We start from the raw sequence: 43,586 nt of genomic DNA, 5'->3' as shown, positions 1-43,586 counted from the left end.
CCGTCCGGCCCGTCCGTCGCCCCTGGTGAGGGGCTTGTTGTCCCCACAACGGAGGACGTCACACAGGACTTGGACCATGCGTGCACATCTATGATGAGGTCACTCCCCCGTTCCCACAGGAAGGCCCGACGTCAGCGTGGACTCCCCCCTCGACACCACGGTGGCACGCGTTCCGATCACGGTGCGCTGCCTCGGCGCCCACGGCCGGACCGTGAGCCTCTCGGCGCGCACGCTCGGCCGGGGCTCCACCGACCTGCAGGACCTGCTGCGCCGGGCCTACGCCGCCGTCCGGGGCGACTGCCCCTCCGAGACCGTCACCGTCGCCTTCCTGGAGGACTGCCAGGGCCAGCTGCAGCTGGAGTACCTGGTGGTCGGCCGCACGCGTCCGAGCCGCTGGCGCAGGAACCGCGAACGGCGCCGTGCGAAGGACATCCAGGCGGCGCTCATGGAGGCGACCATCGTGGTCACCCTCGCGGTCGAGACCACCGGGGCGGTCGCGGCCGCGACCACGGCCCGCTGGTCGGAGAGCGACACCCCTGACTTCGTCGACGTGGTCCTCGACGGCGAGCGCACCGTCCGGGTGCCCGGCGCCGTGCGCGGCATGCTCCGCGACGAGACCGTGCTGGAGCTGCTGCGGGGGACCCTGGCGATGTTCCTGGACGACGACGTCGAGCAGCTGGTCATCGGCAAGGACCCCGATCTGCCGGGCCGCTACCAGGAGACGGTGGTGACCCGTTCGCCGGCGCTGGTGCGCTTCCTCGAGGGCGCGCCCCTGGCCTCGCTGGAGACCGGGGGCCAGGAGAAGTCCTGACCGGCCCGGCCGGCCCGCCCCTCTCCCCCGCGCTGCCCGCCCTCGCCGCCCGCCCGCGCTGCCCGTAGCAGCGGATGTCGGAGGCACCCGCCATGATGGGGCGGCACGGAGCACCGGGGACAGGAGGAGGACGAGGTGGGACTGATGGCGCCGCTGCAGGACAGGCTGCGCACGACGTTCGCCGGCCAGGCGGACCGCGTGCCGGAGTGGGAGCTGGCGCTGGCCGACGGCGAGGACGCCGGGCACTTCCGGCCCGGTTCGGCGGTCTGGGCCGTGCACGGCTCGATGGCGACCATTCCCGCCGGCGTGCGCGCCCTGCTCACCCAGGCCCTGCACCCGGGGGCGCTGGCGGGCGTCGTCGAGCACTCCGACTACCGGAGGGACCCGCTCGGACGCCTGGCCGGGACCATCCGGTGGATCTTCACCGTCACCTACGGTGACACCGCCGCCGCGCGACGGGCCTCGGACCACGTCCGCCGGGTCCACGAGAGCGTGCGCGGCACCTACACCGGGGCTGACGGCGCGCGGCACCCGTACTGCGCGAACGACCCGGACCTCGCCGAGTGGGTCCACCTGGCCTTCACGGACGCCTTCCTGCGCTGCCACCAGCGGTGGGGCGGCGACATCCCGGGCGGACCCGACGCGTACGTGCGGGAGTGGGCCGTGGCCGGGCGCCTGATGGGCGTGGAGCGGCCACCGCGCTCCGAGGCGGAGCTGGACGAGCGCCTCCGTTCCTTCGGCCCGCACCTCGCGGGTGGGCCCGTGGTGGACGAGGTCGTGGCGTTCCTGCGCCGCCCTCCTCTGGACCCGCTGCTGCTCCCGGGCTACCGCGCCCTGTTCGCCGCCGTCGTGGACTCGCTGCCCGAGGACCGGCTGGAGCTGCTCGGTCTCGACCGTCCGCGGCTGGGCCCCGTGCCGCTGCCGACCAGGGGCCCCGCCGGGCTCACCCTGGCGGTCGTCGGCAGGGCCCTCGGCGAGACCGGCCCGAGCGAGGCGGCCGCACGCCGCCGCCTCGCCCGTCTCGGTCTGCTCTGAGACCGCGCCCTCCTCAGGCGGACGCCTCCTCGGACCCGGAGCGTCCCGTCAGGTGGTCGTAGGTCTCCGCGGCGGCCGCGGCCACGCCGTGCCAAGTCCGCCCCGGCACGGCACGACGCCGGCCCTCGACGCCCAGGCACCGGCGCACGGCAGGGCACTCGAGCATCATCCGCAGGACCGTCGCGAGGGTCTCGGGCTCCTCCGGCGGGGTCAGCATCCCGGTGATGCCGTCGGCCACGGTCTCGGCGAGCACGGGCAGCCGGGAGGCGACCACGGGGGTGCCGGTGGCCAGGGCCTCGACGGACTCGGTCGGGGCCGCGGCCCGGGTGACCGGGCGGTCCTTGCGCGCGACCACGAACACGTCGAACGCCTGGTGGTACTGCACGACCTGCTCGTCCGGGACCCGCCCCGCGAACCGGACCCGGCCGCCCAGGCCGAGCTGCGCGGCCAGACGCTCGAGCTCGGCCCGGGCCGGGCCGTCGCCCACGACCACCACGAGGAGCTCCGGCACGTCGACGGCCACGAGGGCGGCGGCGCGCAGGAGGTCGTCGAGGCCCTCGTGCTCCACCAGGTCCGCGACCGAGCCCACCACCCGGGCCGTCTCCGGCAGCCCCAGGACCCGGCGTGCCTCCCGCAGGGGGCGGGGATCCGCCAGGTAGGGACCGTCCACGGCCGGGGGCGCGACGCGGACCGGCACCGGGCCGGCGGGCAGGCCCCGCGTGAGCGCTCGCACCCGCTCGCGCATGGCGCGGCTCGCCGTCACGACGTCGGCCGCGGCGCCCAGGAACTCGGCCTCGCGGGCGCAGTCGAGACGGTGGCGCTCGCTCGTGGCGGCCTCGTCGGGGCGGGAGGCCGCCCACCGGTCGGCCGGCAGCTCCCGCACCTCGTAGACCCACGGGATGCCCAGCGCCTCCGCCACCGCGCGGGTCACGAGAGCGTTGCCGGGGCGGCTCGTGGTGTGCAGCACCGCGGGCCGCGCGCGGAGCGCGAGCTCGAGCAGCGCCTGCGCCTCCTGCTGCAGTCGTGCCGTGGGGGTGAGCGCCCGGCGTGCGGGCAGGAGCTGGTGGTAGGAGACGCCGTCGAGGACCTCGGCGGCCACGCCGTGCGCCCTGCTCTCGGGGGGCACGGGACCGGGGCGCGTCACAGCGGTCACGGTCCAGCCCTGGGCCACGGTCGCGGAGAGCAGGGAGTGGGTGCGCAGGGCGCGGCGCCCCCGGGCGCGTGGCGGGGCCTCGGCGAGCACGTGGAGCACGGACGCGGGCTCCGGGCCGTAGCTCACCACCGGGGTGAGGGCGGGCCGCCAGCCGGAGAGCAGCCGCAGCTCGTCCTCGTAGTGGAGCAGCCGGCGCCGCTCCCCCGGTGTGGCCCGGCCGGCGGCCACGGCGCGCCGCAGCTCGACCACGGCCTCCGAGATCCGGCCGACGTGGCGGTGCCGGCGGGCCGTCGTGCCCGCGAGGTCCCTGGTGCCGGGCGGCACCTGCGCCAGGAGCCGGTCCGCCTCGGCCACCCGGCCCGCGGACAGGGCCGCCTCGGCGAGGCGGCGGGCCGTGCGCGGGGCGGGGCGACCCCGGCGGGCGCGCCGGAGCCGTGCCTCGAGCCGCCTCTCCGCGCCGGCGTCCGGGCCCAGCGTGCGGGCCACGGCGGCCCCGGCCTCGGGCCAGGGACTGCGCAGCAGGGCGCGGGCGGCGGGTCGCGCGGCGCCGGTGGGGAGGGTCCGGGCCGCGGGCAGCCAGAAGGCCTCGGGCTCGTCGTCCGGGCTGAAAGGGCGGGGGGTGTGCGGCATGGCCTTCTCGCGGGGGTCAGAAGGGGCCGTCCCGGTCGATCACGGGGCGTGCTGCGGGCGGGGGAAGACGTTCCTCGCCGGTTCGGGGGTCGGCGGGGAACTACTGATCGTCAGGGTTCAGCGTAGCAAGATATCGGCCGAGTTCGTCCGCCGAGATGGCCGCGCCGATCTCCGCCATCGCCTCGAGGTCGGGAACGACGACGGACTGCCCGTCCGGGGACACCCCGAGGCCGAGCTGCGGTGCCGTGGTCATCTGCAGGTCCCCGGCGGAGAGGCCGACCAGGTCGGGGGCCAGCCCGGCGATCCACGCCGAGTCGAGTCCCTCGCTCACTCTCAGGTAGGGCGAGAAGTCGCTGACCACGGTGTGCATCCGGACGGGGTTGAGCAGCGTCTGCCAGCCGAGCAGCCGCTCCAGCACGGCCCGGACGTAGCTGCGCTGGTTCTCCACCCGCTGGAAGTCACCGCCCTCGAAGGCCTTGCGCTCCCGGACGAACTCGAGGGCCCGCTCCCCGTCCATGTGCTCGGGGCCCTGCTCGAAGGTCATGCCCTCGTTGGAGACGAAGTCCTGGGGCACGTCGATCGTGACCCCGCCCAGGGCGTCGGTGAGGGCCTGGAAGCCGGCGAAGTCCACCTCGGCGACCTGGTCCACGCGGGTCCCGACGAGGCCCTCGACCGTCTCGACCATCAGGGGGACGCCGCCGAGGTCGAGCGTCGCGTTGATCTTGGCCTCGCCCACCCCGGGGATCGGTACCCATGTGTCCCGCAGGAGGGACATGACGTAGGCCTCGCCGCCGTCCTCGGGAACGTGCACCAGCATGATGGTGTCCGCCCGCTCCCCGACGACGCCCACGTCCGCCCGCCCGCCCGGCAGGCTGTCGGCGCCGAGCAGCAGCACGGTGGTGCCCCGGTCCTGGGCGGAGCCCGCGGCGGGCCGCCCGGTCTCGGCCGGGAACGCGTCCTCGACGACCTGCTTCCGGGCGTCGAAGGTCCGTCCCAGGTTCCAGACGAAGGCCCCTCCGGCCAGGGCGAGGACCAGCACGAGGCCCAGGAGCACCGGCAGCGCGCGTCGGACGGGGTGCCGGCGGTTCCGCGGAACCGCCTCGCGGGCGGCTGCAAGGGCGGCGTCGCGGTCGTCGACGGACATGGAGGGCTCCCGGTGCGGTGGGCGGCGGAGGCCGGTCCCGGAGCCTGCCGGGGCCGGCGTTCGTGCCGCTCATGCTAGGCCTCCGTTGCTCGGAGGTTGCTGGGAGCGCCGGCCCGGAGAGGTGCCGCGAGCGGCTCAGGGCACCCGGGCGATCCACTCCGGGGTGGCGAACTTCGTGGCCACCAGCTCGCGGGCGGCGGCGAGCTCGGTCTCGCGCACGGCGCCCTCCGCGGCCCCGTAGCGTCCTGCGAAGACCTCCATGAGCTTGTCCACGACGTCGGCTCGGGCCATGCCGGTCTGCCGGCGCAGCGGGTCCACGCGCTTCTTGGCCGAGCGGTGTCCCTTGTCCGAGAGCTTCTCCTTGCCGATCCGCAGGACCTCGGTCATCTTCTGCGCGTCGATGTCGTAGCTCATGGTCACGTGGTGGACCATGCCGCCGCCCGCGAAGCGTTTCTGCGCGGCTCCGCCGATCTTGCCGTGCTCGGTGGCGATGTCGTTGAGCGGGACGTAGAACGCCTCCAGCCCCATCTCCTGGAACGCCTGCATGACCCACCGGTCGAGGAACGGGTATGACTCCGAGAAGCTCAGGCCGTCCACGAGCGTCTGCGGCAGGTACAGCGAGTACGTGATGCAGTTGCCCGCCTCCATGAACATGGCCCCGCCTCCGGAGACGCGGCGCACCACCGAGATGCCGTGCCGCCGCGCGCCCTCCGCGTCCACCTCGTTGCGCAAGGACTGGAAGGACCCGATCACCACGGACGGCTCCTCCCAGTCCCACAGCCGCAGGGCGGGGGGACGCCGGCCGGCGCCCACCTCGCGGGCGAGGACCTCGTCGAGCGCCAGGTTCTCCAGGGTGGGCCGGACCGTGGGCGGGATGACCTCCCACGCGTGGTCGTGCCAGGTCGTGGCGTGAGCCAGGGCCCGGCGGACCGCGGTGGCGATCGCCTGCGGGGAGAAGCCGAACAGCACGACGTCGTCCGCGAGGGCCGCCTCGACGGCCGCGACGATCTCCTCCTGGGAGGCGTGCTCGCCGAGCCCTGTCAGCGCGGCGTTGATGTCCTCGAGGGCCTCGTCGGGCTCGAGGAAGAAGTCCCCGTTGACGGAGACGTCGGTCAGCCGGCCGTCGACCACGGTCAGGTCCGCGACCACGAGCTTTCCGCCCAGCACCTTGAACTCCCCGTGCCGCCGCTCCTGCGTCATCCGCGTCCTCCCGTCATTTCTGCTGGTCGTTCCCGCTGGTGGCCCCTGCTGCCGGCCCCGGGTCAGCCTACGCCCGGGGACGACGCAGGCCCGGACCGATGCGGTCCGGGCCTGCGTGCGATCGTGCGGGGCCCCGCGAGCGGGACGAACGTCAGCTGCTGGACTTGCCGAAGTTCTTGAAGCGGGCGTTGAAGCGCTCCACGCGACCGGCGGAGTCCATGATGCGCTGCTTGCCGGTGTAGAACGGGTGGGACTCCGAGGAGATCTCGACCTCGATGATCGGGTACTCGTTGCCGTCCTCCCACGTCTCGGTCTTCTGCGAGGTGGCGGTGGAACGGGTCAGGATGGTCTTGCCGGAGGCCAGGTCGCGGAAGAGGACCGGGTGGTAGTCCGGGTGGATGTCAGTCTTCATGGGATTCAAACCTTCTGTTGGTGCCTGGATTTTGCCAGCCACGGTTTCGCTCGGTGGGCGGTGCTCCGTCGTCGTCCGTCCGCGCGGTTCGAGAAGGGCGGGGGCATCGGGCACCAGCGGTCCAGCGTACCGGATCTCCGGGGATAATTCACGGGCCGTCCCGCACGCCGGGGGCCCGGTGCGGGCCGGGCCCCCCGTGCGGCAGTCACCGGTGGTGGGACAGGCTCACCACCGGTGGGCGACGTCGACCACGAGCCGCGTCTTGTTCCCCGGACCGTCCAGCACGAAGACCCGGTACGGGAGCCTCGCGCGGACGCCGAGGCCGATGGTGGTCTGCCCCTCGAAGCTGCCGGCCCACGCCACCTGGCGGAACGTCCGGTACCCGCTGACGTCCACCACTTCCTTCCGGTTCTTCGGGAAGTAGGTGGCCTTGCCGTCCTTGTAGGCAGGTGCGTGGACGATGATCCGCAGATCGGCCGCTCCCCGCAGGGGAACCGCCTTGCCCGATCCCTGCTCGGCGACGGCGGTGTACGCCACGTTGTACCCCGGGACGTCGCCGCCACGGAGGTCGACGACCAGACGGTCGAAGCACGCGTGCCGACCGGATCGTACGTCGGTGATCACATCGCCCGTGTACACCTTCGAGTACTCCGGGGTGGACCCCCACCGGATGCCGCAGTACGGCTCCGCGGCGCCGGCACTGCTGGGGACGACCAGCCCCAGCCCCATGGCCAGCACCAGTGCCGCCAGCCATGAGATCAACTTTTTCATGACGTTCCTTCTCGCTCCTCCGTCCGCGCCCGGCCGCCGGCTGGTGCCGCGGTGTGAAGGACCGGGCCTCGCAGACCCTTCAAGCGTAGGTTTCGCGATCGCCAACGTCACCGCTCGGAGTGCATTTGGGGGCCGAACCGTTACGACGCGGGCGCCGTGCGCTCCTGGACGCCGGGACGGGTCTCCCAGAACGCCACGGCCGAGGCGGCGGCGACGTTGAGGGAGTCCACGCCGTGGGACATCGGGATCCGGACGGTGAGATCCGCGTGGTGGACGGTGGCGGCGCTCAGCCCGTCCCCCTCGGTGCCGAGGACCAGGGCGAGTCGCTCGTCCCGGCGCGCGGCGAGCTCCTGGAGGGTGATCGAGTCCTCGCTCAGGGCGAGCGCCGCCGTGGTGAAGCCTGCGTCCTTGATCCGCTGCAGGTCGGCGGTCCAGTGCTGCAGCCGGGTCCACGGGACCTGGAACACGGTGCCCATCGAGACGCGGATGGACCGGCGGTACAGGGGGTCGGCGCAGCGCGGGGTGACGAGCACGGCGTCGACGTCCAGCGCGGCGGCCGAGCGGAAGATCGCTCCCACGTTGGTGTGGTCGACGATGTCCTCGAGGACCGCGATCCGGTGGGACGACGCCAGGAGCTGCTCCAGTGCCACGGGCTCCGGGCGCTGCATGGCCGCGATCGCCCCACGGTGCAGGTGGAAGCCCGTGATCTGCTCGAGCACGTCGTCGTCGCCGACGTACAGGGGCACGTCCGGATGCTCTGCCAGCACGTCCGCGAGGTCCTCGAGCCACTTGTCGGCCATGAAGAAGGACCGGGGCGAGTGCCCGGCCGCGAGCGCCCGGCGGAGCACCTTGGAGGACTCGGCGATGTACATGCCGCGCTCGGGCTCGAGCCGGCGCCGCAGCTTGACGTCGGTCAGGCGGGCGTAGTCGGCCACTCGGGGGTCGTCGGCGCTCTCGAGGCGGATCAGGTGGGGGAAGTCGGTCACGGGGTCTCTTCGTGGTCGGGGCGTGGCGGACGTGTCGCGGACGGGTCGCGGACGGGTCGCGGACGGGTCGCCCCGATCGTAGCCGGTGCCCTGGGGAGGACTTGCTCGCGGCCGGGGTCGGTGACCGTTGCCCCGGCGGCGGGCGGGGCCTACGCTCGCCCCAGGAGAAGGGGAGCGTGGTCGTCATGGCGGACATCCGGACCCGCGTCGCCGCGGTGGAGGACCGGGCGCAGCTCCCGCCCGGGCAGGAGGAGCGGTTCTCCGGCTACGGGGTGATGGGGCTGCCGTTCCGCTCCGGGCACGTGCTGGCCCTGCGCCGCTTCCCGGTGACGTCGGTGGGCCCGGGGTACACGTCGGTCTGGTGGCGCGACCCGGCCGGGGCCTGGACCATGTGGACGGACGCGGACCCCGGGCTCTCCTGCCCGCGCTACTTCGGCAGCGCCCTCTCGTCGGCGTCCGTCCACCGGATCTCGATCGACTGGAGCGACGAGCGCAGCTTCACCGTGACCGTCGGGGACGGGGTCGGTCTCGTCTGGGAGGTGCGGGTCGGGGACACCCCGCTCACGCGGCTGATGTCCGGGGTCTCCGGCGCCCTGCCGCAACGGCTGTGGCGCGGCCGCCGCTTCCTGCGGGCCGTGGGCGCGGCGGCCGGCCCCTCGTTGCGGGCGGGCCGGATCGGCCTGGTCGGCGAGGTCCCCAACGGCCAGTCGTTCCGGGCCGCCCCCCGGCGGATGTGGTTCGTGCAGGACAGCCGCGCCACGCTGGGCGGCGCGGACCTGGGCTCGATCGGGGCGCTGACGGAGCAGGCTCGGCTGCGGGACTTCTGGATCCCCCAGCGGGGCATCTTCATGATCGGCTCCGCGGTGTTCGAGCCCTTCGACCCCGCCCGGCACGTGACGGCCACCTCGTCCGGCTGACCTCGACCGCCCGAGCGTGTCCGGCCGGGCGTGTGCGGCCGGGCGCCGGCTCGTCGCGGTGCCGGCGGCGGCTCTCAGAGCAGCCGGGACACCAGGTTGACGAGGGCCACGACGCCCAGCACCACGATCACGGTGCGCAGCACGACCGGGGAGAGCCGGCGGCCGATCTTGGCCCCGGCCCAGGAGCCCACGGTGGAGCTGACGGCGATGAGCAGCACGACCCACCAGTTGATCCGGTCGAGGGCGAACAGGACGTAGGAGACCGCGGCCACGATGTTCACCAAGGCCACGAGCACCACCTTGACGGCGTTGGCGGCCTGCAGGGAGGCGAACAGGAACACGCCCAGGATGCCCAGCAGCAGCACTCCCTGGGCGGCCACGAAGTAGCCGCCGTAGACGCCGGCCAGGAAGACCAGGGCGTACAGGGACACGGGCTGCGGGGCGCGGTCCGGGTCCAGGCGGCGCGGGGCGGTCTCCCCGCGGGCGCGCGCCGCCGCGGCGGCGGCCTCGGCCTGCTCCTCCTTGCGCCGGCGCACCAGCGCCTGGAGCCGCGGCTGGAAGATCACGAACAGCAGGGCCACGACGATCAGGACCGGGGCGGCGTAGCCGAACACGGCCTCCGGCAGGCGCAGCAGCAGGGCCGCGCCGATGACGCCGCCGACCACCGAGAACGGGACCAGCTTCAGGAGGGTCCGTTCGACGCCCTTGAGCTCGTGGCGGTAGTGCCAGGCACCCGTGAGGTTGCCCGCGATCAGGCCCATCGCGTTGGACATCGACGCGGTCACCGGCGGCACGCCCATCGTGACCAGCACGGGGAAGGTGACGAGGGTCCCGGAGCCCACGATCGTGTTGATCAGCCCCGCCCACACCCCCGCGAGGAGGATGAGCCCCACCTGCCACCCCTCGAAGGGCAGGCCGGCGAGCAGGCCGGTGACGAGCTCGCTGACGTTCTCCACGGCCGGGGTCACGGACACGGACGCCGGGTCAGGACCGGGCGAACGCCGCGTAGCGGTTGCCGACCCGCACGAGCTTGAGGGGCAGGCCGAACGTCTCGGAGAGGTTCTTCTGGGTCATGACCTGCCGCACGGGCCCGGAGGCCACGACCCGTCCCTCGCGCAGCAGCAGCGCGTGCGTGAAGGCGTCGGGCACCTCCTCCAGGTGGTGGGTGACCATGACGACGGCCGGCGCGGCCTCGTCCCGGGCCAGCTCGTCCAGCCGCGCCACCAGGTCCTCCCTGCCGCCCACGTCGAGACCCGCCGCGGGCTCGTCGAGCAGCAGCAGCTCGGGATCGGTCATCAGTGCCCGGGCGATCAGCACGCGTTTGCGCTCGCCCTCGGAGAGGGACCCGAAGCGGCGCTCGGCCAGGTGGTCGATGCCCCACGCGGCCATGAGCTCCTGCGCCTGGGCCTCGTCGGCGTCGTCGTAGTTCTCGACCCACCGCCCGGTCACGCCGTAGGCGGCCGTGACCACACAGTTGCGCACCGTCTCCGCCTCGGGGATCTGGGCGGCGAGCACCGTGGAGCTCAGGCCGATCCGGGGCCGCAGCTCGAAGACGTCCACCGCGCCGAGGATCTCGTCGAGGATGTCCACCATCCCGCGGGTCGGGTGCAGCCGGGCCGCGGCGATGGACAGCAGCGTGGTCTTGCCGGCGCCGTTGGGGCCCAGCACGACCCACCGCTCGCCTTCGTTGACGACCCAGTCCACGGACTCCAGGAGGGTCTTCTGCCCACGGACCACACTGACGTCCACCATCTCCACCACAGCACTCATACCGGCCACTGTAGGGCACCGGCGGCGGCGGTCCCCGCCCCGGCGCCCGTCTCCCCGCGGGCGCGTCCGGGGGCATGGATACACTGGCCGCATGACCACCGACCTCGCCGTGATCGCGTTCGCCCAGAATCCGGACCCGGAGGCCCGTGAGCGCATCCTCTCCCTGGTGCAGGACGCCGGCGCCGAGGTCGAGCGGTTCTCCGCCGTGCGGGTCACCGGCCCCGGCTCCGCCGGCCCGGACTCGCGGGTCCCCGGCTACAACGCCTTCACCGCCCACGTGGCCGGGTCGGACGCGACCGCCCTGCTCGCGGCCCTGCGGCCCGACCCCCTGCACCAGATGCTGCCCGGGGTGGACGTCAACGTGGTGCCCACCACCCTCTTCGACCCGGGGCGCAAGAAGCTGCTCATCATGGACGTGGACTCCACGCTCATCCAGCAGGAGGTCGTCGAGATGCTCGCGGCCCACGCGGGCCGCGAGGCCGAGGTCGCCGCCGTGACCGAGGCGGCCATGCGCGGGGAGCTGGACTTCACCCAGTCCCTGCACGCGCGGGTCGAGACCCTCGCGGGCCTGCCCGCGTCCGTGGTCGAGGAGGTCCGGGCCGCGGTGCGGCTCTCCCCCGGCGCGGACGTGCTCGTCAAGGCGTTCCTGCGGGAGGGCCACGCCGTGGCTGCCGTCTCGGGGGGATTCCTGGACGTCCTCACCCCGCTCGCCGAGGAGCTGCGGCTCACCCGGCACGCCGCCAACGCCCTCGAGGTCGTCGACGGGAAGCTCACCGGCAAGGTGCTCGGCGAGGTCGTGGACCGCACCGTCAAGGAGCGCTGCCTGCGGAGCTGGGCCGAGGAGCTGGACGTCGCCCCCGAGGACGTCATCGCCGTGGGCGACGGCGCCAACGACATCGACATGCTCAGGGCCGCCGGACTCGGCGTGGCCTTCAACGCCAAGCCCGCCCTGCGTGCGGCCGCCGACGCCCAGGTCAACCTGCCGAACCTGGACGCGGTCCGCTTCTTCGCCAACCTCTGACCCTCCGCCCCCTCGCCCGAGCACCTCGGCGACCCGTGGCCGCCGCTCCCGGAGCACGGCGGTGGAGCACCTCAGGGACGTAGAGTGGTGCGCACCACGCGCGGCGGTCGCGCACGAGACCACGCCCGGCCACGAGGAGAGACAGTGACGGCACCCGGTGCGCCCCGGCAGCGCCCCGGCTTCCTGGCACGGATGACGCTGCTGCACCTGGCCGTGGTGACGCTCGTCGTCGCGCTGTGCGGGGGCGTCTACGGGTGGCTGACCTACGAGCGACTGGGCCGGGACGCCGAGCACCAGGCCCTGTCCATCGCCCGGGCCGTGGCCGCCACCGACGACGTCCGCGCGGGCGTGGCCGACCTGGTCGAGGCCGGCCCCGAGGACCTCGACCCGGACGTGCTGGCGCGGGGGTCCCTGCAGTCCTCCGCCGAGGAGGTCCGCCGCCGCACGGAGTCCCTCTTCGTGGTGATCACCGACGACACCGGGCTCCGGCTCTCCCACCCCAACCCCGAGCAGCTGGGCCGACCCGTCAGCACGGACCCCACCGAGGCCCTGGCCGGCCGGGAGGTCACCAGCCAGGAGCGCGGCACCCTCGGGCACTCCGCCCGGGCCAAGGTCCCGGTGTACGCCCCGGGAACGGACGCCGCAGTGGTGGGAGCGGTGAGCGTCGGGATCTCCCGCGAGGACGTGCTGGCCAGCCTCCGGCAGGACATCACCCCTGTCGCGGCCACCGCCGTCGGCGCCCTGGGCCTCGGCGCGGCCGCCTCCGCGGCGATCGCGCGCCGGCTCAAGCGCCTCACCCTCGGGCTGGAGCCCGAGGAGATCGTCGCGCTCGCCCAGGACCAGGAGGCGGTGCTGCGCGGCGTCGACGAGGGCGTCATCGGCGTCTCGCCCGAGCACCGCATCACGGTGGTCAACGCCGAGGCGGGGCGGCTGCTGGACGTCGCGGAGCCCTCCCGGCTGGTGGGCACCCCCCTGGCCGAGGCAGGTCTGCCGGCGTCCTTCCCCGCCCTGCTCGCCGCGGCGAGCCCGGCGTCCCCGGCCGTGGAGCAGGTCGTCGGACGGCGCGTGCTCATCCTCTCGGCCCGCGCCGTCCGGCCCGCCGGCCCGGGGCTGCCACCGCTCGGCTGGGTGGTGCTGGTCCGGGACCGCACCGAGCTGCAGTCCCTGACCCGCCAGCTGGACGCCGTCGGCGCGCTCAGCACCGCCCTGCGCGCCCAGCGCCACGAGTTCGCCAACCGCCTGCACACCATCTCGGGGCTGCTCGCGATCGGCGACGCCGGGGAGGCCCGCCGGTACGTGTCCGAGGTGACCGAGACCGGTCCCCTCAGCTATCCGGCCGAGCGGGCCGAGCTTCTGCGCGACCCCTACCTGCAGGCGTTCCTGGGCGCCAAGAGCGTCGAGGCCGCCGAGCGCGGCGTGAGCCTGCGCATCGGCGCGGACACCCTGGTCCGCGGCCGGGTCACGGACCCGCAGGACGTCACCACCGTGATCGGCAGCCTCGTGGACAACGCAATCCGCGCCGCCGTCCAGGGCGAGGCGGAGGACCGCTGGGTCGAGGTCGAGCTGCTCGACGACTGGACCGGCGGGGAGGGCACGCTGCACCTCGTGGTGGCCGACTCCGGCGACGGGCTCCCCGTGCAGGATCCCGAGCCGATCTTCGCCCAGGGCTGGTCCACCGCCGTCCCGGCCCCCCGCCCCGGGAACGACGGCGGAGCGCAGTTCGACCGGCTGCCCGACGTCCACGGCCAGGGCTTCGGCCTGTCCCTGAGCCGTGAGCTGGCCCGCCGGCGCGGCGGGGACGTGTGGGTGGCCGATCCGGGACGCCCCGGAGGGCCGGGAGCCGTCTTCTGCGCACGCCTGCCCGGTACCGTGGTCCGCGAGCCCGGGCCCGGGGCCGACGTCCGCGGGGAACCGTCCGCCGGTGCTTCAGGAGGTGCAGGATGAGCGACGACCTGGTGGTCCTCGTGGTCGACGACGACTTCCACGTGGGACGGCTGCACGCGGGATTCGTGAACGCCGTGCCGGGCTTCACCGCGCTGACGCCGGTGGGCACCGCCGAGCAGGCGATGCGCACCGTGCACGCCCATCAGCCCGACCTCGTCCTGCTGGACGTCTATCTGCCCGACGCGCTCGGGCTGGACCTGCTGCGGGCCCTCGACGTGGACGTCATCATGCTCACCGCGGCGGCCGACCCGGCCTCCGTGCGGACCGCCGTCCGCCGCGGCGCGCTCGCCTACCTCATCAAGCCGTTCCCGAACGAGCGGCTGGCCCGCACGCTGCGGGCCTACTCCCGGTACCGCCGGCTGCTCGCCGACCGGGACGCGCTGACGCAGGAGACCGTGGACCGCGCCCTGCACGCCCTCCACCCCGGCGAGACCGCCTCCCCCGGTGAGCGCACCCGGTCCGCGACGGAGGCCTCGGTCCTGGCGGCCCTGGAGCCCGGGGTCCCGCTCCCCGCCGCGGAGATCGCCCGCAAGGTCGGCATCTCCCGGGCCACGGCCCAGCGCTACCTCTCCGCGCTGGCCGAGGACGGCTCGGTCGAGATCCAGCTGCGCTACGGGAGCACCGGCCGCCCTGAGCACCGCTACGGGCCGGCCGCTCCCTGAGGCTTCAGGTTCATGCTCAGGGCCGGTCCCTAGACTGCTCGCCATGGCCAGCAGGGCACGACCGGAACCACAGGACCACTCTCTCTCCTGGCCGGACGAGATCTGCGACGACCCGGTGGCGGAACGGGCGAGGCTGTTCGCGCTGAACCTGCGGGCGGCCGTGGGATCCCGGCCCCTGCGCGAGGTCGGGGCGCTCACCGGCGTCGACCACACGGCGCTGTCGCGGATCCTGGACGGTCACGTCTGGCCGGACGGCTACACGATCGCCCGCCTGGAGGTCCGGCTGGGGATCAGCCTGTGGCCCCCGTTCGAGGAGTGACCCGCACGGCCCGCCGCACTCCGGCCGCTCGGTCGCCGCGCCCCGGGCGGCAGCCGGAGGCCGTACCAGGCGCCGGAGGGTCCCGCGTAGAGTCGGATCCATGGCAGCAACGCTCTACGAGTGGATGACCCCGCAGCAGGCGGACGAGGCGCTGCGGCGCTTCGTGGCCGAACGCGTCCCGGCGCTGCAGCGACTGCGCAGCGCCCTGGCCGACCACGACCGCGCTCCGGGCGCCCTGCTGGACGGCACGCTCGAGTCGGTGGCGCCGGTGTGGGAGCGGATCGCCGGCCGCTGCGCCGAGCTCGGCGTGGCCCCCGAGACGCTCGAGAACGACCCGACCCGGGACTCCTGGCCCAGCTGGGCCAGGCACGGCAAGCTCGTGGACCCGCATCCGCCGGCCCCGACGCTGGCGCTGCTCGACGGCTTCGTCAGCTATCTCGCCGAGGTGCTCGTCGCGGCGGTGCCCGGCGCGCACTGGCGGATCGGGGAGCACCGCATCAGCGACCACCCGCTGCTCAACTACCCGGTGCTCGCCACCGACCACCACCAGGTCTTCCTCCCCGCCCTGCCCCTCTACAGCGCCTATCAGTCGGCCCACGGCCGCGACCCGATGGACGGGCCGGAGATGCTCGCCCACACCCGGCGGACGATCTCCGCGCTGCGCCGAGCGGCCCCCGGGGTCTCCCAGGAGCCGCTGGTGAGCGTGGTCGCCGAGGTCGGCTGCTTCGACGTGGGGCTGCGGACCGACATCGTCGAGCAGCACCCCGCCCTGCTGGAGCGGCTGGTCGCCGAGCTCGTCGACCGGGACGGAGTCGGATCGGTCCACCGGTACGGGCCGGCCGCGCTGGTGGTCGACGTGCCGGACTGGGACGAGCTGCGGCTGAAGCTGTGGTTGACGCTGTGGCTCCAGCGCCACCTCCCCGGATGAGCCCCCGCCCCGCCGCCGCTCCCCCGGCCGGGGGACCGAGGACGGCACCGGGGACGAGGACGCCGTGATCGACGCCCATCTGCACGTGATCGACCCGCGGTTCCCCCTGGTGCCGAACCAGGGGTACGTGCCGCCGTGCTTCACGGTCGAGGACTACCGGCGGCGGGTCCGCGGGCTGGGCGTGGTGGGCGGGGCGGTGGTGAGCGGCTCGTTCCAGGGCCACGACCAGAAGTACCTGCGCACGGCGCTGGCGGAGCTCGGCCCGGGCTTCGCCGGCGTCACCCAGCTGCCGTCCACGGTCCCGGACGAGCAGGTGCGCGAGCTCCACGGGGCCGGGGTGCGGGCCGTGCGCTTCAACCTCCGCCGCGGCGCGGACGCGGACCCGGCCGGCATCGAGCGGCTGGCCCGGCGGGTGCACGACCTCGCCGGGTGGCACGCCGAGTTCTACCTGGACGCCGCCGCCCTGGAGCACCTCGCCCCCGTGCTGCGGCGGCTGCCGCGGGTGGGCGTCGACCACCTCGGCATGAGCGCGTCGGGGATGCCCCGGCTGCTCGAGCTCGTCGGGCAGGGCGTGAAGGTCAAGGCCACGGGGTTCGGCCGCGTCGAGCTCGACGTGCGGGAGGCGCTGCGCCGGATCCACGCCGTGGACCCGACGGCGCTGCTGTTCGGCACCGACCTGCCGAGCACTCGGGCGGAGCGCCCGTTCCGGGACGAGGACGTCGGCCTGGTCGTCGAGGCCCTGGGCCCCGACGCCGCGGCGTCCGTGCTGCACGACAACGCGGCGGCCTGGTACGGGCTGCCGCGCCCGTCCGCCGCCCGCTGACCGCCCGGCCCGTCGCCCGGGCTCCGCGCCGGGCCGGAGTCAGCGGGAGGATCCCGGAGGACACGACGGTGTTCATCTCGTCCGGAAGTTCCCGCGACCACGACCCGAAGGCCGTCAGCGCGTGCTCCCACTGCACGCGGCGGTCACGAGCTCCGCGGAGACCAGGTTGTCGGTGGTCAGCCCGTGGGTGCGGGTCAGCCAACCGATGCCGTGGCAGGACGTGCCGTCCGCGGCCCGCGGCCCGACGACGAGGTGTGACTACTCGGGCCACACCTGCCGGTCCGGGCCCTGCAGGACGTAGCGCAGCTCCACGGCGCCGCCCTCGAAGTGGGTGGTGCGCTGGAGCCGCAGGTCGCGCGCCGCCTCGGTCGGCAGCACGGGATGGCCGCCGCCCAGGACGATCGGCATGTACGTCAGCCACAGCTCGTCGAGCAGCCCGGCGTCCGCGAACTGGGCCGCGAGCTGCCCGCCGCCCACCACCCACAGGTTCCGCCCGCCCGCGGACGCCACCACGGCCTCGGCGTGCAGCGTCACGGGCCCGCTGAGGAAGTGCAGGTCCGCCCCCGCCAACCGCGGCAGCTCGCGGTGCGTGAACACCCACACCGGCAGGTCGCCGTAGGCCCATTCCCCCTGGTCCAGGACGAACTCGTACGTGCTCGCCCCCATCGCGAGCGCCCCGACGTCGGCCAGGAAGGCGTCGTAGTGCTCCTGGTAGGCCTCGAAACCGTACTGCAGCAGCCAGTCGAGGTGGTTCTCCCGGTCTGCGATGTACCCGTCGGCGCTGGCCGCCACGTAGTACTGCGTTCTGCTCATGCGCACCAGGTTACGCACCCCGCCGGCGGCTTCCCAGGGTCCCTTCCCCCGCGGCGCGGACGGCGTCATGATGAAGGGCATCGACCGATCGACGCGGAGGCCGGACCATGCCCATCCTGCTCAATCCCTACTTCTCGTTCCGGGACACCGCCGAGGAGGCGATGACGTTCTACCGTTCCGTGTTCGGCGGGGAGCTGTCGATCAGCCGCTTCAGCGAGTACGGGGCGAGCGACGACCCCGCGGAGCAGGACAAGGTCATGCACTCGATGCTCACCACCGGCACCGGCATGGTCCTGATGGCCTCCGACACCCCGAACAGCATGGAGCTGACGGTCGGCGACAACGTCTCGGTCTCCGTGGGCGGCGACGACGAGACGCTGATGCGCGGCTGGTGGGAGGCGCTGACCGCGGGCGGGACCGTCACGATGCCGCTCGAGGAGGCGCCCTGGGGTGGTCTGTTCGGGATGGGCACCGACCGGTTCGGCATCCACTGGATGTTCAGCATCGGCGACGCCGACTCCTGAGGAACTCCACATCCCCCGCTCCACCCGTCCCGAGGAGGACCGTTCCATGAAGATCACCCACACCAGCGTCTTCGTCGACGACCAGCAGCAGGCCCTGCTGTTCTACACCGGCAAGCTCGGTTTCATGGTCAAGCACGACGTCCCCGCCGGCGGCGCCCGCTGGCTCACCGTGGTCTCGCCCCAGGCGCCCGAGGGCGTCGAGCTGGTCCTCGAGCCCTCGGAGCACCCCGCCGTGGGGCCGTTCAAGGCCGCGCTCGTCGCCGACGGCATTCCTTTCACCAGCTTCGGCGTCAAGGACGTGCGGGCGGAGTACGAGCGGCTCCGCGAGCGCGGCGTGCACTTCGTCCAGGAGCCCACGGACGCCGGTCCGTACACCACCGCGGTGCTCGACGACACGTGCGGCAACCTCATCCAGATCGCGGGCCCCGCCGCCGCTTGAGGGCCGCCCGACGCGCAGCAGGAGGCAGCCGCGGGCATCGTGCGGTGGCACGTCCGGACGAGCCTCGGCGGCTGCATCGCCGCACCCGGTGACGACATGCGGTGGGCCTTCGGGGCCGAGACCGGTCCCGACGGGACGATCGACGAGGTCGTGGCCTCGACCGGTGCGCTGCTCGTCGGCCGGCGCACCATGGACGTCGAGGACCGCAACCGGCCCGGGTTCTACGGCGGGGCCTTCCGCGGCCCCTTCTTCGTGCTGCGCCACCGGCCGCCGGGTGCGGCTGCGCCGGACCTCGGTGGGCGAGAGCGGGCAGCTGACCGCGCTGCGCTTCGCCGTGGACCGGCGGCCTCAGTCCCGGGCGCGCAGCTGCTCGGCGAGCGACCGGTAGTGCCCGGCCATCGCGGGGTGGTAGTCGCGCGCGAAGTCGACGGCGTCCGGGCTCCCGCCGGTCTCGGCGGCGACCAGGCGGTCCAGGTAGTACTCCCAGCCGGGCCCGACCGACTCCACCTCGTCGGGGTCGGGATACCGGTGGGTGAGCTGCAGGACGGTCGTCCCGCCGTAGTCCACGAGGTCGAGGTCCACGCGCCAGGCGTCGGCCGCCGTGCCCAGCGTGAGCGCCAGGTGCCGCGGCGGGTCGCACCGGCGGATCAGCAGGGGCTCGGGCTGGTCCCAGTCCTCGGCGGTCATGCGCAGCTCGACGCGGCCGGAGACAGGGTCCCCGCTCCACGTCCCGTACCACCGGGCGAGCCGGTCGGAGTCCGTCACTGCGGACCAGATCTCCTCGGCCGAGGCGCGGAACGTGCGGGCGAGGACGAGGTGGCCGCCCGGATCGAGACGTCCTGTGGGCCGTGGGGTCATGGTGGCTCCTCGCTCGGCTCCGCACCGCGCGGAGGTGCTCCTGGCCGAGGCGCGGGCGGCCTCGCACCGTGTGGTCCATCAATAGCACCCCCGGCGCAGGCGCGGCGTCACATTGCGGGCGGTTCCACGCCGCCGGCCACGGCACCGCGCACCGGCAGCGCGGGGGCCGCGCCCGCAGGCCGCCGGCCCCGGCGGGGACGACGGCGGGGCGGTCGTCCGGAAAGGTGACCGCCCCGCCGTCGTCGTCGGACGTGGGCCTACTTGCGCCCGGCCTTCGCCAGGAAGTCGTCGGCGCCGCCGACGAGCTCGACGTGCCCCGTGGGGACGTCCGCGGTGACCATCCGCGCGATCTCCTCGGCGAACTCCTGCACGGAGTAGAGCTTGCCGGCGGCCTCGCGGCGCTCCTCGAGGGCTCCGGGGCGGGCCCGGTTGAGCAGGGTCGCGGTCACGGTGCCCTCGATCATGTCGCCGGAGACCACCACGAAGGTCACGCCCTGCTCGGTCAGCTCCGGGACGCGGGCGGTGAGAGCGTCCTCACCGGCGCGCTTGGACTTCGCGACCTCCACGTACTCCGGCATGGTCTCGACGTCGTTGATGAAGTGCGCCTGGTGACTGGTCACGAAGACCACGCGCCCGCCCTCGGGCAGGTGCTCGAGCGCCGCGGTGAGGGTGTCGTTCTGCGCGTCGCGGTTGAGCTTGAGCGCGTAGTCCTCGCCGAGGTCCGTCTCCATGCCGCCGGAGGCGTTGAGCACGAGCACGTCCACCCCGCCGAAGGCCTCCACGGCCTGGGCGAAGAGGTTGCGGACGTCCTCGGGCTCCGTCATGTCGGCCTGGACGGCGATGGCCTTCCCGCCGGCCGCCTCGATCTCCTTCACGACCTTGTTGGCGCGGGGCGCCTTCTGCCGGTAGTTGACGACGACGTTGGCGCCCTCCCCGGCCAGCAGCTTGGCGGTGTCGGCGCCGACGCCGCGCGAGGACCCGGTGACGACCGCGGTCTTGCCTGCAAGTGAACTCATGGTGCTCCTTCGGTGGAACGTGCGGGGAACGTGGGGCAGCAGGGCTCAGTGGCCCATGCCGAGGCCGCCGTCCACGGGGATGACGGCGCCGGAGATGTACTTGGCCTCCTCGGAGGCGACCCAGCGCACGACGGCGGCGACCTCTTCCGGCTCGGCGAACCGGCCCGCCGGAATGGAGGCGAGGTAGTCCTTCTGGGTGTCCTCGGGCAGGGCCGCGGTCATCTCGGTGTTGATGAACCCGGGGGCGACGACGTTGGCGGTCACGTTGCGCCCGCCCAGCTCCCGGGTGATGGAGCGGGCGATGCCGATCAGTCCGGCCTTGGACGCGGCGTAGTTGACCTGACCGGGCGAGCCGTAGAGGCCGACGACGGAGGAGATGAGGACCACGCGCCCGCGCTTGAGCCGCATGAACCCCTTGGCGGCGCGCTGGACCACGCGGAACGCACCGGTGAGGTTGGTGTCCACGACGTCCTGGAAGTCCTGCTCCTTCATCCTCAGCAGCAGGGTGTCCCGGGTGATCCCGGCGTTGGCCACGACCACCTCGACCGGGCCGAACTCGGCCTCGACGGCCTTGTACGCGGCGTCGATCGAAGCGGAGTCGGTGACGTCGGCCTGCACGGCGAAGAACTCCTCGGGCGCCTCGCCGGAGCGGTAGGTGACGGCCACGTTGTCCCCGGCGTCGTGGAACGCCTGCGCGATGGCCCGCCCGATCCCGCGGTTGCCGCCGGTCACGAGAACGGTGCGGGGTGCCGGGCTGCGCTGCTCGTCTGCCATGGGAAGAGGGCCTTTCGGTCGTGGGTCGCGGTCGGCGCGGCCCGGTGTGGACGCGCGCCCGCGGAGAAATCCTCCCAATCGTACCGGTCGGGGCGGGCGACCGGCCGGTAGCCCCCGGGGACCGCCTTCTCGATGTCGGACCCCGGTGAGACAATTGGACGTCTGTTGGGAGGACCATGAGCAAGCGCTATCTCACGACCGGCGAGACCGCCGGCCAGGACGACGTCCACTCCATCACCGCCACTGCCGAGCCGCACACCCAGGACATGGGCCACCGGATGAAGGTCTACAGCATCCAGATGGGCCTGCGCATCGTGTGCCTCATCGTGTTCGTGGCGGTCGACAACATCTGGGTCCGCGGCGTCGCCATCCTGGGGGTGGCCATCCTGCCGTGGATGGCGGTGCTGCTGGCCAACAGCAACGATCGCTCCACCCGGACGAGCAACTACTACGAGCCGCCGGCCGCGCCCGCCCTGGCGGCCGCCCCCGAACCGGGACCGCCGGCCGAGCCGCCGGCGATCGGGTTCGTGCTCGAGGGCGAGTTCGTGGCCGGCCACGGGGACGGCGACGGGGACGGCGGCCCCACCCCGCCGGGCCACGGGAGCACGGCCGCTCCCAGCGAGGACCCGGCTTCCTCCGCTACTGTCGAGGACGACACCACCCGGCACCGCGGCGCGGCCTGAGCCCGCCGCAGGCCGTCCCGGGACCCGACCGAAGACCCTGAGGAGCACGACCGCCGTGGAGTTCGACCTGCTCGGATCGCTGTCCCCGCGAGGCGCCGATGCTCCCCCGGCCGGGCCCGACACCCCCCAGTGCTCCCGCAAGGGCTGCCGCGCGGACGCCGCGTGGCAGATCCGCTGGAACAACCCGCGCATCCACGACCCCGAGCGCCGCAAGATCTGGCTCGCGTGCCCGGAGCACCGCGGCGACCTCGAGCAGTTCCTCGGCGCGCGCGGCTTCTGGAAGGACACCGTCCCCCTCGCGGGCCCCGCGCAGGAGCACCGGGGATGAACGACTACCGCTTCCTGCTCAGCGGCAAGTGGCTCGGGTTCTTCCTCATCGCCTGCGCCGCCGCCGTGCTCTCCGTGTACCTGGGCGGCTGGCAGATGGACCGCAACGAGCACCTCGTCGGCGAGAACACCAAGATCACGCAGAACTACCGCGCGGAGCCCCTGACCGGCGCGGACGCCGCCGAGCAGTTCGCCGCCCACGACGAGCGCCTCACGTGGCACCCCGTGCGGCTGACCGGCCGCTACCTGCCGGAGGACCAGGTCCTGGTCCGCAACCGGCCGCAGGACGGACGCGTCGGCTACGAGGTCCTCGTCCCGTTCCGCACCCAGGGCGGGGACGTCGTGGTCCTCGACCGCGGCTGGATCCCCACGGGCGAGGCGGCCAACGGGATGCCGGACGACGTGCCCGCCCCGCCCACCGGCGAGGTGTCGGTCACCGCCAGGCTCCAGCCCGGCGAGCCGGCCGTCAGCCGCGGCGCCCCCGAGGGGCAGATCGCCTCGATCGACCTCGAGGAGCTGCGCGAGCGCTGGGACCGGCCGATCGGCACGGAGGCCTACGGCGAGGTCTTCGCCGAGGACCCGGCGCCCGCGGTGGCCCCCGCCGCGGCCCCCGAGCCGGAGATCGACTCCGGGCCGCACCTGTCCTACTCGCTGCAGTGGTACGCGTTCGCGGCCCTCTTCTTCGTGGCCTACGGCTACGCCGCCCGCCAGCAGGCCCGCAACGACGCGTGGGACCGCCAGTACGCCGAGGAGATGGAGCGCCGGCTCGCACGGTTCTACGACGAGGACGGCAACTACATCGGCGAGGGCGACGAGGAGCTCGTCGTCCGCCGGATGGAGATGGCCGACGACATGCCGGCCCACCTCAAGTCCCTCATGCGGCCCAAGCCCCAGCGCAAGCGCTCCCGCCCCACGTGGGAGGACGATGAGGACGCCCTGCTGGACGCCCTGGAGCGCGAGCGCACCACCGCGTCCCGCGACTGACCGGGAGCGCCGCCCGGCTCAGGCGAGGGAGATGAGGTCCTGGTACTCCTGGCTCCACAGGTCCTCGGTGCCGTCGGGCAGGATCACCACGCGCTCGGGGTCCAGGGCCTCGACCGCCCCCTCGTCGTGGGAGACGAGCACGACCGCGCCCTCGTAGGTGCGCAGGGCGTTGAGGATCTCCCGGCGGGAGGCCGGGTCCAGGTTGTTGGTCGGCTCGTCGAGGAGCAGCACGTTGGCGGAGGAGGCCACGAGGGTCGCCAGCGCCAGGCGGGTCTTCTCGCCGCCGGAGAGCACCCCGGCGGGCTTGGAGACGTCGTCGCCCTGGAACAGGAACGAGCCCAGGACGTTGCGCACCTCCGTGTCGGCGAGGTCGGGGGCGGCGGAGCGCATGTTCTCCAGCACCGTCCGGTCCGGGTCCAGGGTGTCGTGCTCCTGGGCGAAGTAGCCGAGCTTGAGGCCGTGGCCCGGGACCACCTCACCCGTGTCCGGCTGGGCCTCGCCGGCCAGCATCCGCAGCAGCGTGGTCTTGCCGGCGCCGTTGAACCCGAGGATGACCACCCGGGAGCCCCGGTCGATGGCCAGGTCCACGTCGTTGAAGATCTCGAGGGAGCCGTAGGACTTGGACAGGTCCCGTGCGGTCAGGGGGGTCTTGCCGCAGTCGGCGGGCTTCGGGAAGCGGATGTTCGCGATCTTGTCCGCCTGCCGCTCGCCCTCGAGGCCGTTCATGAGCCGTTCGGCGCGCTTGATCATCTGCTGGGCGGCCACGGCCTTGCTGGCCTTGGCCCGCATCTTGTTGGCCTGGTCCATCAGGGCGGTGGCCTTCTTCTCCGCGTTCGCGTACTCGCGCTTCCGGCGGTGGGCGTCCTGCTCGCGCTGCAGCAGGTAGTTCTTCCAGCCCATGTTGTACAGGTCGATGACGCAGCGGTTGGCGTCCAGGTAGAGGACCTTGTTGACCACCATCTCCATCAGCTCCACGTCGTGGCTGATCACCAGCAGCCCGCCCTGGAAGTTCTTCAGGAAGTCCCGCAACCACACCACGGAGTCGGCGTCCAGGTGGTTGGTGGGCTCGTCGAGGAGCATGATGTCGGCGTCCGAGAAGAGGATGCGGGCCAGCTCCACGCGGCGGCGCTGACCGCCGGAGAGGGTGCGCAGCGGCTGACCGAGGATGCGCTCGGGCAGGTCCAGGTTGGACGTGATCGTCGCGGCCTCGGACTCGGCGGCGTAGCCGCCGCCGGCGAGGAACTCCGACTCGAGCCGGTCGTAGCCGCGCATGGCCTTGTTGCGCACGGCGTCGTCCCCGGAGGCCATGTCCTGCTCGGCCTGGCGCAGGCGGGCGACGACGCCCGCGAGGTTGCGGGCGGAGAGGATGCGGTCACGGGCCAGCTGGTCCATGTCCTCGACCTTCGGGTCCTGGGGGAGGTAGCCGACCGCCCCGGTGCGCGTGACCGTCCCGCCCGCGGGCAGGGTCTCCCCCGCGAGGACCTTGGTCATCGTCGTCTTGCCGGCGCCGTTGCGGCCGACGAGGCCGATCTTGTCCCCCTTGTCCACCCGGAAGTTGACCTCGTCCATGAGCAGCCGCGCACCGGCACGCAGTTCGAGGTTCTGGACAGTGATCACGGAGGAGACCTTTCGGGAGGGAGCACGGGGAGGTGTTGACGCCCTGACCGGGCAACCTGTCCATTCTACCGGTCCCCGTTCCCCGGCGGCACCCCGCTCAGCCGCCCGGTTCCGCGTTCTTGCTCACGTGGTGGGCCGGCATCTCGTCGGCCAGCGCCGACGAGTGGCCCGGCAGGGTGCGGGCGTTGTAGTCGGCGACCTGCCAGCCGCGGTGCGGGTGCTCCTGCAGCACGGTCCACGCGCAGTTGGCCATCCCGGCGAACATGTCCCGCAGCCGGGGCGGGGCGCCCAGGAAGGCCAGCACCCCGCTGCGCAGGGCCGCGCCGTGGCCGACGAGCACGCCGGTGCGGCCCTCGTCGAGCGCCGCGGCGGCGTCGCCGAGCACGGCCGCCATGCGCTCGTCGACCTCGGAGGGCAGCTCGGCGCCGGGCACCCGGTAGTCCTCCTGGGAGAAGAACCGCGCGTAGACCTCGGGGTGGCTCTCGCGGAACTCGGCGAAGGTGGTGCCCTGCCGGATGCCCACGTCGTACTCGCGCAGCCGGGAGTCCAGCCGCACCTCGAGGCCGGTCAGGGCCGCGAGCTCCCGGGCGGTGTGCCAGGCCCGCTGCAGATCGCTCGACCACACGAACGCGGGCTCGAAGGAGGCGAGCGCCGGGGCTGCGGTCCGGGCCTGCAGGCGCCCCACCGGGTCGAGCGGGATGTCGGCCTGCCCCTGGGCACGGTTCTCGACGTTCCACGCGGTGCGCCCGTGGCGCCACAGCACCAGGCGGCGGCGCGGCGGTTCTCGCAAGCTCGTCCGCTGGCTCATCCCTGCCTCTCCTCGACCGGCCCGCCGCCGGGCCGAGCCGGCGGCCATGACATATTCGTCCGACTCTTCTCGGACCCTTCTCGGCGGGCCGGTCGCTGGGTAGTGTCCGACGGCAACTGGTCAGTCACCTTCCAGTATTCCTCATCGTCGGAAGCGAGCAGCATGCGACAGGACGTCCAGGAGTGGTTCGCCACCCGCAGCTTCCACGGCAGGCAGTGGTCCGCGGAGCAGCTGTGCCTCCGGAAGGGCGGGACCAGGGTCAGCGTGGTGCTGCCGGCCCGCAACGAGGCCGAGACGGTGGGCCCGATCGTCACCGCGCTGCGGCGCGAGCTCATGGAGGACGTGGCGCTGATCGACGAGCTGGTCGTCATCGACTCGGACTCCACGGACGGCACAGGGGCGGTCGCCGCGGCGGCCGGGGCCCGGGTCCACCGGCAGGACGAGATCCTGCCCGCCCACGGCAACGTCCCCGGCAAGGGCGAGGCGCTGTGGAAGTCCCTGGCCGTGACCACCGGGGACGTGCTCGCGTTCGTCGACGCGGACCTGCGGGAGTTCGACACGCACTTCGCCGTGGGGCTGCTGGGCCCGCTGCTGACCGAGCCGGGGGTGCAGTTCGTCAAGAGCTGCTACGACCGGCCGCTGCACGACGGCGCCACCGTCCTGCCCGCCGGCGGCGGGCGGGTCACGGAGCTCGTGGCCCGTCCGCTGCTCAACCTCTTCTGGCCGCAGCTCGCGGGCCTCGTCCAGCCGCTGGCCGGGGAGTACGCCGGGCGCCGGGAGCTGCTGGAGCGGGTGCCCTTCGTGTCCGGGTACGGGGTGGAGATCGCGATGCTCATCGACGTCCTGGAGACCGTGGGCCTGGACGCCATGGCCCAGGTGGACCTCGGCGTGCGCTCGCACCGCAACTCCTCGGACGCCGCCCTGGCGCGGATGGCCGCCCAGATCCAGCTGACGGTCCAGGCCCGGCTGCGCTGCGAGTCCCCGCTCGCCGCCGACGGCGGGCACCTCACGCAGTTCCTGCGGCAGGGGGAGCGCTTCCTCGCCGAGACCCACGAGATCAGCGTCCGCGAGCGCCCGCCCATGGCCGAGGTGCCCGAGTACCGGGGCCAGCCCGCCTGCCGCGTCGCATGAGCACGCTGCGGGTGCTCGTGAACGCGGGCCCCTGGCTGCCCGTGCCCCCGGCCGGCTACGGCGGGATCGAGACGGTCGTCGCCACCCTGGTGCCGGAGCTGCGGCGGGCGGGGGTGCACGTCACGCTGGCCACCGTGGGGCCCAGCACCCTCGAGGCAGACGACCACGTGCGGCCCCTGCCGGAGCCGGCGTTCCGCTCCATCGCGATGCCCTACAACCGGGTCTCGGGCATCGCCCACGCCCACATGCAGGGTCTGGTGGACGCCCTGCGGGACCGGGACCGCTGGGACCTGGTGCACGACCACCTGGAGGTGGTCGGCCCGTCCGTGCTCGGTGCCATGGGCGCGGCCGCACCGCCGACCCTGCAGACCCTGCACTGGGACCTGCGCAAGCACCCCGAGTTCTACTCCGCCTTCGACGGCCGCGGGCGCGTGCGCTTCGCCGCCGTCTCCGCCTCCCAGCTCGAGCGGGCCCCGGCCAACCTGCGCCGGCAGACGCTGGGCGTCGTCCCGCTGGCGGCGCCGCCGCCGCTCGAGGTCGAGACGACGCCGGGCGAGCACGCCCTGGTCCTGGCGCGGATCACGGCCGACAAGGCGCAGGACGTGGCGGCCCGGGTCTGCCGCCGGGCGGGAGTTCCCCTCGTCCTGGCCGGCCCCGTCGCCGGGATCGACGACCCGGAGGAGCTGGAGCGCCGGCTCGCCGACGGCGACGAGGCGCTGCGCGCCCACCCCGACGTCCGCTACTGGCTCGAGGAGGTGCGGCCCCTCGTCGACGGCACGTCGGTGACCTGGGTGGGCGGCGTGGCCGGCGAGCGCAAGGAGCGGCTGCTGCGCTCGTCCCGGGCCCTGCTGAGTCCCATCCGCTGGGCCGAACCGGGTGCCACCGGCGTCGTCGAGGCGCTGGCCCGGGGCGTGCCCGTCGTCGGAACGCCGCGCGGGGTGCTGCCCTCGCTCGTGGAGCACGGGCGGACCGGTTTCCTGGCGGCCGAGGAGGACGACCTGGTCCGGCACCTGCACGAGCTGGACTGCCTCGACCCGCAGGCGTGCCGGGAGGCCGCCGAGCAGTGGACGCCGGCGGGCATGGCCCGGCGCTACCTGGACCTGTACCACCGGCTGCTGGAGGAGAACCCCTCATGACGCTCAGGATCGCCCTCGTCGGGGCCGGCTCCGTGGCCCGGCGCCACGTCGACGTGCTGCACCGGCTGGGCGGCGCCCGCGTGGTCAGCGTGACCGACGCGCACCGGCCCGCGGCCGAGGCACTCGCCGCCGAGCTCGACGTCCCGTGCTTCACCGACCCGGAGCAGGCCCTCGACGCGGTGGAGGCCGACGCCGTCTACGTCTGCGTGCCCCCGTTCGCCCACGGGCCCGCCGAGCTCGCCGCGCTCGAGCGCGGCAAGGCCCTGTTCGTGGAGAAGCCCGTGGGGCTCGGCCTGGACGTCGCCGAGCGGATCGGCCGGCAGGTCGAGGAGGCCGGGGTCGTCACGGGCACCGGCTACCACTGGCGCTGCCTGGACACCGCGGTGCTGGCCCGGGACCTGCTCGCGGACGCCCCGCCGCTGCTGGCCAACGGCTACTGGCTCGACAAGCGCCCGCCGGTGCCCTGGTGGGGCCGGACGGACCGCTCGGGCGGGCAGATCGTCGAGCAGCTGACGCACGTGCTGGACACGGCCCGGTTCCTGCTGGGCGAGGCCGTCGAGGTCTACGCCGCCGGGGTCCGCGGCACCCCGGACGGCGCGGAGACGGAGGACGGCGACGTCGACGACGCGACCGCCGCCACCGTGCGCTTCCGCTCCGGCGCCGTGGCGACCCTCGCCGCGACCTCCGCGCTGGCCGTCAAGCACCGCGCCGCGCTGCACACGGTCAGCCGCGGGCTGGTCCTGGAGCTCGCCGAGGACGGGCTCACGGCCTTCTGGCCGGCCGAGCGCACGGAGCACGCCCCGGCCGAGGACCCCCGGATCGCGGTGGACCGGGAGTTCCTGGAGGCGGTGCGCGGCGAGCGGGAGACCACCCGGGCGCCGTACGGCGAGGCGCTGCGCACCCACCGGCTCGCCTGCGCCATCGCGCAGTCGGCCCGGACGGGCCGCGCGGTCGCCCTGGAGGAGCGCGGGTGAACGCCCGGCGCAACCTCGTGGTCCCCGGCCGGGGCCGGATCGAGATCGCCGAGGAGGAGCTGCCGGGAGTCCCGGAGGGAGGGCTGCTCCTGGAGACCCTGGTCACCGGGCTGTCCGCGGGCACGGAACTGGCCTTCGTCAAGGGGAACCACCCCGGGCTGCACTCCCGGCACGACACCGAGCTGGGCCTGTTCCGCCCCGGCGTCCCCGAGCAGGGCTACCCCGTGCGCCGGCTGGGCTACATGGAGGTCGCCAGGGTGGCCGAGTCCCGCACCCCCGCCTTCCGGGCGGGCGACGTCCTCGCCACGGCCTACGGCCACGCCACCGCCCACGTGGCCGACCCGCTGAGCGAGCACCTCGTGCCGCTGCCCGCCGCCCTCGACCCGCTGCTGGGCGTCTTCGTGGCGCACTTCGGCCCTATCTGCGCCAACGGGCTGCTGCACGCGGCCGCCGACGCCGGGCCGGTGCGCGGGCTGGGGGACGGCGTGGCCGGACGGCTGGTCCTCGTCACCGGCGCCGGGCCGGTGGGCCTGGTCACCGGGCTGTTCGCCCGCGCGCTCGGCGCCCGGGAGGTGGCCGTGGCCGACGCCGACCCGCGCCGGCGGGCGGTCGCGGAGCGCCTGGGCTTCCTCCCCCTGGACCTCGACGACGACCCGGGACGGGTGCTCAAGACCCGCTGGCGCCACGGCCCGGGCGAGCACGGGGCCGACGTCGTGTTCCAGTGCCGCGGGAAACCGGGGGCCCTGCACGCCGCGCTGCGGGCCGTCCGGCCCCAGGGCAGCGTGATCGACCTGGCGTTCTACACCGAGGGCGCCGACGCGGTGCGCCTCGGCGAGGAGTTCCACCACAACGGGCTGAGCCTGCGCTGCGCGCAGATCGGTCGGGTGCCGCGCGGCCTCGCCCACACCTGGGACCGGGCCCGGCTCTCCGCGGAGACGATCCGGCTGCTGGACGCCCACGCCGGGGAGGTCAGGGAGCACCTGATCAGCGACGTCGTGGGCTTCGACGACGCACCGGCGCTCATGCACGACGTCGCGGCCCGCCGCCGGCACGTCCTCACCGCCGTGTTCGAGGTCGACGGCCGTTCCTGACCGGCCGCGACGGGCCCTGCGGCGCCACCGTCCGGTGGACACCCTTCCGACAGCCGCCTTATGGTTGGGGCGAGCGCCGTCGTCGTCGCACGACCGCACCCCCGATCGCCGCCTTCCCCGAGGAGCCCCGCATGGCCACGTCGTCCCGACCGGAACAACCTCCTCATCGTCCCGGTGAGGGCTCGTCGGCCGCCCCGCTGCACGCCGAGAGCGTTCTCGGCGGCAAGGTCGACCCCGGCACCAGCACGATCCCCGCCGCGGGCCCCGGGGTCGAGCCCGCCGGCCTCGAGGAGACCACCCGGGCGCTGGCCCCTGCCGTCGGGCCGTGGGCGGACTCGCTCGGCCGGGCTGGTTCCCGCGCCGCGCAGGCGCTGCTGGTGGCCGCCGTGGTCGTCGGCCTCGTGTGGATCCTGCTGCGGATCAAGATCGTGGTCATCGCGGCCATGGTCGCCCTGATCCTCGCCTCCGCGGTGGGGCCGGTCGTGAAGTGGCTCGAGCGCAAGGGCTGGTCGAACCTGCTGGCGACCCTCACGGCGTTCCTCGGCATCCTCCTGCTGCTCGGCGGTGTGATCACGGGCATCGTGCTCACGGTCCGCAGCCAGTGGGACACCCTGACCTCGCAGGCCTCGGAGGGCTGGAACGAGCTGCGCCGGCTCCTGGAGTCCACGCCGCTGCCCCTGGACACGGCCAGCATCGATTCCGCCGTGCGCCGGGCGACCGACTTCGTCACCAGCGGCAGCTTCGCCGGCAGCGCCCTGAGCGGGCTCTCCGCGGCCGCGTCGTTCGTCACCGGGCTCGTGCTGATGATCGTGATCCTCTTCTTCTTCCTCAAGGACGGGGAGAAGATGTGGAACTTCGCGCTGCGCTGGTTCCGCGGCGAGCGCCGCGCCAAGCTCGCCGAGTCCGTGGACCGCGGCGCCCAGGTGCTCGGCGGCTACGTCCGCGGCACCGCCTTCGTGGCTCTCGTGGACGCCGTGCTCATCGGCGGCGCGCTGCTCATCCTGGGCGTTCCCCTGGCGCTCCCCCTCGCCGTGCTCGTGTTCGTCACGGCCTTCATCCCCGTGGTCGGGGCGACCATCGCCGGCATCATCGCGGCTCTCGTGGCTCTCGTCACCAACGGGCCGATCATCGCCCTGATCGTGGTCGCCGTCATCGTCGCGGTGAACCAGATCGAGGGCAACATCCTGCAGCCGATCATCATGGGCCGCACCCTCAGCCTGCACGCGCTCATCGTGCTGCTCGCCCTGACCGTCGGCACCCTGGTCGGCGGCATCTTCGGCGCCATCCTGGCCGTGCCGTACACCGCTGTCGCCTGGGCCGTCGTCCAGGTGTGGTCCAGCCGCTACCAGGTCGGAGACGATCCCGTGCTCGGCCCGGATCCGGTGAATCCCGAGGACCGGGTCGAGGCCAAGGCCACGATGGCCGAGCGCTGGAGGTACCAGCGGATGCGCTACCAGCAGACCCTGGGCGGCCGCTTCGGCGTCACGGAGCGCGACGCCGCCCGGCAGAACAACGACGACGACCGGTCCTGACCGGTCCCCCCCGGGCCGCCGCAGGGCCCCGGAGGAGGAGTTCGCACCATGGTGAACTTCTTCTTCGACGGCTGGGAGCCGGTCGCCCGGGTCGTGCTGGTGGGCACCCTGGCCTACACGGCGCTGGTCGTGCTGCTGCGGGTCTCCGGGACACGGACCCTGGCCCGGATGAACAGCTTCGACTTCGTCATCACCGTCGCCATCGGAGCGACCTTCGGCCGTGTCCTCACCGCGCGCAGCATCCCGCTGCTGGAGGCCGTCACCGCGTTCGCGCTGCTGGTCCGCCCTGCAGTACGTCGTGTCCTCCCTGCAGCTGCGCTCCCGCCGGTTCTCCCGGATGGTCACGGCCGAACCGACCCTGCTGCTCCACCGGGGCGAGGTGCTGCACGACGCCCTGCGTCGTGAGCGGCTCACCGAGAAGGAACTGGACGGTGTGGCGCGCAAGCACGGGCTGGGCTCCCTGCAGGAGGCGGAGGCCGTCGTCCTGGAGGCCGACGGCACCCTGTCCGTCGTCGGCCCGGACAGCGCCGGGGACGGTGGCGTGCTCCCCGGGACCGAACGGTCCTGAAGCCCGTGGCCGCCGGCGAAACATGTCAGCGTGCCGGCGATGCCGTGGACAGGCTCTAGGCTGGCACCCATGAGCAACAACGTCGAACGCCGCCGCGCCATCACCGCCGAGGACCTCGCGAACATCGCCGTCTTCGCCGCGCTCACCGCCGCCCTGTCCGTGCTCCCCGGGATCCCCCTCGGCACGGCGGGGGTGCCGCTGACCCTGCAGACCCTCGCCGTGTTCCTGACCGGCCTGGTCCTGGGCGGGACCCGCGGCCTCCTGGCGGTGGCGCTCTACGTCCTGGTCGGGCTGATCGGCGTCCCGGTCTTCGCGGGCTTCCGCGGCGGACTCGGCGTGCTCGCCGGGCCCTCGGCGGGCTACATCCTGGCCTTCCCGTTCGCCGCGGCCGCCGCCGGCTACGTGGCCCAGTGGCTGATCCCGGCCCGCCGCGCCAACGACGGCGGGGCCACCAACGCCCGCTACGAGCGCACCGGCACCTACACCCTGCGGCTGGTGGCCGCGGCCCTGGCCGGGTTCGTGGTGATCCGGATCGGCGGCATCCTCGGCCTGGTGGTCAACGCCCGGCTGCCCTTCGAGGACGCGTTCCTCGCCGACCTCGTGTTCTGGCCCGGCGACCTGATCAAGGTCGTGCTCGCCGCGGTCATCGCCGTGGGCGTGCACAAGGCGTTCCCCCGGATCGCGGGCACGCGCTGACCCGTGCCCGGAACCCCCGGGGCCGCGGCCCTCGTGTGCTCCCGCGTCACCGTCACGGCGCCCACCGCCTCGGGTGAGCTGACCCTGTTGAAGGACCTGGACGTGAGCCTGGGCGAGCGGCGGGTGGCCGTGGTCGGGCTCAACGGATCCGGCAAGTCCACGCTCCTGCGGCTGTTCAACGGGCTGGTCCGCCCGTCGTCGGGCACGGTCACCGTGCACGGCACGGACGTGGTCCGGGACGTGCGCGCGGCCCGGCGGCAGGTGGGCTTCGTGTTCACCGACCCGCTCTCCCAGCTGGTCATGCCCACCCCGGTCGAGGACGTCGAGCTGTCCCTGCGCGGGGCCGGCGTGCCCCGGGGAGGACGACGGCGCGCCGCGCTCGAGCTGCTGGAGCGCGTGGGCATCGGCCACCGGGCCGAGCACAGCATCTACGACCTCTCCGGCGGGGAGCGCCAGCTCGCGGCCTTCGCGGCGGTCCTGGCCGTGGAGCCCGAGGTGCTCGTCCTCGACGAGCCCACGACCCTGCTCGACCTGCGCAACCGGGGACGGCTCGTCGGGTTGCTCGATGCGCTCCCGCACCAGCTGCTGATCTCCACGCACGACCTCGGGCTTGCCGCGACCGCGCCCCGCGTCCTCGTCCTGCACGAGGGGGCCCTGATCGCGGACGGCCCCCCGGAGGAGGTCGTTCCCGCCTACGAGCAGTGGTGCGCGCACGGCTTCCCCCAGGAGGTCCGCCCGTGAGCCGGGGACCGGAGATCTTCGGCAGCTACTCCCCCGGCACCGGCCTCCTGCACCGCGCCCCGCTCCGGGCCAAGGGGCTCGGCATCGTCGCCGTGACCCTGGCCGTGGTGCTCTCGCCCTCGTGGCCGGTGCCGGCCACGCTGACCGTGCTCCTGATGGTCGCGGGCTCGGCCGCGGGCATCGGCGCCCGGCAGTGGTGGCGCGGTCTCGCCCCCGCCCTGCCCGTGCTGGTCCTGCTGGCCGTCTACCACGTGCTGACCGCCGGCCCGGCCCAGGCCGCCGACGTGGTGCTGACCATCGTCGTCTTCCTCGTGGTCACCCGGGTCCTGATGCACACCACTCCCCTGCCGGAGCTGCTGGACGGCGTGGTGTGGCTGTGCTCGCCGGTGCGGCTGGTCGGGGCGGACCCGGAGCGCATCGGCCTGGCGATCTCCCTGATGCTGCGCTCGATCCCCTTCATCGTGGGAGCCGTGGGCGAGCTGCGGGACGCCATGCGAGCCCGTGGCCTGCGGCCCAACCCCGTGCGGCTGGTCACCCCCGCGGTGATCTCCACGGTGGCCTACGCCGAGCGGACCGGTGAGGCCCTCGCCGCCCGCGGCTTCGACTGAACGCCCCGTCTGAGCGCTCCGGCCGCACCATGATCAGACGGCTTACACTTCAGCCATGAGTTTCGACGACAGTTCCCAGCTGGACGCCTCGCGCGTCGGCAGCGGCAGTGGGCGTGGACGCGGGATCGCCGTGGGCGGCGGGCTGGGCGGCGGCCTGCTCCTGCTCGTCGTGGGACTGCTGTTCGGCCAGGACGGCATCGACGCCATCACCGGCGGGGGCGGGCAGGACACCGGTTCGCAGACCGCCGTGGAGCAGGAGCGGGCGGAGCGGTGCCAGACCGGTGCGGACGCGAACCGGTACACCGACTGCCGGATGATCGCCACGGCGCAGAGTCTCGACCAGTTCTGGGAGGACTACCTGCCGCGGGCCACCGGCGAGCAGTACGTGATGCCCGGCGTGCAGCTGTTCGAGGGGCAGACCAACACCGGCTGCGGCGCGGCGTCCTCGGCGGTGGGCCCGTTCTACTGCCCCGCCGACGAGACCGCCTATCTCGACGTCGCGTTCTTCGACGAGCTGCAGACCCAGTTCGGCGCCGAGGGCGGGCCGCTGGCCGAGGAGTACGTGCTCGCCCACGAGTTCGGCCACCACATCCAGAACCAGATCGGCACGCTCGGCTACGCCCAGCAGGACCCCCAGGGCCCGGAGTCGGGCGCGGTGCGCGTCGAGCTGCAGGCCGACTGCCTGGCCGGGCTGTGGGCCGGCGGCGCTGCCGGGGACACCTCCGGGGCCGTGGACCTGGGCGACATCTCCCAGGAGGAACTGGACCAGGCCCTCGACGCCGCCTCCGCCATCGGCGACGACCGGATCCAGGAGACCACCCAGGGCCGGGTCAGCCCCGAGAACTTCACCCACGGCGCCTCCGCCCAGCGGCAGCTGTGGTTCTACGCCGGCTACCGCACCGGCGACCTCAACGCCTGCGACACCTTCAGCGCCCGCGACCTGAACGCCCCGCCGGCCCTCTGACGCTCCGTCCCGCCCCTCGCGCGGTCCCTGGACGCCGAGTCCCCACACCGACACCACCCTGGACGCCGAGTCCCCAATGGACTCGCATGTCCCCAGGAATCGGCGTGGGGATTTGCGAGTCCCTTGGGGCCTCGGCGCCGGTCGGCCGACGCAGGCGGTAGACATATTTCGGGTTGCCGAGGCTGGTTGCACGGACGTGCCGCGTTCAGCGACGGGTTCGTGGCCTCTCCCATGGCGGGGTCCGTACTCCAGCCTTGGACGTGAGATGCCAGCACCGACACGAACTGCAGAAGTACGCGCCCTTTGGACCATTGCGGCCGCGAGCTGCATAACTGCGGGCTATTGCCTTCATCGCAACCACAGCAGTCCGACGGCTGGCGTAATGGATTTTCGAGCATTCCGACATGACGATTCCTCGCCTTGCCGTACTCGGCGGGCTCATATCCTGCCCGGTACGCGGTTCACGCCTAACAGCGATCGACCACTAAGGAACCTGAAGGCTCCACTTGCCGATCACCATAGCAAAACGGGTGCGCCCGTGGCACCGACCGCACACCGCATGTGGCTTTAACTCTAAGACGGTGTCTTGAGGACTAGCGGGGTTGCCGACTTGGGTGCACCCCGTCGGTGTTCACCTGCGGCGGCTGTCCCGCACCTGCACGGCCAGGTTCTGCCGCCGGACGTCGAAGAGGCCCGTGGCCTCGATGAGGTCGCTGAGCTTGCGGTAGCCGTAGTTGCGCGAGTCGAAGGACGCCTGGTTGCCGATCTGCTGACCGACCGCGCCGAGGTGCGCCCAGCCGTCGTCGCCGCTGGCGGCGTCCACCGCGCTCCGCAGCATCCTCACCAGGCGGGCGTCTCCGCGCAGCGCCTGCTGAGGCGTCGCCACGGGTACGTCGCCCGGCACCTCTGCGGCGGGCTCCCCCAGGCTCTCCACGTAGGTGAACTGGGAGCAGGCGTTGATGAACGGCTCAGGTGTCTGCCGCTGGCCGAAGCCGTAGACCTTGTGCCCGTCGGTGAGGATCCGCATCACCAGCGGGGTGAAGTCGGCGTCGCTGGAGACGATCGCGAAGCCGTCGACCGATCCCGCGTAGAGCAGGTCCATCGCGTCGATGACCATGGCCATGTCCGAGGCGTTCTTGCCGGTGCTGTAGGCGAACTGCTGGATCGGCCGGATCGCGTACGCGTGCAGCACGGCCTCCCACTGCTGCAGGTGCGGGCTCTTCCAGTTGCCGTAGGCCCGCCGGACGTTCGCGGTGCCGTGGCGGGCCACCTCGGCCAGGATCACGTCGATCTTCGCCGCCGGGGCGTTGTCGGCGTCGATCAGCAGAGCGATGCGTTTCTCGTCGATGTTCACCTCCCGAGCATGCAGGTCCCATCCCGAGGAAGCAATTGCGGGCCCCCGGGGACGACGATGCCCGGCCGGCCCACCCGCCGGTGCCCTTCGGGGCAGGCCGGCGTGCCCGGACGCATGACCAGCCGCCGGAGGACCACAACGCCTCGGCCGGTCACCATGAGGGCATGACCGGCGCACTCCGCACGGCCGTGACCGGCAGGCCCGGAAGCGGCCGTGCCCACGAGACAGGCCGGCGACACGCGGCCGGCGCACCGTCCCACGTCGCGATGGGCCCGCAGGCGGTCCTCCTGCTGCAGCGCCAGGCGGGCAACGCCGCCGTGACCTCGGCGCTGCGCTCACGACCGTCCACCGTCCAGCGTGACCTGCGGAGCGGGCTGGAGTCACTGCGCTCGCTCTTCGTTCCAGGCGGCGCCGGTTCCGCGCCCGGCCCGGCGTCCGTGGGGCCCGACGTCGAGCGGCGCGTGGTGACCGACGCCGATGCCCGCCACCGCGGCGATCCTCCGGAGCTGCGGTGGACCGGCGCCCGGTTCCTCGAGGGAACCGCGGTGCTCGTGCACCGCGTGGCGCAGAAGGCGGGCCGACGGTACCAGCTGGTGACCCAGATGATGGCCCCCGGCGTGCAGGGACCGCCGTTGCGGGGATGGACGCTGGCCACGAACCTGAGCCCCGCGAAGACGCCCGAGCCGGTCGAGCCGACGCCGGACCGGCCGATCACTCCCGAGCCCACCTCCCCCGCCCCGGCAACAGGTCCCGCTCCCGCCACCTCCCCCGCCCCGGCGCCTGCCCCCACTCCCGCCCCGTCAACCGGCGCGGCCGCCGGAGGGCGCGGGCACGAAGAGCTGCCCGGTCTGATCGAGGCGCTCGAGCATCCCTTCGCCCGCCAGGTCGGACAGGACCTCGCCCGGATCCAGGCCCTGTCCCAACAGCTGTTGTCCTCGAAGGCCGACCGTTCTGGCCCGGAGGAAGTCGGGGCGGATCGGGATCGCCTGGTCGCCGCGATCGCGGCACTGCGCACGGTGCTGGCCGGGGCGGGGAGTTCCGGCCTCGATCGGGAGACGGCCGCACGCCTCGTGACACTCGTGAACCGCGCCCTCAACGAGCTCTCCCCGTACTACGCCCAGAGCACGAACATGGACGTGCTGGAAGGCAAGGCGCAAGCCGTCGACCTCGGCACGGAGACCTCTGTCAACACGCGCACGTGCAACATCACCTCGGTGTCGATGGCACTGGAGGCACTGGGCAAGAGCTCCGCCGACCACGACGCCGGTCGCCGCGACGCGGTGGTGGCCGCCGCGACCGTCTTCTCGGCGCAAGTCCGTGGTGCCGCGCACACCGTCGGCGGTGCGGAGGCCGCTCTGGCGGGCCTGCGTCTGCCCGACTTCGTGCAGCTGGCCGCCATCGCCCACGAACTCGGGGCAGGGCGGGGCGGGACTGCAGTCCGGGAGGCGGCCCGACGCGCGTGGGCGAGGATCCTGTCCATCGCGTTCCTGGCCACGCTCGCCGAGTCGTTCGGGGCCCACGCCGAGATCAAGGACTTCGACCTGGACACCGCGGCCGAGGGCACCGACTACCAGGCTCTCCACGCCGCGGGGAAGCACCGCAGCGCCGTCGAGAAGCTCACCGATAAGCGCAACCAGATGGAGGCCGCGACCGGCGCGAAGCGCGATCGCCTCGAGCGGGAGTACGACCGCTTGTACGCCTCGATGCAGGCGAAGCTGAGATTGCGGACCGATGACATCTCCGTGGCGGCCTACCGGCAGAACGTGCTGAGCGTGATCGGTCCCGAGCTCGACGCCGGAGCACAGATCGTGGTGTACCTGCGCGGCCACTACGTCCGGCTGCAGGCCGTCCACGCCGACCACGTCGTCGTGGACGACCCTGGGCAGAAGGCCAGGGCCAACCGCAAGGTGACCTATGAGGAGGCCCGAGCCATGGCCTACTTCAAGAAACGGCTGGTCATCACCGGCTGACTGTCCCTTCCCACCAGGGAGATCGCGGTGCGTGCCAGGTCAGGCGCTGCCCCTTCGGGCACGAGGACGTGCCCGCGCGTCCGGCTCCCCGCGTGCGGCACATCGGTGCGCCGTCAGCGATCCTTGGAGCATGACCGGCGCACACCGGACGGCCGACGCTCATCAGGCCGAGGTCGGCGACGCCCTCGCGGCGGGCCGGCAGCGAGCCCGCGCCGTGACCGCGCGTCCCGTCGTCGGCCCCCGCGCAGTGCTCGCCCTCCAGCGCCAGGCGGGCAACTCCGCCGTCGGCGCGCTCATGGCCGCCCGGGCACGGTCCCCCGGCGAGCGAGCCGTCGCGGACATCGACGCCGCCCTGGTCGAGACGCGCCGGGACCGGCCGGCCATCGACACCGTCGAGAGAGGGCTGCGGGCTGCTCAGGCCGCGGGGATCCCTGTGGAGCTGGAAGGCCCCAAGCCGCCGGCCTCCGCACTGGCCGTGACCCGCACCGGGTTCGGCCCGGAGGCGGTCGCCCCCCGGAAGCCCGTGCCACCGGCCAAGCCCGTCCCTGCCGTCAGCCCGCTCGGCAAGGCTGCGGCCAAGGGGGGCCCATCCGGCAAGGGCGGCGGGAAGCCCGCACCCCGGACCGGGCCGAAGGCTCCTGCCCCGGCCGCGGGCGCCGAACCCGCCACTGCGGCGGGACCCGCTCCTCAGACCGCCGAGAAACTGCTCCAGCCGCCCGTGCCGCCGACGCCCGTCCGCCCCGAGCAGGACCCCGCATTCGCGGGAGTCGTCGGCTCGGTGAAAAGTGCGGCCGCGGTGAAGAAGGCGCATCCTCCCGCCGCGGCCAAGGCGAAGGAGGCCCAGGACGCCGCCGTCGCCCCGGCCGACGACCTCGGCGCGCAGGCGAAGGCCGCCAAGGTCGACACGATGGACGCCCAGCCGCCGGGCAGCTTCGACAAGAAGGCGTTCATCGCCGCGGTGAAAACCGCCATCGAGGCGAAGTCGCCGAAGACCCTCGAGGAGGCGGACGAGTACAAGAAGTCCGGCAAGGCCGGGGAGGTCAAGGGCGACGTCAAGGGTCTGGTCGGCCAGGGCAAGGAGGGCCAGGCCAAGGACATCGAAACGGCCACCGAGGCCCCGCCCGACCCCTCCAAAGCGGTGGCCAAGCCCGTGACACCGATGGCCCAGGAGACGCCGGGACAGGCCCCTCCGGTCCCGGCCGCCGGTGCCGTCCCGAAGCCCGCGCCGCCCGAACAGACCAACCTCGCGGCCGGCAAGCACCAGGCCGAGCAGGAGATGGCCGACGCCGGGGTCACCGAGAGCCAGCTCGCGCAGTCCAACGAGCCCGATTTCCAGCAGGCCCTGGTCGACAAGAAGGCCGCCGCCGAGCACGCGGACACCGCACCCGCCGAGTACCGCAGGCAGGAGCAGCAGACCATCGCGCAGGACCGCGCCGAGGCCGCCGCGGTCACCACGGCGGGCGTCACCGGCATGCAGGGCGCCAAGGGCGCGGCCGTGGCCCAGCTGGTCGCGGCCAAGGGGAAGACCAAGTCGAAGGACGAGGCGCGACGGGCAGAGGTCACGACCAGGGTGCAGGCCATCTTCACCGCGACCGAGACCGACGTGAAGAAGATCCTCGACGGCATCGACCCCAAGGTGGACGCCGCCTTCGAGCAGGGTGAGTCCGCCGCCCGGACTGTGTTCGAGAACTACGTCGAGGCCAAGATGTCGGCGTACAAGAAGGACCGCTACAGCGGCTGGCTCGGCGGCTACCGGTGGTTGCGGGACAAGATCCGCGGGATGCCGGCCAAGGTCAACGAGTTCTACGCGGCGGGCCGAGAGCTTTACCTCCAACGGATGGACGGCGTCATCTCCGGGGTCGCCACGATCGTGGGCGACGACCTCACGAAGGCCAAGCAGCGGATCGCCAAGGGCCGCGCCGAGATCGCCTCCTACGTCGGCAGCCTGCCAGCCGATCTGCAGAAGGTCGGCGCGGAGGCCACTAAGGAGATCGACGACAGGTTCGGCCAGCTCGAGGCCGACGTCAACGCCAAGCAGGAGTCCGTGGTCGACGCCCTGGCCACCAAGTACGTGGAGTCCCGCCAGGCCCTCGACTCGCGCATCGAGGAGCTGCAGGCCGCGAACAAGGGCCTCGTGGACAAGGCCATCGGCGCGATCAAGGCCATCGTCAACACCATCCGCGAGCTCGCCGCGATGCTCAAGAACGTCCTGTCCCGCGCCGCCGGCGTGGTGGGCGACATCATCAAGAACCCCATCGGGTTCCTCGGCAACCTCATCGCCGGGGTGAAGGGCGGCATCCTCCGGTTCAAGGACAACATCCTCGACCACCTGCGCAAGGGCCTCATGGGCTGGCTCTTCGGAGCCCTGGCCGAGGGCGGCATCGAGCTGCCGGACACGTTCGACCTCAAGGGCGTCGTCAAGCTCCTGGCCTCCCTCTTCGGTCTCACCTGGGCCAGGATCCGGGCCCGGATCGCGAAGCAGATCGGCGAGCCGGCCATGGCCGCCGTGGAGAAGGGCGTGGAGATCTTCCAGCTCATCGCCACCCAGGGCGTGGCCGGGCTGTGGCAGCTGCTGGTCGAGAAGATCGGCAACATCAAGGACATGATCCTGGAGAAGGTTCAGGACTTCGTGGTCACGAAGGTCATCACCGCCGGCATCACCTGGCTCATCAGCCTCCTCAACCCCGCCGCCGCGTTCATCAAGGCCTGCAAGCTCATCTACGACGTCGTGATGTTCTTCGTGAACAACGCCGCCCGGATCGCCAAGTTCGTGGACACGATCATCGACTCGGTCGCGGACATCGTGCGCGGCAACGTGGGCGGCGTGGTCGCCAAGATCGAGAACGTTCTCGGCCAGATGGTGCCGATCCTCATCGGCTTCCTCGCCAGCGTGCTCGGCCTAGGCAGCATCGGCCAGAAGATCCGCGAGATCGTGACAGCGCTGCAGAAGCCGGTAAAGCAGGCTCTCGACTTCGTCATCAAGACCGGCCTCAAGCTTGCGGGCCCCATCATCCGTGGCCTCACCAAGCTAGGCGGCAAGGTGAGGACCAAGGTCGCGTCAGGCAAGTCGTGGGTGAGTGGAAAAGCTGAAGGTGCTCGAGCCCGACTTCGCGACATTGCGGCAGCCCTGCCTGGCGCAATGGGCTTTCGTGGTGGTGCAAAAAAACATCGACTCTGGATCGAACCGTCCGGTCAGCGTCGGGTCATGGTCGCCAGCACAAAAACCGAAGCAAGCGTGCTCCTCGAGCATTATGCGGGCGAGATTGAGCAGTTCCCAGAAAAAGGACCTGCCCAACGCAAAGCCAAAATTTCCTTGCGACAAAAAGTCGTCCTCGCCCGCGAGCGACTGTCGAGAGTCCAGGGCCATGTCGCTACCCTTAATGATGTACGCAATATGACCAGAAACAAGAACATGCTGACCTCAAAGCAAAGGCGCTTGGCCGAAAGCTTGGTTTCGCTTTTTGATGCAGTTCACAAGGAGCGGATGAAGTTGGCAGGCCAAGTTCCCAAGTACACGACGCCTGGTGGCAAGCGTTCATCCGGAAGTGTCAAATGTGTGGCTCAGTTCACTGTGGATTGCCTCCCCGGTCAACGACCCTATCCGGCTGGTCCAGAGGGCACACCAGCCGGAACGAGCGGTGCGCGGACAAAAGGCCGCGCTCATGGCATAAATCCGGATGAGAGTCGTCTCACGGGCCAGGTCGGTGGATTCGTTCTCGAAAGCGCGGAGGCGTCACAACATAGCGAACAACGGGCACAGATTGTCACGCGTTCCACCGGAGACGAGTCATCCGAAAGTCACGCCGAAGCACGGCTTCTTACCCAGATAGAGACGATGTTGCGTAGCGATGCGACCTGGAAACAACGTGTCCGAATGATTGAAATTAATCTAACACACAGCCCCTGCCCTGCCTGCGCAGACAGGCTTATGCTCATGCATAAATCCCTGGAAAACGAACGGCTCCGGCTTGCAGTTCTCCAATGGGGAAAGCGTTACAACGGAACATTCCCGACAACTCAATCGACCATCACCCAGCTAAGGTCCAGATACACAGTCATCGGCCCTTAGGTGTACTCAAGTGCAACATTGACTTCACTCACCAGAACTGTTCGGCCGCGCGGGAAGGCCGCCGGAATTAAGTGGTGAAGCCAAACCCGCTGGCGGGAGATCAAGCTGGCATCGGTGCAATGGGACGCGCAAGTACCGCCGCGGCGGTCAGTGGCACTGTCGAGACGTCAGAATCGTGAGTCACTGCAAGAGAAGGTTGGGATTGAAGAATGGCTCCGGGGTCTGTGGCTGTCCAAGGCCGTGCATTTTGGCTCCCGCAGTGAGGATCCACAGCGCAGATTGAGTGAATTCGGCGTCACCCGAGGCAACGGCCTGGCCGTCGACGGGCCCAGCATGGTGCAGTTACCTCGCATCAATCACCGCACTCATGTCCGACGCGTTCTTGCCGGGACTGCTGACCAAGCGTGGATCGGGTGAATAGCAGAGGAGCCCAGCTCCGCCTCGGTCGATTACGGACGTTGCTCGGAGAGTACCGCCTGATGATCACGCCAGAGACAGCGCGAAGGACAGCGCGAAGCCCGAGGCGGTGCTCAGCGCCACCGCCGGGCCGCCGTGCTCGTAGGCCTCCGGCATCAGGGTGTCGGCCAGGGACGCGATCACCGCGCCGGCCGCGAAGGCCAGGGGCAGGGAGATCGTCTCCGGGTCGCTGCCGGCCAGCGGCCCGGCGCCGATCAGCACGGCCACCACCAGGAGCACGCCACAGACCGTCCAGAGCAGGACGGCCTTGGCCCTGGACATGCCCTGCTCGCGCATCGAGGCCGCGCCGACCAGGGACTCGGGCAGATTGGAGACGAAGATCGCCGCGAGCAGCGCCAGTCCGCCAGTGCCCTCGGTGAGCGAGACGCCCAGCGCCACGTTCTCGGGCACCCCGTCGAGCGTGACGGCGGCCAGCAGGGCCAGACCGGCGGCACCACTGGCGGAGGCGGCGGTCGGCGCCTTCTCGTCCGCGGCGGCGTCGGTGTCCAGCTTGGCGCTGCCCTCCTGCTTCTCAGCGTCCTCGGCGCGGGGTCCCGGCTGCGCCCAGCGGTCCAGAAGGGCGCTCAGGGCCGTGAAGACCACGGCGCCCGCGAACAGCCCGATCACGGCCAGTGGCAGCCCCCCGCGCTCGTAGGCGTCCTCGAACAGCTCGAAGGCCAGCGCGGTGATGAGGGCGCCGGCGGCGAAGGACAGCAGGATGGCGAGCACGCGCTTGGGGAGCTCGAAGCGCACGCCGACCAGTGCGCCGATGACGAGCGCGCTCGAGGCGATGATCCCGAAGAGCAAGGTCTGGCCCATGGGCGCAGTGTACGAGCAGGTCGATGCCACGCGCCCGAAATTCGGAAGGTTACTTATGGAGGTGTCGCGGCACCGGGGCAGGTGCTGTCACCGCACGACGACGGCGGC

The 43,586-nt window shown here is 72.7% G+C and carries 43 protein-coding genes; 27 read left to right on the top strand and 16 right to left on the bottom strand.

The features are described from left to right. Window positions 1-136 precede the first annotated feature (136 nt). Both ACH9D2_RS15330 and ACH9D2_RS15325 read left to right on the top strand, forming a co-directional pair. Window positions 137-811 carry a hypothetical protein gene (locus ACH9D2_RS15330; protein ID WP_396363682.1) on the top strand — a complete coding sequence of 225 codons (675 nt, stop codon included), beginning with the start codon at window positions 137-139 and terminating at the stop codon, window positions 809-811. Between the two features lie 144 nt (window positions 812-955). Continuing rightward, a complete protein-coding gene (locus ACH9D2_RS15325; RefSeq protein ID WP_396363684.1) occupies window positions 956-1,846 on the top strand; it encodes an oxygenase MpaB family protein in 891 nt (296 codons plus the stop codon). A gap of 13 nt (window positions 1,847-1,859) precedes the next feature. Here ACH9D2_RS15325 and ACH9D2_RS15320 read toward each other — a convergent pair whose 3' ends face one another. From ACH9D2_RS15320 to ACH9D2_RS15295, 6 genes are all read right to left on the bottom strand, one after another. After that, window positions 1,860-3,629: a glycosyltransferase family 4 protein gene (locus tag ACH9D2_RS15320; RefSeq protein WP_396363681.1), complete on the bottom strand. Its 1,770-nt coding sequence runs from the start codon at window positions 3,627-3,629 to the stop codon at window positions 1,860-1,862. 100 nt (window positions 3,630-3,729) lie between these two features. Continuing rightward, a complete protein-coding gene (locus ACH9D2_RS15315) occupies window positions 3,730-4,773 on the bottom strand; it encodes an LCP family glycopolymer transferase (protein WP_396363680.1) in 1,044 nt (347 codons plus the stop codon). A gap of 135 nt (window positions 4,774-4,908) precedes the next feature. Next, on the bottom strand, window positions 4,909-5,973 hold the full coding sequence (locus ACH9D2_RS15310) for a lipoate--protein ligase family protein (RefSeq protein ID WP_396363679.1): 1,065 nt from the start codon (window positions 5,971-5,973) through the stop codon (window positions 4,909-4,911). 151 nt (window positions 5,974-6,124) lie between these two features. Further along, the gene (locus ACH9D2_RS15305; RefSeq protein ID WP_058875018.1) at window positions 6,125-6,385 is read right to left on the bottom strand and encodes a type B 50S ribosomal protein L31; all 261 of its coding nucleotides are present in this window, start codon (window positions 6,383-6,385) and stop codon (window positions 6,125-6,127) included. Between the two features lie 225 nt (window positions 6,386-6,610). Further along, on the bottom strand, window positions 6,611-7,156 hold the full coding sequence (locus ACH9D2_RS15300; RefSeq protein ID WP_396363678.1) for an AMIN-like domain-containing (lipo)protein: 546 nt from the start codon (window positions 7,154-7,156) through the stop codon (window positions 6,611-6,613). 140 nt (window positions 7,157-7,296) lie between these two features. Continuing rightward, window positions 7,297-8,142 carry a TrmH family RNA methyltransferase gene (locus tag ACH9D2_RS15295; RefSeq protein ID WP_396363677.1) on the bottom strand — a complete coding sequence of 282 codons (846 nt, stop codon included), beginning with the start codon at window positions 8,140-8,142 and terminating at the stop codon, window positions 7,297-7,299. 185 nt (window positions 8,143-8,327) lie between these two features. Here ACH9D2_RS15295 and ACH9D2_RS15290 point away from each other — a divergent pair, with 185 nt between their 5' ends. After that, window positions 8,328-9,059, top strand: a complete 732-nt coding sequence (locus ACH9D2_RS15290; RefSeq protein ID WP_396363676.1) for a hypothetical protein — start codon at window positions 8,328-8,330, stop codon at window positions 9,057-9,059. 74 nt (window positions 9,060-9,133) lie between these two features. On the opposite strand, the gene ACH9D2_RS15285 is transcribed toward ACH9D2_RS15290, so the two are convergent. Together ACH9D2_RS15285 and ACH9D2_RS15280 are read right to left on the bottom strand one after the other, a co-directional pair. Further along, window positions 9,134-9,985 carry a TSUP family transporter gene (locus ACH9D2_RS15285; RefSeq protein WP_396363683.1) on the bottom strand — a complete coding sequence of 284 codons (852 nt, stop codon included), beginning with the start codon at window positions 9,983-9,985 and terminating at the stop codon, window positions 9,134-9,136. 58 nt (window positions 9,986-10,043) lie between these two features. Next, window positions 10,044-10,829, bottom strand: coding sequence for an ATP-binding cassette domain-containing protein (locus ACH9D2_RS15280; RefSeq protein WP_396363675.1), 786 nt, complete (start codon window positions 10,827-10,829; stop codon window positions 10,044-10,046). A 91-nt stretch (window positions 10,830-10,920) separates the two neighbouring features. Between ACH9D2_RS15280 and serB the strand changes: the two genes are divergently transcribed. The 6 genes from serB (at window position 10,921) to ACH9D2_RS15250 (ending at window position 16,526) form a co-directional block, all read left to right on the top strand. Next, a complete protein-coding gene (gene serB, locus ACH9D2_RS15275; protein WP_396363674.1) occupies window positions 10,921-11,850 on the top strand; it encodes a phosphoserine phosphatase SerB in 930 nt (309 codons plus the stop codon). Window positions 11,851-11,994: 144 nt separating this feature from the next. Then, on the top strand, window positions 11,995-13,794 hold the full coding sequence (locus ACH9D2_RS15270; protein WP_396363673.1) for a sensor histidine kinase: 1,800 nt from the start codon (window positions 11,995-11,997) through the stop codon (window positions 13,792-13,794). Continuing rightward, complete coding sequence (locus ACH9D2_RS15265; protein ID WP_396363672.1) at window positions 13,791-14,456, top strand: response regulator; 666 nt, start codon at window positions 13,791-13,793, stop codon at window positions 14,454-14,456. Before ACH9D2_RS15270 ends, ACH9D2_RS15265 begins: the two co-directional genes overlap by 4 nt. A 43-nt stretch (window positions 14,457-14,499) precedes the next feature. After that, window positions 14,500-14,775: a hypothetical protein gene (locus ACH9D2_RS15260; protein WP_396363671.1), complete on the top strand. Its 276-nt coding sequence runs from the start codon at window positions 14,500-14,502 to the stop codon at window positions 14,773-14,775. A 100-nt stretch (window positions 14,776-14,875) separates the two neighbouring features. Then, on the top strand, window positions 14,876-15,703 hold the full coding sequence (locus ACH9D2_RS15255) for a hypothetical protein (protein WP_396363670.1): 828 nt from the start codon (window positions 14,876-14,878) through the stop codon (window positions 15,701-15,703). A 64-nt stretch (window positions 15,704-15,767) separates the two neighbouring features. Continuing rightward, window positions 15,768-16,526, top strand: coding sequence for an amidohydrolase family protein (locus ACH9D2_RS15250; RefSeq protein WP_396363669.1), 759 nt, complete (start codon window positions 15,768-15,770; stop codon window positions 16,524-16,526). Window positions 16,527-16,784: 258 nt separating this feature from the next. Here ACH9D2_RS15250 and ACH9D2_RS15245 read toward each other — a convergent pair whose 3' ends face one another. Continuing rightward, window positions 16,785-17,339, bottom strand: coding sequence for a dihydrofolate reductase family protein (locus tag ACH9D2_RS15245; protein ID WP_396363668.1), 555 nt, complete (start codon window positions 17,337-17,339; stop codon window positions 16,785-16,787). A gap of 107 nt (window positions 17,340-17,446) precedes the next feature. Between ACH9D2_RS15245 and ACH9D2_RS15240 the strand changes: the two genes are divergently transcribed. Beyond that, complete coding sequence (locus ACH9D2_RS15240; protein ID WP_396363667.1) at window positions 17,447-17,863, top strand: VOC family protein; 417 nt, start codon at window positions 17,447-17,449, stop codon at window positions 17,861-17,863. Window positions 17,864-17,909: 46 nt separating this feature from the next. Continuing rightward, window positions 17,910-18,302, top strand: coding sequence for a VOC family protein (locus ACH9D2_RS15235; protein ID WP_396363666.1), 393 nt, complete (start codon window positions 17,910-17,912; stop codon window positions 18,300-18,302). Between the two features lie 348 nt (window positions 18,303-18,650). On the opposite strand, the gene ACH9D2_RS15230 is transcribed toward ACH9D2_RS15235, so the two are convergent. From ACH9D2_RS15230 to ACH9D2_RS15220, 3 genes are all read right to left on the bottom strand, one after another. Continuing rightward, entirely contained in the window at window positions 18,651-19,160 is a 510-nt protein-coding gene (locus tag ACH9D2_RS15230) for an SRPBCC family protein (RefSeq protein ID WP_396363665.1), read from the bottom strand. A 257-nt stretch (window positions 19,161-19,417) separates the two neighbouring features. Further along, window positions 19,418-20,176, bottom strand: a complete 759-nt coding sequence (locus ACH9D2_RS15225) for an SDR family oxidoreductase (RefSeq protein ID WP_396363664.1) — start codon at window positions 20,174-20,176, stop codon at window positions 19,418-19,420. A gap of 45 nt (window positions 20,177-20,221) precedes the next feature. Beyond that, window positions 20,222-20,950: a beta-ketoacyl-ACP reductase gene (locus ACH9D2_RS15220; protein ID WP_396363663.1), complete on the bottom strand. Its 729-nt coding sequence runs from the start codon at window positions 20,948-20,950 to the stop codon at window positions 20,222-20,224. A gap of 176 nt (window positions 20,951-21,126) precedes the next feature. Here ACH9D2_RS15220 and ACH9D2_RS15215 point away from each other — a divergent pair, with 176 nt between their 5' ends. From ACH9D2_RS15215 to ACH9D2_RS15205, 3 genes are read left to right on the top strand one after another with little or no spacing between them, the layout of a single operon-like run. After that, window positions 21,127-21,633, top strand: coding sequence for a DUF3099 domain-containing protein (locus tag ACH9D2_RS15215; protein ID WP_396363662.1), 507 nt, complete (start codon window positions 21,127-21,129; stop codon window positions 21,631-21,633). A gap of 55 nt (window positions 21,634-21,688) precedes the next feature. Further along, entirely contained in the window at window positions 21,689-21,961 is a 273-nt protein-coding gene (locus tag ACH9D2_RS15210) for a hypothetical protein (protein ID WP_396363661.1), read from the top strand. After that, window positions 21,958-22,944 (top strand): SURF1 family cytochrome oxidase biogenesis protein, encoded by a 987-nt coding sequence (locus tag ACH9D2_RS15205; protein WP_396363660.1) that lies wholly within the window; start codon window positions 21,958-21,960, stop codon window positions 22,942-22,944. Before ACH9D2_RS15210 ends, ACH9D2_RS15205 begins: the two co-directional genes overlap by 4 nt. An 18-nt stretch (window positions 22,945-22,962) precedes the next feature. Here the strand turns inward: ACH9D2_RS15205 and abc-f are convergent, their stop codons facing one another. Both abc-f and ACH9D2_RS15195 read right to left on the bottom strand, forming a co-directional pair. After that, window positions 22,963-24,561 carry a ribosomal protection-like ABC-F family protein gene (gene abc-f, locus ACH9D2_RS15200; RefSeq protein WP_396363659.1) on the bottom strand — a complete coding sequence of 533 codons (1,599 nt, stop codon included), beginning with the start codon at window positions 24,559-24,561 and terminating at the stop codon, window positions 22,963-22,965. Window positions 24,562-24,658: 97 nt separating this feature from the next. After that, window positions 24,659-25,369, bottom strand: coding sequence for a histidine phosphatase family protein (locus tag ACH9D2_RS15195; RefSeq protein ID WP_396363658.1), 711 nt, complete (start codon window positions 25,367-25,369; stop codon window positions 24,659-24,661). 162 nt (window positions 25,370-25,531) lie between these two features. Here ACH9D2_RS15195 and ACH9D2_RS15190 point away from each other — a divergent pair, with 162 nt between their 5' ends. The 11 genes from ACH9D2_RS15190 (at window position 25,532) to ypfJ (ending at window position 34,810) form a co-directional block, all read left to right on the top strand. Then, entirely contained in the window at window positions 25,532-26,500 is a 969-nt protein-coding gene (locus ACH9D2_RS15190; RefSeq protein WP_396363657.1) for a glucosyl-3-phosphoglycerate synthase, read from the top strand. Further along, window positions 26,497-27,636, top strand: coding sequence for a glycosyltransferase (locus ACH9D2_RS15185; protein ID WP_396363656.1), 1,140 nt, complete (start codon window positions 26,497-26,499; stop codon window positions 27,634-27,636). The genes ACH9D2_RS15190 and ACH9D2_RS15185 overlap by 4 nt, the downstream gene beginning before the upstream one ends. Then, window positions 27,633-28,610 carry a Gfo/Idh/MocA family protein gene (locus ACH9D2_RS15180; RefSeq protein ID WP_396363654.1) on the top strand — a complete coding sequence of 326 codons (978 nt, stop codon included), beginning with the start codon at window positions 27,633-27,635 and terminating at the stop codon, window positions 28,608-28,610. Before ACH9D2_RS15185 ends, ACH9D2_RS15180 begins: the two co-directional genes overlap by 4 nt. After that, window positions 28,607-29,701 (top strand): zinc-binding dehydrogenase, encoded by a 1,095-nt coding sequence (locus ACH9D2_RS15175; RefSeq protein ID WP_396363652.1) that lies wholly within the window; start codon window positions 28,607-28,609, stop codon window positions 29,699-29,701. Before ACH9D2_RS15180 ends, ACH9D2_RS15175 begins: the two co-directional genes overlap by 4 nt. A 131-nt stretch (window positions 29,702-29,832) precedes the next feature. Further along, entirely contained in the window at window positions 29,833-31,233 is a 1,401-nt protein-coding gene (locus ACH9D2_RS15170; protein WP_396363650.1) for an AI-2E family transporter, read from the top strand. Window positions 31,234-31,281: 48 nt separating this feature from the next. Then, window positions 31,282-31,638, top strand: a complete 357-nt coding sequence (locus ACH9D2_RS15165; RefSeq protein WP_396363649.1) for a hypothetical protein — start codon at window positions 31,282-31,284, stop codon at window positions 31,636-31,638. Beyond that, a complete protein-coding gene (locus ACH9D2_RS15160) occupies window positions 31,571-31,801 on the top strand; it encodes a YetF domain-containing protein (protein ID WP_396363648.1) in 231 nt (76 codons plus the stop codon). The genes ACH9D2_RS15165 and ACH9D2_RS15160 overlap by 68 nt, the downstream gene beginning before the upstream one ends. A 69-nt stretch (window positions 31,802-31,870) precedes the next feature. Further along, on the top strand, window positions 31,871-32,497 hold the full coding sequence (locus ACH9D2_RS15155; protein WP_396363647.1) for a biotin transporter BioY: 627 nt from the start codon (window positions 31,871-31,873) through the stop codon (window positions 32,495-32,497). 3 nt (window positions 32,498-32,500) lie between these two features. After that, a complete protein-coding gene (locus ACH9D2_RS15150; RefSeq protein ID WP_396363646.1) occupies window positions 32,501-33,238 on the top strand; it encodes an energy-coupling factor ABC transporter ATP-binding protein in 738 nt (245 codons plus the stop codon). After that, a complete protein-coding gene (locus ACH9D2_RS15145) occupies window positions 33,235-33,846 on the top strand; it encodes a CbiQ family ECF transporter T component (RefSeq protein ID WP_396363644.1) in 612 nt (203 codons plus the stop codon). The genes ACH9D2_RS15150 and ACH9D2_RS15145 overlap by 4 nt, the downstream gene beginning before the upstream one ends. Before the next feature lie 55 nt (window positions 33,847-33,901). Further along, entirely contained in the window at window positions 33,902-34,810 is a 909-nt protein-coding gene (gene ypfJ, locus ACH9D2_RS15140) for a KPN_02809 family neutral zinc metallopeptidase (RefSeq protein WP_396363643.1), read from the top strand. A gap of 631 nt (window positions 34,811-35,441) precedes the next feature. Here the strand turns inward: ypfJ and ACH9D2_RS15135 are convergent. Beyond that, window positions 35,442-36,164, bottom strand: a complete 723-nt coding sequence (locus ACH9D2_RS15135) for an NYN domain-containing protein (protein ID WP_396363642.1) — start codon at window positions 36,162-36,164, stop codon at window positions 35,442-35,444. A gap of 164 nt (window positions 36,165-36,328) precedes the next feature. Between ACH9D2_RS15135 and ACH9D2_RS15130 the strand changes: the two genes are divergently transcribed. Together ACH9D2_RS15130 and ACH9D2_RS15125 are read left to right on the top strand one after the other, a co-directional pair. After that, window positions 36,329-38,134, top strand: a complete 1,806-nt coding sequence (locus ACH9D2_RS15130; protein WP_396363641.1) for a hypothetical protein — start codon at window positions 36,329-36,331, stop codon at window positions 38,132-38,134. Window positions 38,135-38,264: 130 nt separating this feature from the next. Beyond that, window positions 38,265-42,203 carry a hypothetical protein gene (locus ACH9D2_RS15125; protein ID WP_396363640.1) on the top strand — a complete coding sequence of 1,313 codons (3,939 nt, stop codon included), beginning with the start codon at window positions 38,265-38,267 and terminating at the stop codon, window positions 42,201-42,203. A 483-nt stretch (window positions 42,204-42,686) separates the two neighbouring features. Here the strand turns inward: ACH9D2_RS15125 and ACH9D2_RS15120 are convergent, their stop codons facing one another. Next, window positions 42,687-43,478, bottom strand: a complete 792-nt coding sequence (locus tag ACH9D2_RS15120) for a ZIP family metal transporter (protein WP_396363639.1) — start codon at window positions 43,476-43,478, stop codon at window positions 42,687-42,689. Between the last annotated feature and the right edge of the window lie 108 nt (window positions 43,479-43,586).

The sequence above is a fragment of the Kocuria rhizosphaericola genome (assembly GCF_044462205.1).
GTDB lineage: Bacteria > Actinomycetota > Actinomycetes > Actinomycetales > Micrococcaceae > Kocuria > Kocuria rhizosphaericola.
This window is presented reverse-complemented; position numbering and strand designations above follow the sequence as displayed.

What these genes read in the sequence shown, in the direction of transcription:
- ACH9D2_RS15230 (WP_396363665.1), bottom strand. Translation starts at nt 19,160, where the DNA reads ATGACCCCACGGCCCACAGGACGTCTCGATCCGGGCGGCCACCTCGTC.
- ACH9D2_RS15170 (WP_396363650.1), top strand. Translation starts at nt 29,833, where the DNA reads ATGGCCACGTCGTCCCGACCGGAACAACCTCCTCATCGTCCCGGTGAG.
- ACH9D2_RS15290 (WP_396363676.1), top strand. Translation starts at nt 8,328, where the DNA reads ATGGCGGACATCCGGACCCGCGTCGCCGCGGTGGAGGACCGGGCGCAG.
- ACH9D2_RS15215 (WP_396363662.1), top strand. Translation starts at nt 21,127, where the DNA reads ATGAGCAAGCGCTATCTCACGACCGGCGAGACCGCCGGCCAGGACGAC.
- serB (WP_396363674.1), top strand. Translation starts at nt 10,921, where the DNA reads ATGACCACCGACCTCGCCGTGATCGCGTTCGCCCAGAATCCGGACCCG.
- ACH9D2_RS15310 (WP_396363679.1), bottom strand. Translation starts at nt 5,973, where the DNA reads ATGACGCAGGAGCGGCGGCACGGGGAGTTCAAGGTGCTGGGCGGAAAG.
- ACH9D2_RS15130 (WP_396363641.1), top strand. Translation starts at nt 36,329, where the DNA reads ATGACCGGCGCACTCCGCACGGCCGTGACCGGCAGGCCCGGAAGCGGC.
- ACH9D2_RS15240 (WP_396363667.1), top strand. Translation starts at nt 17,447, where the DNA reads ATGCCCATCCTGCTCAATCCCTACTTCTCGTTCCGGGACACCGCCGAG.
- ACH9D2_RS15185 (WP_396363656.1), top strand. Translation starts at nt 26,497, where the DNA reads ATGAGCACGCTGCGGGTGCTCGTGAACGCGGGCCCCTGGCTGCCCGTG.
- ACH9D2_RS15205 (WP_396363660.1), top strand. Translation starts at nt 21,958, where the DNA reads ATGAACGACTACCGCTTCCTGCTCAGCGGCAAGTGGCTCGGGTTCTTC.
- ACH9D2_RS15280 (WP_396363675.1), bottom strand. Translation starts at nt 10,829, where the DNA reads ATGAGTGCTGTGGTGGAGATGGTGGACGTCAGTGTGGTCCGTGGGCAG.
- ACH9D2_RS15260 (WP_396363671.1), top strand. Translation starts at nt 14,500, where the DNA reads ATGGCCAGCAGGGCACGACCGGAACCACAGGACCACTCTCTCTCCTGG.
- ypfJ (WP_396363643.1), top strand. Translation starts at nt 33,902, where the DNA reads ATGAGTTTCGACGACAGTTCCCAGCTGGACGCCTCGCGCGTCGGCAGC.
- ACH9D2_RS15265 (WP_396363672.1), top strand. Translation starts at nt 13,791, where the DNA reads ATGAGCGACGACCTGGTGGTCCTCGTGGTCGACGACGACTTCCACGTG.
- ACH9D2_RS15315 (WP_396363680.1), bottom strand. Translation starts at nt 4,773, where the DNA reads ATGTCCGTCGACGACCGCGACGCCGCCCTTGCAGCCGCCCGCGAGGCG.
- ACH9D2_RS15165 (WP_396363649.1), top strand. Translation starts at nt 31,282, where the DNA reads ATGGTGAACTTCTTCTTCGACGGCTGGGAGCCGGTCGCCCGGGTCGTG.
- ACH9D2_RS15255 (WP_396363670.1), top strand. Translation starts at nt 14,876, where the DNA reads ATGGCAGCAACGCTCTACGAGTGGATGACCCCGCAGCAGGCGGACGAG.
- ACH9D2_RS15320 (WP_396363681.1), bottom strand. Translation starts at nt 3,629, where the DNA reads ATGCCGCACACCCCCCGCCCTTTCAGCCCGGACGACGAGCCCGAGGCC.
- ACH9D2_RS15195 (WP_396363658.1), bottom strand. Translation starts at nt 25,369, where the DNA reads ATGAGCCAGCGGACGAGCTTGCGAGAACCGCCGCGCCGCCGCCTGGTG.
- ACH9D2_RS15245 (WP_396363668.1), bottom strand. Translation starts at nt 17,339, where the DNA reads ATGAGCAGAACGCAGTACTACGTGGCGGCCAGCGCCGACGGGTACATC.
- ACH9D2_RS15235 (WP_396363666.1), top strand. Translation starts at nt 17,910, where the DNA reads ATGAAGATCACCCACACCAGCGTCTTCGTCGACGACCAGCAGCAGGCC.
- ACH9D2_RS15220 (WP_396363663.1), bottom strand. Translation starts at nt 20,950, where the DNA reads ATGGCAGACGAGCAGCGCAGCCCGGCACCCCGCACCGTTCTCGTGACC.
- ACH9D2_RS15125 (WP_396363640.1), top strand. Translation starts at nt 38,265, where the DNA reads ATGACCGGCGCACACCGGACGGCCGACGCTCATCAGGCCGAGGTCGGC.
- ACH9D2_RS15325 (WP_396363684.1), top strand. Translation starts at nt 956, where the DNA reads ATGGCGCCGCTGCAGGACAGGCTGCGCACGACGTTCGCCGGCCAGGCG.
- ACH9D2_RS15305 (WP_058875018.1), bottom strand. Translation starts at nt 6,385, where the DNA reads ATGAAGACTGACATCCACCCGGACTACCACCCGGTCCTCTTCCGCGAC.
- ACH9D2_RS15300 (WP_396363678.1), bottom strand. Translation starts at nt 7,156, where the DNA reads ATGAAAAAGTTGATCTCATGGCTGGCGGCACTGGTGCTGGCCATGGGG.
- ACH9D2_RS15180 (WP_396363654.1), top strand. Translation starts at nt 27,633, where the DNA reads ATGACGCTCAGGATCGCCCTCGTCGGGGCCGGCTCCGTGGCCCGGCGC.
- ACH9D2_RS15225 (WP_396363664.1), bottom strand. Translation starts at nt 20,176, where the DNA reads ATGAGTTCACTTGCAGGCAAGACCGCGGTCGTCACCGGGTCCTCGCGC.
- ACH9D2_RS15190 (WP_396363657.1), top strand. Translation starts at nt 25,532, where the DNA reads ATGCGACAGGACGTCCAGGAGTGGTTCGCCACCCGCAGCTTCCACGGC.
- ACH9D2_RS15155 (WP_396363647.1), top strand. Translation starts at nt 31,871, where the DNA reads ATGAGCAACAACGTCGAACGCCGCCGCGCCATCACCGCCGAGGACCTC.
- ACH9D2_RS15160 (WP_396363648.1), top strand. Translation starts at nt 31,571, where the DNA reads ATGGTCACGGCCGAACCGACCCTGCTGCTCCACCGGGGCGAGGTGCTG.
- ACH9D2_RS15120 (WP_396363639.1), bottom strand. Translation starts at nt 43,478, where the DNA reads ATGGGCCAGACCTTGCTCTTCGGGATCATCGCCTCGAGCGCGCTCGTC.